The organism is Flavobacterium segetis (genome assembly GCF_900129575.1).
GTDB lineage: Bacteria > Bacteroidota > Bacteroidia > Flavobacteriales > Flavobacteriaceae > Flavobacterium > Flavobacterium segetis.
Genome location: NZ_FQWE01000005.1, coordinates 173,015 through 230,685, shown reverse-complemented (window position 1 = coordinate 230,685; position 57,671 = coordinate 173,015). Strand labels below are relative to the sequence as shown.

Sequence of the window (57,671 nt, the reverse complement as noted above, 5' to 3'; positions counted from 1 at the left end):
GGATTCATCTTCTCTACTGTTATTTGAATACCAGCCGGCAAATCAGTTCTAATCTGATTAATTCTAGATTCAATTTGTTGTTTACTTACATCTAAATCAGCTTTCCAATCTACGAAAGCCGAAATTTCACAACTACCTCTACTCGTGGTACTTCGAACGGTTTTTAGATTTGGAATTTTCTTTATTGCATTTTCTAATGGTTTTGTAACAGTGATCATCATTTTATCCACTGGTTGTTGCCCAGCATCAGCAATGACTTTTATTTTAGGAAAAGTAATTTCTGGAAATAAACTGATTTGCATTTTAGAATACGCAAAAACACCTCCCAATAATACTAAGAAAATTAAAGTGCTTAAACCGCTTTTATGTTTTACAAAAAAATTATTCATTATTTGGCACTTTTTATAATTTTCACTTTGATGGTCTCTCCTATTCCATAGTTTCCAGAAGTGACTATTCGATCAGTTACTTTAAATTTCGGATTTATAATTTCCGTTCTTTCTTGGTTTTTTAACCCAATTTGAATAGGAACTTTAATAGCGATAGAATCATTTTTGAGCAGCATAACCCAATACTCTGTTTCTATTTCATTACTTAAAATAGCGGTCTTTGGCAATGTAATTATATTCGATTTATTCGATTTTGGAATACGGACCGAAACAATCAAATTTTCAGGTAAAATGTCACTAGAATTCATTTTTAAAAATATACTTTGCATTTGCGAAGTGGCATCTACAGAAGGGATGAATTGCTTCACTGTTGCAGAAATTGATATGCCATCAGGTAAGTAAACTGATAATTGTTGGTTTAGAGAAACATACTTTTTTAATTCGAAAGGAACGTTAATAACGACACCATAATTATCCGAATCATTAATAACTGCTAATACATCTCCTTCTTGCACATAGTTTCCATTTTCAACATTTACAGCAGTAATAAAGCCATTGGAACTTGATGCAATTGAAACCGCAGTTCCAAAATGCAACTTCGGATCTAATTTATTCACATCATCACCTAGTGCAATGGACTCCTTAGTTTTTATCGAAAACAGTCGCTTTCCTTTAGTAACTTTATCATTCGTAGTAGTATTGACAGCCGTAACATAACCAGTAATGATAGCCTTTATTGGTGTTTTAACAATGTAAGAAACTGTTCCTGAAACTTCTTCAAAATCGTCAATTCCTTTATTATCAACTGTAGTTACAATAACAGGAATAATGGTTTCAGTCTCCATTACTGCAGTTTCTTTTTTATTACAAGATTGCAACAACATAGAAAATAGCACCATTGAAAAAAGTATAATTATATTATTTTTCATTTGTATTCCAATAATTAAGTTCATTAATCAATAGTAATCTTGTCATATTATTTTGAGCAATTGCATTTGTAATGTTTAAGGAATTACCTAAAGCAATCACGAAATCAGGTATCATTGCATTTCCAGTAACTAAAAGTTTATTAAAAGCGTCAAGCAATGTTTTATTAATTTTTAACTGTGATTGCAATTGCTCATTCATCATTTCGTTCTGAGTTAATTTTAACATTAACTGCTCTTGCTGTTGTTTAAACTGTCGCTCAAATTGTCTTTTGTAAGCAGCGTTCGTTTCTGATGCTAATTCATTTTTTGTAATCTGCAGTTTTCTTTGATTCCCATCATAAATAGGTACGGAAAGATTAAGGCCAACAGCACTACCAAAATGCTTGTAATATTGCCCTGTTAAAGTAGAAATATAACCTGCATCTGCTAATATGGTTAAAGACGGTTTATAAGTATTTGAAATATTTTGCTTTTGATTCTCAATACTTAAACTATCAATTTTAAATTGTTGGTTGAAAACAGACGTTTCCGCATTAATGGCTTGTTTTAATTCGATTTGAGGATGAATTAATACGATATTCGATTTTTCATTCGTGCCCGATAGGTAATTTAATATTTGCAAATCATTCTCAAATTGATTTTTCATTTGAAGCATCACAATTTCCTGTTGCTTAACCGAAGCTAAAAAAAGGAGATAATCCGTTTGTTTATATATTGATTTTTGAGTGAATTTTTTTAGAATTTCTAACTCACTATTCAATAAACCAAACTGTTGTTGAAGATTTAGATACTGATTATAATCCGAAAAAGCAACGATATATTGCAGTCGGATTGCTTTTTTAATATCATTTGAAGTAATTTTTTTATTAAAATCTACTTTTTCTTTTAATAAAGTGATGGCGCCAAGTTGAATGTTTTTTTGGCTTTTACCAAATATCTTTTGCGAATAGCTCACTATTCCATTTACGTTTTGACCATTAGTAATGGCGGTATCATATCCGAAATTATTAATTACAGGCGCATAATTGCCAGTTAAATTAGCACTCAATTGTGGTTTTAAATTGGCTTTATACAATAAACTATCTATTGTTAAAGAACTAGATTGATTATTCAAATCGTTCCATAAAGCGGTATTTAAAAGTGCTTTTTCTATAAAAAAATTCACCTCTCTTTTTTGTGAAAAAGAAGCAATTGAAATAAGTGTCGTTATGAAGAGTAAAAAAATTCGCATAGGTTAAAAGATAAAAAATTAGAACACCTTGTTTAAAAGATGTTCTAATCATAAGGGTATTAAATATCACTAAATTATTATCCTTTTAAAAGTTTTAAAAATTTACCAGAAACATCAAAGATTAAATCCATGTCTTTTCCATCAATTTTAACCTCCGCTTCATAAGTAACTACATTTTTGTCATCTGTAATTTTAGCAGTTTCTTTAATTTTTTTATTAGGATAAGTGGTTGCTATATAGGCTAGCGCCTTAGCAGGCATTTCCGTTTCTTTTATTGCAATTTCTATAGCCAATTTATGTCCTGCTTTATCATAGTCCGCAGAAGCGTTCTTTCCATTCATTTTAAACTCTGCCTCAAAACTGTCCTTTTCAATATTCCAGTCTACTTTTGTATTTGGATATTCTTTTTGAAAAGCCTCATTAACCACTGTAGGTACTTCTTTTTTTTCTTTATTTTGTGCAAATCCTACTGTACTTATTGCCATAGTGGCAACTAAAATTAAATTTTTCATGATTATTGCTTTTTAAATTATTAAACAAAGGTCTATCATGAATCTATTTCAAATCTATTCTTTAAACTGGCTGCAGGAAAATAAATGTTTTTTGATTCCTATTTAATCTTTTAAATAAAATCGAAAAACGAGATTTTACGCAATAATATATATCATTATTTACTTTAACATATTTAACTGATCAATAATTTGGATAAAAATATCTTGCCAATAATTTGGATTATACGAAAGTGAGGAACCTCCAAGTCTAATAATTTGAATGTTCTTTTCTGGATAGAGGTACAAGTATTGACCATATAGTCCAACCGCATAGAAACTATTATATTTTACAGGTCCAATACCCCAATTATAATTATAAAAATGTCTATTATTATTCTTAGGATCTGAATGTGTTGATTGCTCGACCCACTCTTTTGAAATAATTTGATTGCCTTCCCAATTTCCTTTGTTAAGATATAATCTGCCAAATTTAGCAAAATCAACTGTCCTAGCTTGTAGACAACAAAAAGCTTTTTCCATACTTCCATCGCCCATCTTATCTAAACTCCAGTAAGCGGCTGCTTCCATTCCTAATGGCTTCCATATTTTAGTCTCTAAGTAATTTGAAACAGGATTATATGTTACTCTTTCAATAATTAAGGCTAACAACTGGGTGTTTGCACTGCTATAATGAAACTCAATATTAGGTGCAGTTTTAATAGTTAATGCTGATATTTCTTTTCTTAAATCGTGCCCCCAATAAAATTCTGCATTATCTGAAACAATATTAAATTCCTGATCTGAAAATTTGATTCCTGAAGTATGTTGAAGTAAGTTTTTTATTGTAATCTTATCAAATCCTTGCTTACTTTTAAGTTCTGGTAAATAATCAGTGATGGGATTATCCACGCTTTTAATTTTTCCTTCATCGATTGCTATTCCTATCAATGTAGAAACCATTGGCTTGACCATAGAAAACGAAGATATTAAGGAAGTATCCGCGTATTTACCGGCATACTTTTCATATAAAATAGTATCATTCCTAATGATTAAAAATGAAATTGTATTGTGTAGTTTTACGAAGGTATCGAGAGCAACATTAGTTGGATTTAATGACTTATTGGTCAAACCAATCACTTGCCCTAATTTATAGTCTTTATCTGGTTTGATAAATTTAAAAACTGGCGACTGGTTTTCAATCTTCCTTTGAGGAAAATGAGAAAAGTCATTCTGACCTGGTAATGCACCAAATCGCATAGTATTAAAAACATCGCAAGATGAAATCGCTACCATAATTATCACCAAGAGTAAAAAATTTATTTTGCTTTTCATCACTTTGATTACGTGTTTTAAAATTAGTAAATAAACAACTGCTATGAATCTATTTCAAATCTATCTCTTAAATTGATTTAAAGAAAAAATATGTTCATAGTTTTCATATTTATATAAAACTGTAAGCGAATTAGCTTCTGCGATTTCTTTTACTATCGCTAGTCCTAAACCTACAGAATTGGCATTAGAAGATTTTTTTTCAAAACGTTCATAAATAGTAGATTCATCTAAAGGTTCTAATGCACCAGTATTGCTAATAAGTAGTGTTTCTTCTTTTGTCGAAATAGTAATTTGTCCATTTTTATAATTATGTCTTACAGCATTTTGAATTAAATTATTAATTAAAATAAAACACAATTCTGAATTAATTCTAAAATTAAACTCCTCAGTCACTTTACAAACAAACTGCAAGTTTTTATGTCCAATGAAATCCTCATTTACCATTCTAACTTTTTCAATTAAAGGGAGTAGCGCGACCGTATCTGTTTTTTCGTACTGTTGATTTTCTATTTTAGAAAGTAATAATAATGATTTATTTACTCTACTTAAACGGCTTGTTGCCTCTTCAATCGAAACTAGCAACTTCATCGTTTCTTCATTCAACGAGTTTTCTTGCAGTAGTAAATCTATTTTACCTTTTATTATAGCTAATGGAGTTTGAAATTCATGTGAGGCATTTTCCCCGAACTTTTTCTGGTTTTTATAATCATTAATAATTTTTGAAGTCATGTGATTTAAAGAAGAGTTTAATTCGTTGAATTCTGTAATTTCATTAGGTTCTAATTTTTTATAGACCTTTGTATTAACATTGAAATCCTTTATATAGACTAAGGTATCTTTAAAAGGTTCCCAAATAAGTTTAGAAACCTTACTGTTAATGTATAGGTTAACAAGAAAAAGTAATACTAACAATAATGTAAACACGACAAAGACTACTTCCATTAATTCATCATATTCTATGGTACTCTTCCAAACTTTTACCTGATAATTTTTCCCATTTACGATAGAATTTAAGACAATAATTTTATTCGAAATGTATTCTTTTTCAATCTCAGAATACATCAAAGTATCTTTTATAGTTTGTGGAATAATACGATTCTTTTCTATTTCTTTTACGTAAACTTCGTTATTGATTTCAAATACATTTAAAACAGTATCATCTCCTTTTGCAATATAATTTTCAATTACTTTAACTCTCGTTAATAAAATGGATTCATTACTTTCTCCAATTTCATTGAGAAGAAAAAAATAGATGAAAATAGCAGAAATTAAAATTACCGGAATGGTATAAAGGATATAATATCGGCTTGTTTTTGTTAGTAAATTCATAGTTCCGTTTTAAAAGTATAGCCTATGCCATAAATGGATTGAATGTAATCACTACAATGGGCTGCAAGTAGTTTTTTTCTAAGATTTTTTACGTGATTGTAGATAAAATCAAAATTATCAAATTGATCAGCATTATCTCCCCAGAGGTGTTCTACCAAGGCATTTTTTTGAATTACTCTATTTTTATTAGCAATAAAATATACTAATAAATCAAACTCTTTTGAAGTTAAATTAACCAGATTGTTGTTAATCAAGATTTTTCTTTCACCTGGGTATAAAGTGATTTCGTTAATAACGATGACATCAACTCCATCAAAATTATTGCGTCTAATCAATGCTTTGATTCGAGCGTTTAGCTCTGGTAAATGAAACGGTTTTGGCAAGTAATCATCCGCTCCTAAATTCAATCCGTCTATTTTATCGTCGAATGAATTTTTGGCTGAAATAATAATAATTCCTGTTTTTGGTCTGCTATTTTTAATGGTTTTTATTAAATCTAAACCATTGCCATTAGGTAAAGTAATATCTAACAAAACACAATCATATTCGTACAACTGTATTTTTTCATACGCACTATTAAAATCATTAGCCACCTCAACTATGTTCTTTTCAAGCGTTAGGTATCGAATAATACTTTTTTGCATTTCAATTTCGTCTTCAACAACTAAGATTTTCATAAATTAAATTTAAGTAAATAATTCAAAAGTAAAAGTAGACCCTAAATCTATCGTAAATCTATCGCCTTTCAAAAATACAGATTTACTACAGAATTGAAATTGATATTTGAGGATTAATTATTTACCCTCAAAAAATTTAACCGCCTTAATTAAAAATAATGAATCTCAAATTTCTTTTATTAACATTAATATGCTTTCAATCAATCTTTGCGCAGGAAGTTAAAAATGATTCTATTACCACTAAAAAAATCTCTTATAAACAATTGATTATTCCCACGGTGCTTATTAGTTACGGGATAATTGGCATTGAGAGTGATGCACTTAAAAATTTAAATGTAGAAATTAAAGAAGAGGTTACTGAAAATATTGATCATAAAATAACGATCGACGATTTTACACAATACCTTCCAGCAGCTTCAGTCTACGGATTAAATATGGTGGGTATAAAAGGTAAAAGTAATTTTAAAGACAGATCTCTCATTTTAGCGACTTCTTATTTATTAGTTGCCGCTACAACGCTACCTTTAAAAAACCTTACTCATGTGCAACGTCCAGATGGTTCCTCATTTAATTCTTTTCCTTCAGGTCATACAGCAACGGCATTTGCAGGCGCCGAATTTCTTTGGCAAGAGTACAAGGATGTTTCTATTTGGTATGGAATTTCAGGATATATAATAGCCACAGGTACAGGATTCTTTAGAATGTACAATGATCGTCATTGGTTAACTGATGTTGCAGCTGGTGCTGGAATTGGTATTTTATGTACAAAAACCGCCTATTGGATATATCCAAAAATGCAAAAACTACTTTTCCAAAAAGAAACAAAAGCGGCTCTTATGGTTGCTCCTTTTTATAACGGAAAGCAAACAGGAATTGGAGTAATCAGTAAATTCTAAATGTTAAGTGGTAGAATTTTATGTAAAATTCTTTTCCGCAATTTTCTAGTGCTTGACACTTTATGAGCTTTTCCATGTAATATATATAAATTACAATATCAAAAAAAAAGAACAATACGCAAAGTGACTACTAATATAACTTGACTTCATTTACAAAAAAAAGTAATAAAATTTTAAATATTTCTTTTTTTTAACAGGGTAAAAGATATCCACAATTAGACATTTCAATCTATTCATAAAATTGAATATCTATACTTTATTAAAAAAATACTGAAAGTTGAACTAATTGAATGAGGTTCTGTAAATAAATAATTTCACTACCATATTTTCATAAACTTTTACAAAGCTTAAAAAAAGAAGAATTAACAATCTAATAATTCAGCATCAAGCTTCCTCTCCTATGATTTATCTAGATCGATAAAATTAATTTCTCTTTATCGAAATAATTATAAATTAAGATCACAAATAGTACTTCATTAAACCACATTCCCAACTCTATCTAATATTCACATTTTCAATAATAACAGCATAACCCATTCCTACTCCAATGCACATGGTACAAAGTGCATATCTTTTATTTTGCTTTTGAAGTTCGATAGTAGCCGTTTGAATGATTCGAGTTCCAGACATTCCAAGGGGATGACCAAAGGCAATAGCGCCACCATTAGGATTAATTCTCACATCATCATCTGCCAACCCTAAAGCTCTAGAACAGGCCAGTGATTGCGCTGCAAAGGCTTCATTTAACTCTATAATATCAATATCATTTAATGTAAGTCCTGCTTTTTTAAGTGCTTTTTGAGTCGCTCCTACGGGACCAATTCCCATTAAACGAGGCTCAACTCCCACAACTGCCGAAGCTACAATTCTAGCTTTAGGAATTAAATTATATTTTTTTATCGCATGTTCCGAAGCTAAAAATAATGCGGCAGAACCATCATTCAATCCAGAAGAATTTCCTGCAGTAACGGTTCCATTTTCTCTTTTAAAAGCGGCTCTTAAAGTCGCTAGTTTTTCAAGAGTAGTATTACCCTTTACAAATTCATCTTTACCAAATACCGTAATATTCCCTTTTTTATCAATAAGTTCAACAGTAATAATTTCTTCTGCCAAACGACCGTTTTGCTGCGCTGCAAATGCTTTCTGCTGTGAACTAAAAGCAAATAAATCCTGATCTTCTCTACTTATTTTATAAAGTTCTACTAAATTTTCGGCAGTAACTCCCATAGGATCTGTTCCGTACATGGTCTGCATTTTTGGATTCACAAAACGCCATCCAAAACTAGAATCATACATTTGAACATCATTTCCAAAGGGTTTTGAAGTTTTAGAAATCACCCAAGGACTTCTTGTCATGTGTTCCATCCCGCCTGCAATCATGATATCAGCATCTCCAACTTGGATACTTCTTGAAGCATCAATAATGGCTGACATTCCTGAGGCACAGAGACGATTTACCGTTTGAGCAGGAACAGTAAATGGTAATCCTGCTAGTAATGAAGCCATTCGTGCCACATTTCTATTGTCTTCTCCTGCCTGATTGTGATTTCCAAGAATCACTTCGTCAATCATTTCGACAGGAATATTTGGATTCCGTTTTACTAATTCTCGAATGGTTAAAGCTGCTAAATCATCGGCTCTAAGAGTGGATAAACTTCCTCCAAAACTTCCAATTGGGGTTCGGATTGCATCTATTATATAGGATTGATTCATGTTTTTACTAATTTAGTTTTTCAATAAAATGAGCAGTTGTTTTAGTCCGTATTTCTTCGAGAGAGCTTCCCGGCATAATTTCGATTAAGGTTAATTTTCCTTCGATAAAAGAAAAAACAGCCAGATCAGTAATTATTAAATCGACAACTCCAGAAGCGGTTAGTGGTAAAACACATTTTGGAACCACTTTAGAAGAACCATCAGGATTTGAATGTGTCATAGTGATAATTAATCGTTTTGCTCCTTTTGCTAAATCCATAGCACCACCAACACCCAGCAAAGGCTTTCCAGGAACGGCCCAATTTGCTAAATTTGCAGCTTCATCGACTTCTAAACCTCCCATGATAGCAGTATCAACATGACCACCGCGAATCATAGCGAAGGAATCAGCACTATCAAAATAACTACTTCCTTTGAGTGCAGTAACTGGAATTTTTCCAGCATTTACAGGATAATCCATAGCGCCACCACCATCAGTAGGAACGGGTCCTACGCCAAGCATTCCGTTTTCAGTATGTAGAATAATTCCGTGTTCATCTATAATTAAATCTGCAACTAGAGTTGGTATTCCAATTCCTAAATTGACAACATCTCTTTTTTTTAATTCTTTCAAAGCCCTTCTTGCCATATTCATTCGGCTTTCATCCACTTTTTTAGAAGTCGACACTGATGCAGAACTTCCCAAATCCTCTAGTGTAATTTTAGCTTCTACTAAATAATCAACAAAACAACCCGGCGTGTGCACAAATTCAGGTAATATTTCGCCTACTGGAACAATTTCTTCTACTTCGGCAATTACTAAATCTGCAGCTGTTGCCATCGCTTTGTTGAAATTATTTTCGGTCATTCTGTATTGCAAATTCCCAGCGGTATCTGCTCTCCAAGCACGAATAAAAGCTACATTACCGCGAATTCCTTTAATAAAAACTTGTTCTTCGCCATCAATGATTTTCGTTTCTCTTCCCGCTGCAATTAAAGTTCCCGCAGAAGTAGGTGTGTAAAAACCTCCAATTCCTGCTCCGCCAGCTCTTATTGCTTCGGCTAGTGTTCCTTGCGGTAATAGCTCATAATCTACAGCACCTGTTTGAGCAGCTTTGACTGCATCAGGATTAGAGGTAAAAAAAGAACCTATCATTTTTTTTATCTGGCCATTTCGTAACAATCGACCGCCACCAATTCCAGCTTCGCCCGTATTATTCCCAATAAAAGTGAGGTTTTTAGTTCCAATTTCAGCGAGTGCATGCATTAAATGAACCGGATTTCCAGTCATACCAAAACCCCCTTGAAGTAATGTATCGCCGTCTTTAACCATTTCTGCAGCCGTATGTAAATCTACTATAGGTACTTGTTTCATTATAAGTTGTACTAATTAAAATGAGTTTATATTTTTTAAATCTGGAAAATATTATTCAAAAGCCTCAAATGGCATTCCTACATAATTTTCAGATATAGTTGTTCTATATGCTTTAGATCTTTTGATATAATCAAATTTTGCTTTTTGCAATTGGTAGCCAAATGAACCATGTTCCTCATGTTTGTGAAACAAAGTGGTCATAAAATTAGAGAAATCCTGTGCACGCCAAATTCTTTTTAAGGCTGTTTCTGAATACGAATCTAATTCAGTTGTATTTGCATCTTTATAAAAAGCCGTAAATCCATCTACTAAATGTTTGACATCAGCGATAGCCAAATTCAGTCCTTTTCCTCCTGTTGGCGGAACAATATGTGCTGCATCGCCTGCTAAAAACAATCTGCCTTTTTGCATGTTATCAATGAAATAGCTTCGCATGGGTGTGATTCCTTTTTCAAAAATAGGACCTCTTTTTAGTTCCCAACCCGGCGTTCCCAAACGTATTTCCAATTCATCCCAAATTTGATCGTCGGTCCAGTTTTCTACTTTATCGTCATTTTCACATTGAATGTAAAGACGGCTCACGGATTCCGAACGAGAACTACTTAATGCAAATCCATTCTCGTGATACGCATAGATTAATTCTTCAGATGAAGGTGCAACATTCGCTAATATTCCCAACCAACTAAAAGGATAAGTTACCGTAAACTCATTATACGATCCTTCTGGCATAGTCTTGCGTCCCAAACCATGGAAACCGTCACAAGCGGCAACGAAATCACATTCTAAAACGGATTGTTCGCCTTCGTATTCAAAATAAATTTTAGGATTATCTGATTCAATGTCTTCGATTTTATTTGCAGTAGCTTCAAAATATAATTCGCCTCCACCATCAAGCCAAGCATTCGTAAGGTCTTTGACCACTTCTTGCTGTCCGTAAATAGTTATATTCCGACCTTGAGTAAGTTCTCCAAAAGGCACTCGAATACGATCTCCATTAAAGCTTAAATTTACACCTTCGTGTCGCAATCCTTCTTTTTTAAGTCGATCAGCAATTCCTAAATTTTCTAAAATATCTACTGTGTTTTGCTCTAATAAACCCGCACGAACTCTGGATTCAATATAAACTCTACTGCGGTTTTCTAAAATTACAGCTGAAATACCTTGCTTTCTTAACCAGTTTGCTAATGTTAATCCTGCAGGTCCTGCGCCAACAATACCAACTTGTGTTTTAATTTTTTTCATTTTTTTATACTTTAACTTTTCATTTCTTTAAAAACATCTTCTGCAGTATGAATCGCATCATTAGCAGCTGGTAAACCACAATATATTGCAGATTGCATGAGCACCTCTTTAATTTCAGCTTTGGAAACACCATTATTAAAAGCGGCTTTTATGTGCATTTGCAACTCTGCTTTTCGATTTAACGCAACTAACATGGCGATAGTAATTAAGCTCCGATTGTGTTTTGATATTCCGGGACGGGTCCAAATTTCACCCCAAGCATAATTGGAAATAAATTCTTGGAACTCGCCATTAAATTCATTTACATTTTGGCTCGCCTTGTCCACATGTGCATTCCCTAAAACAGTGCGTCTAACATGCATTCCTTTCTCGAAAGTCGATTCACCCACAATAAATTCAATTAAAACTGTAGCGAATTTTTCTGGTAATTCTGTGGATGATAAATGTCTCGCGGAAAGAATACTGATCGCCGATTCCGGAATTTTATTTATTAAAAATTCCGCATCTTCAATTGTAGTTACTGCATCTTCATTTCCTGCAATAACTAAAATTTTTGATTTTATTTTATGTAAATCTTCTGTAAAATCAGCATCTCTAATGGCTTCGCAACAGTTTGAGTAACCTAAAACATCGATAGCAATAAACATTTGATGCGTTTCGTCGACACGTTTTTCATTTTTAGCTATAAAATTGGCAGTAAACCAGCGCTCCATTGTAGCGGCTGCAATAAATTCTAATCCTGATTTTTGGATGGTTTCTATTCGAGAATTCCAACCTTCAGCATTCCCAATTTTAGCAGCGGTATTGGACAAAATTATTTTTGGAAAACGTTCAGAATGATGAATCGCCAACCATTGCCCTATTAAGCCGCCCATCGAGAGTCCACAAAAATGAGCTTTTTCTATATTCAAAGTATCTAATAAGTCAATCACATCTTGACCTAATAATTGGATAGTATAAGGCTCTGTTGTAATTTGGCTTTTGCCAAGACCACGCGTATCATATTGCAATATTTGGAAATAAGGCAACAAATAGGGAATTACTTCCTCCCACATGCTCATGTCAGTTCCTAATGAATTAGAAAAAACTAAAACCGGACTGTTGGGCGTTCCTGATAATTTATAGTTTGTTTTCATATTATATTTTGTCATTCGGCTCATTACTTAAGCCCAAAAATTTAGTATTTTTCTAAAAGTTTATTTATTAATTCTAAACTTAATCCAATCGAATTTTTAGGATTAAATAAATCGTCTATATCTGAAAGGTCTTTGTTTAGCTCAAGAATAATTGATTTTAAATGCCGATTTTCACTTATAGCTTTTTTACATGCTTTTTCTATTAATTCATGCGAAACAGCTTTTCCTATTTTTTTGGTTAAAGCCAAACTTACATTTTCAGCATAAATAAGTCCGTAGGTTAGTTCTAAATTGGCAAGCATTCTATCTTTATCCACTTCTAATCCTGCTAATAAAGCAATGCTTTTTTCGACTGAACCCGCTGTAAGTTGCATGATTTCAACTAAAACTTCCCATTCAGAATGCCACAAACCTACGGAACGTTCATGTTCTTGCGGTAAAGCCGAAAGCAATGTTGCGGCTAAATGCGGTAGTCTATTCGTATTTGCTAAAATGGCAGCACAAGCCACTGGATTTCTTTTGTGAGGCATCGTACTAGAACCGCCTTTTCCTTCAGCAGCACCTTCAAAAACTTCAGCTACTTCAGTTTGCATAAGCAAAGAAACATCTTTAGCAATCTTGCCTAAACTTCCTCCCAAAATACTTAAAACGCTTCCTAATTCAGCAAAATTATCACGATTTGAATGCCAAGAAAAACCTGTCTTTAAATTCAAAATTTGAGCAAATTCGTCCTGGATTTGAGTGGATATCGCTTGATTTCCATTTCCTACCGCGCCAGATAACTGAACTACTTCAACTCTTTTTTGAACTTCAAGTATTCGCTCCTTACTTCTTGAAATTGCGGTTAACCAACCTGCGGTTTTATAACCAAAAGTCGTTGGTTTTGCATGTTGCAACAACGTTCGACCTATCATAATTGTTTGTTGGTGTTCTCTTGTTAACTCAACTAATTGTTTTTCTAAAACAATAGTTTTTGCATTAATCCAAGTTAAAAATTCTTGCGTTTGCAATACTAAAGCCGTATCGACAATATCTTGACTTGTGGCCCCAAAATGAACATATTTAGCCGCTTCTTCATTTACGATAGCCACTTTTCTTGTCAATTGTTTCACTAAAGGAATAGCCGCATTTCCGCCTAATGGAATGTCGTTTTTCAATTGGTCAATATCAATTTCTGCATTGAAACAAACAGCCGATATAGCATCTGCAATCGATTTTGCAAACAAATTGTTATTAGCTTGTGCTTGCGTCAACGCCAATTCAACGCGCAGCATCTGGCGAATCGATTGTGAATCTGTAAACAATTCCTGAACTTCATTTGAATAAAACAATTGGGAATATAAACTCATAGGAAATAATTAAAATGGAACGAATATTTTAGACTTCAAAAAACACAGTTTCGTTTTCGCCTTGCATGTAAATATTAAATTCATAACAAGAGTCTTTCTTTTGCGCAATAATTGTGTTTTGCCTTTCTGCTGGAACTGAATTTAAAACAAGATCTTGCTTGTTTAATTCTGTTTCATCAGAAAAATAAAAACGAGTGTACGAGTGAATTAATTGTCCTCGCATGAACACTATTAAAGTAACAAAAGGGGCTTGACCGTCAACTGAATTTGGTTTTATGGTTTGAAAAGCAAAGTGACTATCGCTCTCTGAACCAGTACCAAATCTACCAAAAAAATTATGCTCTCCGTCGTTTTGCCATAATTCAATCATAGCATCTGGAATTACTTTATTTTCTCCATCAAATATTTTTCCTTTAATGGTGATGATTTCTTTTCCTTCTAGAACAGATTCTAAAATATTTGTGGTCAAATTTTTAAAATCATAACCATATTGTTTTGGCGTAAGTCCATAAGCAAAATAAGGTCCTACAGTTTGTGATGGTGTTTGTAACATTTTTGTGCTCATAATTTCTTATCTATTTTCGAATGGTGTTGCTTGACTTCCTCTTAATACAATATCAAAACGATATCCCAAAGCGTAATTTGGTTCAGTGATGTCCAAATCAAATTTTGAAATTAATAGTTCGCGACCTTTCGCTTTTACCGCTTTATAAATAGGATCGTATTCTAATAAGGGATCGCCCGGAAAATACATTTGTGTTACCAAACGGCTTATGATTTGGTTTCCAAAAAGTGAAAAATGAATGTGATTTGGTCTCCACGCATTGTGGTGATTTCCCCAAGGATAAGCCCCTGGTTTTATCGTATAAAATTTATAATTGCCGTGTTCATCGGTTCTACACCGTCCTGTTCCTAAAAAATTAGGGTCTAACGGAGCATTGTGTTGGTCTACTTTGTGTACATAACGACCCGCTGCATTGGCTTGCCAAATTTCTAGAATTGTATTGGGAATAGGCTCTCCTATTTCATTTCTAACGGTTCCGTGCACCACTATTCTTTCTCCAATAGGTTCTCCATTTCTTACCGAATTCTTGGTTAAATCATGGTCTAAAATACCCAAATTAAAGTCATGAAATAACGGACCTGTACGTTCGGCAATAGACTTTTTCAAAAGTATCATTGGCTTTGTTGGAGAACGTAAAATCGTAGAGGTATAACCAATGTCTAACTTTGACGGTTGCACTTCAATATCTAATAGGGAATCGTTACTTTCTATCATACTATTGCTTTTTATAATTTATGGAAATCTACTGTAACAAATTTAGTGGAGTTCTGCCGTTTACATTTGGATTAAAAACAAACATACTTGCACAAAACGAACATTTTACTATTTTTAGTCAAAAAAAATAAGTAGTATTGCTTTAAGAAAAAACGAAATGAAAAAAAACCTTCTTAATTACAAAGGATTGTATGGCGACAATAACTCACATGAGCTAGGAAACTTTGTACATCATGAATTATTAGCGACAAGAAGTAAACTTTATAATTGGGAGATAAACGAGCATCTTCATACTGATTTATTCCAAATATTTATCATATCTGCTGGTGAAGGATTGCTAATTCAAGATAATAATAAAATAAAATTAGAAGCACCTTGTATTTTAATTATCCCAACAAATACCTTCCATGGATTTGAATTTCAGTCAGATGTGATTGGGGAAGTGCTTACGATATCAGACCAATTTATTGAAACAATATTTGCTAATTCACCACTAATATTATTAGAATTAAATAAAGTAAAACAATATAGTTTTACCCAAGAAAACAATGATATATTAAATGATTTACTGTTTTTAAAAAACAAAATAGTAAATGAAATAGCCGAAAACAAACAATATAAGCAATTGTGCTTACAATCTTTATTTCAATTATTTTTTATTGAATTGCATATCTTAAACACATTTGAAAATGAAAATAGAGGCCCAAACAACAGAACATTAACGTATTTTCATGCTTTTCAAAAAGGTATAAAAAAAACATTGCCTAAAACTAAACTTGTCAAAGAATATGCGGAAGACTTACGAATTACACCAGTGCACCTCAACCGAGTTTGCAATGCATTAGTTCAAAAATCAGCATTGCAAGTTATACAGGATTTCAGTATCACTGAAGCTAAAAAATATTTGGTGTACACCTCGCACTCTATTTCTGAAATAGCCTACTTATTAAATTTTAAAGACCCAGCCTACTTTTCGAGATTGTTCAAAAAGCAAACTGGATTTTCGCCTAATCAATATAGGAATACTGTTATTCAGAAAGAATGATGGAAGCTTTTCAGCGATTAGTTTTATATTTGTTTTACCGTAGATTCGCAGATTGATATTTAAAAAAAATAATCTACATATTTAAAAAATCTACTAAGCTAGGATAAAAAATTATATCCTTACTTTGAACGACATACACTTCAATATTAAAAAATTATTAAAAATTAATTTTGAAGAAATTTGTGAATTGGCGTTAAATAATGATAATCTCAATAATTTTATTTAGGATACAAATAATAATAAGTCGATAATTAAAAAATCTGCGAATCCGCGGCAGATGGTATTATATTTCTTGTTTCAATAACCCACTCAAATTAAATTCAAAATCAGCAACTTCCATTTTTGATGGAGAAATACCAGCAGTCAATAACTTTCTTGCGTTCAAGTGGTCTGCGGGACGATTTAAGGAATCTACTCCAATTAATTTTTCTTCTTTAAAATAATACACAGAAAAACATTCTGGTTTAGGCGACTGACGAATTATTGCTTCATCAAAACCAAAACTGATGCCGGCCATTTGTAGTTTTAGATGGTATTGATTGGTCCAAAACCAAGGAACAGTATTATATTCAAAGGGTCTTTCAACAATATGTGCCGCAGCAACTTTAGCTTGATCGACTGCATTTTGCACGGACTCTAATCGCAAACTTTTCTTTGCAAAAGGATTATAGTGATTTGCACAGTCGCCAATGGCATAAATATTTTCAATATTGGTTTGCTGAAACGGGTTAACTACAATTCCGTTATTAAACAACACCTCAGAATTTTCAGTCAGTTCCGACTCCACAATAACGCCAATTCCCGCTAAAATTAAATCGGCATCAATTTCATTTCCGTCGCTTAATTTTATCTTTTTACCATCAATAATATCTACTACAGAAACACCAAGAATCATTTCGACACCATGTGCTACATGCGTTTCATAAAAAACTTTAGATAATGTTTCGGGTAAAACCCTTTTCATGAGTCGGTCTTCGGTTTCAATTACCGTAACTTTTTTATTTTTTTCTACAGCTAAAGCTGCCAGTTCCAGACCGATAAAACCTCCTCCAATAATCACAATATGACTGGCAGGATTAATTTTTTCTTCAATCATTTTGGCATCTGAAAAATTGCGTAAATAATATACTTTTTCAGCGATATGGCCATTAAAACGAAGTCGCCTGTTACACGCTCCTGTGGCAATAATCAAATAATTGTACGCTATTACAGCACCATCAGAAAGATTTATTTCGTTCTTTTCTGAATCAATTTTTGCCACACGAACACCCAATTTTAAATCTATTGCGTTGTCATTATAATAATTTTCAGAACGGAATAAAATAGCTTGTGCATTTTGCTTTCCTTGCAAATAACCCTTTGAAAGAGGTGGTTTTTGATAAGGCGCATCCAATTCGTCAGAAATCATGATAATTTCGCCTTCAAAACCTTCTTCCCTTAAAGTAGAAGCTGCCTGAACACCACCGTGTCCCGCACCTATTATGACAACTCGCTTTTTCATTTCTCTTTTGGTATTCTTAAAATTATTCCGTCTAAAGCTTTTGAAGCTCTTACTTGACAACCTAATCTACTGTTTGCAGTTCGTTGAGCAATTGTACCCTCTAGCATTTCGTCTTCTTCCTCTTCCATTTCTGGAAGTAAATTTAGATAGGCATCGTCTACATAAACATGGCAAGTTGCACACATACAAGAGCCGCCACATTCAGCAATAATTCCCTTAACATCATTTTGTACAGCGCCTTCCATAAAAGTTGCTCCCAAAGGAAGCTCAATTTCGTGTGTTTTTCCTTCCGCTTCTATATAAATTACTTTTGGCATAATTTTAATTTTTACTAGTTATATAAATTGTTTTCCACCGTCAACCACAATCGTTTGTCCGGTTACAAAATCAGAAGCATTTGAAGCTAGATAAAGAGCCGTTCCCACAATATCATCTGCGGTAGAACCTCTTTTTATAGCGCCACGTTGCACTCCGTATTCTTTAGCATTATCCATCAAAGATAAACTAGCTTCTGTCAATGTAAAGCCTGGTGCGATATTATTTACATTAATATTAAAGTCGCCCACTTCTCTTGCCATACTTCGGGTAAGACCAATAACTCCACCTTTGGAAGCCACATAATGTGACCATTGAGGCGAACCACTCATGACCGTTGCTGACGAGATATTTATAATTTTACCACCACCTTGTGCTTTCATAAAAGGAAAGACCGCTTTACTTGCCATCCAAGTTCCTTTTAAATTTACGTCCATTACTAAATCCCATTCTTTTTCAGAAAGTTCATAGAATGGTTTGCGTTGTATTCCAGCATAAATAGCTGCATTATTTATTAAAATATCAATTCGTCCAAAGCTATCCATCACTTTTTGAGCCATCGCATTTACAGATTCTTCTGAAGTTACATCAACGGTAACAGCGATGCTGCCATCAATTTCTTTAGCAGTTTGTACTGCTCCATCGGCATTAATATCTGCAATAGCTACTTTTGCTCCCGCTTTTGCGAAAGCTTGAGCGAAAGCCTTACCTAATCCGCCACCAGCACCAGTGACAATAACAACTTTATCTTTAAGAGGATACATAAGGTATATATTTATTTAGATTTTCTTTTAATTCTGCAATTTCTAACATTTGTGTAGCGAATAATTTTCCTTTATCGGTTAACAAGGTGTCAAATTGCTTACGCAAGATTTCATGCACTTCACTTAATGATTTCGAAAACCAAGACTGAATTGTTTCGTTTCCATGACGCGTAAAACGCCACAACTTATCGCTGTCTTTAACAAGCGAATCATTTAAAGATTTTGCTTGGATTGTGGTATCATGCCCGTCAATTATATCACATATTTGGGTAATCAAACTTTCAGCATATCCTAATTCTGAAAGAATCTGTTTTGCAATGGCAACGCCTTCCAACTCATGTTGCCTTCTTAATTCAGGATACTTCATCAAGGGACCAAAGGATTCCAAGACTTTTTCGAGAGGGATTTTCTTCCATCCCGTGTCGTGCAACAAAATAGCTGGTAAAACCACATCAGGATTGGCATCAGGATAAAAATCCAATAGCTGTTTAGCCCAATAATAAGAAAACAAAGTATGCTCATCGTTGCTGCGAACATCAAGAAATGGGCAGGCTGCTTGCCAAACTGCTATGTCTTTGTCCCGTAACATTAATAACTGTAATAAATAGTTTTCAGCTCTGTGTACGATTCAATTCCGTAGCGACCTTTTTCTCTACCAACACCACTTTGTTTGACACCTCCAAAAGGTACATCGTGATACGAACGTTGAATATTATTTACCCATACGGATCCTGCTTCGAGTTCTTCAGCAATGCGCAATCCAGTTCCTAATTCGCCAGTAAAAACATAAGCGGCTAAACCATAATCCGAATCATTAGCCAATGCTATCGCTTCCTCATTAGTCTTAAACTTCATAATTGCAGCTACAGGTCCAAAAGTTTCTTCCCTCATGATTTCCATACTGTGATTGGCATCAGCAATGATAGTAGGTGGAAAAAACCATCCTTTTTCGAATTCAGCTCCTTTCAGACGTTCTCCGCCGGTAGTTATAGTTGCTCCTTTTGCTTTTGCATCAGCAGTTTGCTCTTCACTGGTTTTATAGATTTTTTGGCTTATAATCGGACCCATATCACAACCTGAAAACTGATTTCCAATCGTCAATTTTTTTGTTTCTTCGGTCATTCTAGCAACATATTCGTCGTAAATATCCTGATGCACATATATTCTACTTACCCGATAACAAAACTGTCCGCTGTTAGCAAAAGTATGTTTTACAATCGCAGGAACGGCAATATCTAAGTTTGCATCTGCACAAACAATTACCGGCGATTGACCACCTAATTCTAAGGTGAACCTTTTCCCCAGTTGAGCAGCAAGAGCACCAATGCGTTGTCCTGTACTTGTTCCGCCAGTAAAAGCAATTTTAGAGGTGTATTTATGAGTTACCATCGCATCACCAATATCACGGCCACGACCCGTTATCACATTAAATACGCCTGGTGGATAACCCGCTTGCGAAAACAATTCGGCAAGACGCATCGTTGATAATGGTGTTTCATCAGAAGGTTTAGAAACTATAGTACAACCCGCTATCAAGGCGGCTCCTAACTTCATAGTTAGCAACGCAATAGGATAGTTAAAAGAAGTAATAGAAACTACCACTCCAATAGGTTCTCTAATCACCATCACTCTTTCGCCTTCAATATTATGCAATGGAATTTCACCCTTAAGACGCAAACCTTCTTCTGCATAATAATCCGTTAAATCAGCACTTCTAGTAATTTCGCGAATACAAGCGTCAAGGGGACGACCTAATTCATTCGCTAATAAATTTCCTAATTCATCAGCATGATCTCGCATTAATTGTGCTCCTTTATGTTGCAATGAAGCACGTTCCGCTACAGGCACTTTTTTCCATTTTTTAAAAGCTTCGTGAGCAGCATCCATAACAGCATTGACATCATCTAAATTGCTATGAGGTACTTTATCAAAAACTTTGCCCGTTACAGGGTTAGAAACATTTCCATAATTCCCTGATTGCGGTTTTGTCCATTTTCCATTTATAAAATTTTCCATATCTAGAGTGTATCAGCTTGTAACATTACTTTAGTTGCTTTTAGATCTGCTTCTGCCATTTCCTTTGATTCTTTAAGATGCAATTGCGGGATAATATCTGTACCTAATCGCGCACAATACTTTCCTGGTGTTTTCTTAAACCAATCGCAGGCAACGCTTACACCGGCAACGGTAAATCTCCATAACTTATCCGCATCACGTACAATTTCGTCCTCTAGTGATTTAGCAAAACCGCGTGTATCGTGTCCGTCAATTATTGTAATCACTTTTTCAATAAATGTATCATCATAGCCTAAATCTTTCAACAAAGGTTGTGATAACCGAACTCCTTCAGACTCATGAAGGTAACGAACATCGCTTTGCATAAAATTCTCCGATTGAAATCCTTTCTTAAAAATATCATCTTCATCAATAGAATACCAGCCTATATCATGTAAAATGATGGCAACCGCTACGAGTTCTCTATCAGCTGCTGGATAAGCATCAGCCAAAAGCATGGCATAATAATAGGAAATAGGGATATGAACATCATTTTTTCTTACCCTCATATATTTTTCAGCGGCTTGAAAAACTTGTTTATAATTTTCCGAAACGTGTTTTATCATCTCTTTTTTCATTTTAAAAATTATTTTTTAGAGTGTAAATTCAAATACTTAGATACAATCTAACCTTTTATTTAGGCATTTTCCAAACTAAACTTCCTGCTTAGAGCAGAATTACTTTTTAACTTTTGGTGGAAAATATTTTATAAAACGTAAAGTTGTTCTAGTCCCTTGTGGTCTGTTTACTGCTGAAACTTCAAAAGCAGTTGTCAAAGCTAAAAACCAGCCCGTCTTAGTTTGTAATTGAAGCAATGGACCAATAGCAAAAACGGATTCTTTGGAATTTGGTAGATTAACTCCATTTACTTTATCATTTGAAAGTTGCTCCGCCAAATAACCTTGAACTCCCAGTCTAAACTCGCCCGACTTTCCAGGAGCAAATCTACTTTTACCTACAAGATGCTCTAATGAATAATTTAAATGATAGTTAACTCCAACTTGGACATCTGTATTTGGAATTTCTTTATATTTTCCATTAAAAGTTAAATGGTTTCTCATCGAGAAAGAAAAATCTTTATTAAAAAATAAGGTTGATGCCCAGTAAGGCTCTACGGACAGAAACCTCGAACTTGCGTTGATTGGTGATGTTCCGCCATTATCATTATAAGAACCAATAGGAAGAACGAAATCTAATTCTAATCGGTTAGGAAAGGGTAGTCCAAAAAGTTTAGTATCAAACCATTGCACTCCTGCGCCCAAGATAACATCTCCTAAACCTGATTTTCCAATAAGATCATACGGTTTTTTAGAGTCTAAAACTACTATTGGTACCAATGCATCAAACAAAAGATTACCGCCTAGAACTTTCACTTTAGTTACCCAAACCCCTTGATTCATTAATAATAGTGAGCTAATTTTCAATTTATCGACTCCATTAGGCTTTAAATCATTACCAAAAGGATCTTGTAAAACTCCAGAATAGTGTGATACGTATTCAAAAGAATAAAAACCAGGACCAGGAACTGCACCATCTAGTACATTAGTCAGTCCAAAATTACCTGGAGCTTGCGGTAAATCTTGCGCTATGCTCGACACGCTTGAGAAAATAGTTAAAAATAATATGGCATAACAAACTTTTGTTTTCATATTTGTAAAATTTATTTTTATGAATTAAGAATAAGGCTTTGTGTAATTTAAAAAAACAATTACTATTATCAATAATAATCATTTCCAGAAATTATTATTTACGTTGACAAAATTTCAACAGTTCCAGCACCGCCGTCTACGCGAATTCGATCACCAGTTTTAATTTTAGTACTTGCGTTTCCAGTTCCAGTTACGGCAGGTAAACCATATTCTCTACAAACAATAGCTGCATGAGACATCATTCCCCCAATATCAGTTACAGTGGCTTTGATTTTTCCAAAAACAGGAGCCCAACTTGGTGCTGTAACTCTTGTTACCATTATTTCCCCATCTTGTAAATCACGAAGTTCTTCTGCACTGTGTATAATTCTTGCAATACCTTCTACTTTTCCAGGAGAAGCAGCCATTCCTTTAAGTTTATTACCCGTATCTTCACTGGATAACCATCCTTGAACACTTTCTGAAGTTATTCCCCAAAGCATGATTGTAAAAGGTTCCGTAACTATTTCTGGCGGTTTGTTAAAAGCAGGTTCAGGTGGAGCAGTCGCTAAAGCATCTATTATTTTCTTTCTTCTAGCAATTTCAGCTGGTAAGTAATCAGGTCCAATTGCCGGTACACCCATTGCCCAACCACGACCATAATCAAATAATAATTGGTGGATTTCTTCTCTACGGAAGTAGAACATATCCTCAATATTTTCATAAAAGCCTTCTTTGACAAAAACAGCACTCAACTCGCGCATTTTTCTCCAAAACACACACATTGACCAATGCTCTATATAAAAGTTATGATTTTCAACGTAAGGGAAAACCACACGTGCCAATCCTAATTTTTGGTCGAATGCATTTTGTGCATCTTCGCCCGGCAATGAATCGCGGTACTCTTCGGTAATACGATCTCTTTCAGCTGCAATTTTTGCCGTAGGACGATCTATTGTTTCTCCTTTTTCAAGTCTTTCTGTGTAGCTTTTTATGTATTCAAATGGAATATCTAAATGGTCAATCCAGTATTTATCGCTTGAATAAAATCCGTTTCCGATAGTAAAATTAAACCATGGGTATTTTGCACCTTCCCAAGCAGCAATCCACTCTTTTCCTTCCGTAGAAGTTTCCATGATTTGAAGTGCTTTGTCTAATTCGTTGTTTTTCAGAATATCGTTAAGACCCAATTTTACCGCTAGTTTAGCCAATTTTTGTAACTCTTCGTCAGGGCGAAATAAATCTACCTCTACACCTTGAACCATTTTAGCAACAGATAAATCAGGAATTCCAGGGAAAGTTTCTTTACAAAAACCAAAGAAATCTAAGTAAGCAGCGTAACCAAGATTTAAAAATTCGAAGTGATACATCCAAACCTTATAGCAAAGGTCTATCATTTTATCATAATTCTGAATCATGTGATAGGTAGGATCTAGTCCAACTCCGTTTTTAACCCATTCGATATCAATCACCTCTGGCAACTGTTCAAATTTTATGGCCTCCATTTCATCAATAACTCCTTTGACTTTTTTGTGCCAATTTTCCAATAAACTATCCCAGTTTTGAAAATAGAATCCTGCGCGTTCCATAAATTGCGGTACTCGATCAGCTATTAGTGAAGGATCAACCTCAACTGGACTCATATAGCAATAGCCATTGTGAATTTTAAAATCGATACCATTTGCTGGCGGGATTAACCATTGTCTGGTGTTATATTGTCCTAAACATTTTACAGAAAACTCTACTGTTAACGCATCAAATGGTTTGAAAACATTTGGCCAGTGTTGTGAATCACAAAAGAAAAATTTTGCTTCTTCGTTTTCTTTCAAATTATCATGAAACGTCATGTAATAAGGATACAATTCTTTCCAGCCTTCAGCGCCTTCAGGTGCTTTATGGTCATAAGGACTAATAAATGCTTTTGTTGACATAATTTTTATATTTTTGGTTTGTTAATAGCAATTTTATTTTTTTGTGCCAATAGGATTCATAAGCGTATCAATGATACCTTCCATTCCCGTAAGCGCTTTTCGTTCGATTGTTTTTTGAGACCACACTGTTTCTGGTCTGCTTTGAAGTAAGGTTACATTCTCGCCCTCTGGAAGATCAGCATCTATTGCCCATTCAATATCTTGCGGACATTTATAATGCTTTTCAATAATTTTTGAAATTTTACAAATTTCAATTACTTCCTCTTCGGATAAACTTGGTTCTTTAGCTCTTTCTGTTTCAATTTCTCTAATAACCACGCATTTGTTAAACATATCTGGTACATGCTCGATATTTTTTTCTTGGATGTTTGAAACAATTATTTGTAACATTATTTTGTCCACAAGGAAATTATCCGGTGTAACTTCGCCAGAAACAACAGCCTCACCTAAACCCCAAGAAGAGTCAATCACAATTTTAGAGCGGTCACCATTAATTGGATTCATCGTCATTGCAACTCCCGCAGTACGGGCATTGACCATTTTTTGAATCACCACACTCATCAGCAATTCCGTTTCATCAATATTTTGATTTTTACGGTAGTTAATGGCTCTTGCAGTAAATAAACTTGCCCAGCATTTGCGCACATTTTTCAGCACTTCGTCCTCACCTACAATCCACAAGTACGTATCTTGCTGACCCGCAAAACTTGCATCCGGTAAATCCTCTGCAGTAGCACTTGAACGAACCGCAACTGGCAAAGCATTTGGAATTCCAGCCTTTTCACAAAGTTGTTTATAAGAATCTTTTATGGCAATTTCCACATCATTTGGAAGCGGTTTATCTAAAATTAACTGACGGATTTCAGCAGAATTAGACTCCAATTGATCTGTATTTGTACAATCGATGCAACTCACTTTTTCTAAAATAACATCTAATAATTTACCTTCTTCTAAAAATTTTGAGTAAGCATGTGTCGTTACAGAAAAACCCATTGGTACGGGAAAATCTGCTGCACTCATGCTTGCTAAACTAGCTCCTTTTCCTCCTAGTAAAATGTACTCTTCTGGTTTTGCTTCTTTAAAAAATAACGTATATTTCATAACTGTCTTTTTATTGTTTTTTTATAATTACCACTTTACTTCTAATGCAGTTGGAGCTCTAAAAGAGGTGTTTTCTGCAAACTTGAATTCTTGATTTTCTTTCAATTTCATTGTTGGAACTAATCTTGTCAGTTCTTCTAACACCGTTTTAAATTCTAATTTAGCTAATGGAGAACCCAAACAAAAGTGGATTCCGTAACCAAAAGAGAGATGATCTTTAGAATTTTCTCGTTGAATATCAAATTGCTCACCGTCATCAAAATTACTCTCATCCCTATTTGCAGAGCCCATTAATAATAAAAGATTTGAATTAGCAGGAATTTCTACACCGCCTATTACACTGTCTTCTAAAGCGCGTCGTCGCCAAGAAACTATTGATGGCGAATATCTCAAAACCTCTTCAATTGCGTTTGGTATAAGTTCTGGATGCTCACAAATTGCTTTCCAACTTTCTGGATGTGCTAATAATTCTCTGGTACCATTCGTGATTAATGTTGTTGTGGTTTCGTGACCTGCAAACAACTGACTGTAACATATTGTGGCAATTTCATGATCAGTTATTTCGTGTCCTTCCTCTTGTAAGCGGATTAAATCTCCCGGTAAATCATCAGTAGGATTTACTTTTCGTAAGGCAACCATTTCTTGACAATAGTTCCAGTAGTTTATCATGTTTTGGGCATGAATTAATTGATCTTCATCGGATAAATTTCCCCATGTCATTAGGAGGCGGCTTTCTGCCCAACTCTTTACTTTTTGCACGTCATTTTCAGGAACGCCGAGTAACATAAAAATAACCAATGCTGGTAAATCATAAGCCAATTGCTTTACAATTTCGGCTTCGCCATCGTCTTTAAATTTAGTGATCATTTCAATCGCAAGATCTCTTATTTTTGGTTCTAATTTTTTAATTCGCTTTAAGCTGAATGCCATGCTAACAATACGGCGAATTCTAGTATGATCTGGCGGAATACGTCCCGATAATCCAGAAAGACCTACAAGTCCTTGCTCTTCCATAAGTGCCTTAGCAACAGGCGAAATGGGCTTAAAAGGAGACTGCGCATTCTGCGAGGTATATGTTTTCCAATTACTAAATACTGCTTTTACATCTTCATATCTAGAAACAACATAATACCCTAATTCTCCACTAAAAAAAACAGGCTTCTCTTCTCGAAATTCTTTATATTGTGGAAATGGATTTGATAAATCAAAGGGATTGAACTCTTCCTTATTCATAAATGGACAACCTGAAGGTGCTTGCATAATTAAAGATTTATAAATTATACAACAAACATAAAAGCAGTTTCTTTGGTTTATCTTTGGTTTTAGAGATAGGAAATTAATTTTTTAAATAAAAAAAACATACTTCATTATTTTAAAAGGTATTAATCATTAAAATACTACAGGATTAACACTTTTATTATTAATTATTCAAAATATAATTTTAATACGTTTTAAATATTATCAAAATAAATTAATATTGCGTATTGCGAATTAAATCATTGTACAAATCTTTGAGCGCCTGAGAGGGTGTTCCTAAATTAAATTTCTTCAGAGATTCAGTGTATACTTTAAATTGTCTATTTAAAGCATCATATCGCTTTAAAGATGCTAAAGCTAACATTTTTTCCTTGTGCGCTTCTTCTAAATTAGGATCCTCAGCTAAAGCTCGATCTGCGTAGGAGATAGCAGCGGCATACTCCTCTAATTTTCTATTTAGGGAGGCTAAACTATAAAGAAGCTTTTGATACATTTCTTTGTACCAAAAGCGTTTGCTCCAGCACCAATCATCATCACCATTTTCAGTATATTTCAGTGGTATATCCTCAAATAATTGTCCTGAATACAGTCGCTCAGCTGATGTATAACAAACTTTTGCTTGTTCCAATTCGTCGTTTTGTGCATGCATTTTACCTTTGACACATAATTCTCGAAACATTGGCAAATCAATCCAACTATCATAAGGTAACTGCAAGTAATAAATAGAATTTTGGTTTATAATAAATGAATCGTCTTTCCCTAAGCTACTATCGCCACCTAGTACTTGACGCAAAAAACGAATAGAATGATAAAATCGATTCATAGCTATTTCCGTCGTTTCAGCATCTGGCCATAATAAATCGGCTATTTGTTCTCCTGATGCTCCTTTTTTACCTTTTAATAAAAGATAGGCAAAAACAGCTTTAAGTTTTTTAGTAGCACCTGATTTTGTATTCCAGTTTATTAATTCACCATTTTCACGATAAATTCGCAATTCACCAAAACACCTTATTTTCCAACGACCTTCGTCGCTTTTAGAAATATTTGTTAAAAGAGTTCTTTCTTGAGAATAGGATTTTTCGAATGTCGAATTATTTTTATTAGATAATAATGCTTTATGATTTTCATCAACATTACCTAATAAATAATCAAAGCGTTCCCGTATGCGATTATGTATTTGTATGTGGGGTGGCAAATAGTAGGGATTAACTTTTAGTTTATTCGTTGCATAAATCAACGGATGTGAAGCTAACCCTATCAATAATTGATCATCAAGCAATATGGACTCATTATAGATACAAACAATAGTACATTGCGGATTTTTATTGAGAAAATCTTGAAATGCACCTTGTAGTTCTCTAAGATAAATATCCCCAGAAGGTGTGCGAACCGCCCATGTCATCTCTACAAAAATTAGTAAGTTATGACTTTTAGTTATTTTAACCATTTCTGCTAATGCGTCAATAACCGGTCTAGCTCGAACAACTGGTTCCCGAAGTTTAAATTGAGATGATAGCAAAATTTGTCCCTCATTTACAGTAACAGAACCTTTTTTAAATAGTGCTTTCACTTTTTTACGAGGTCTTTCATCTGAAATAAATATCCACGACCCACTTTCAATCGAAGTAGTAAGTTGAACGAGCGATTTTACAAGTGAATCTTCATCCGGTATAAAAAGTCCAATATAATTCTCATTGTTTTCTTTCATTACGTTAAAAATACTTAATTAACTGAACTCATAAACTGATTTATCTTTAAATATTTTCTACTTTTCAATGTTTATATAATTTTTACCTTAAAACGTTTATATTGTTGTAAACTGTATTAACATTATTGAATGTAAACATTGGTTATTCTCTTCTCTTCAAAGCAATTTTCTTTGAACGATAAAATTACGAGTTAAATGATACAAGTAGTAAAAGAGTGTTCTAAGTCTTTGTATAAATCTAAAAAAAAGTGATAATAATTTTAAAGACAACTTCCTTGCCCCTGATTGAAGCGGATAACCCGCAGTAGCATAAGCCTAAAAAATCGTGTGAGAAAAGAACAACCGCAGGAAGCTCCTTTTATCGCCGATTTTAGGATTATGAAACGAGGATTAGTAGTGAAAAGCAGGATGAGGCACAACGAAAAAGAATAGTTTTTAAAAATATTTTAAAATTTGAATTTATTAAACCAACCAAAAGTTTATTTTTGCGACATGGCTAAGAAAAATACAGACAAAGTTGTCTTTCATCAAATAAAAGTCCTTGATGCTGGTGCAAAAGGCGTTTCGGTAGCTAAAGCTCCCGATGGAAAAGTAATTTTCATTCCAAATGTCGTTCCTGGCGATGTGGTAGATGTGCAAACTTTTAAAAAGCGCAAGGCCTATTACGAAGGGAAAGCGATTCATTTTCATGAATTTTCTGAACATAGAATAGAACCTATTTGTCAACATTTTGGAGTTTGCGGTGGTTGCAAATGGCAAAATATGAAATATAGTCAACAACTGTATTATAAGCAAAACGAGGTTTTGAATCACTTACAACGAATTGGAAAAGTAGAATTACCAGAATTTGAGCCTATTTTAGGTTCAGAGAAACAGTTTTTCTATAGAAATAAAATGGAGTTTTCTTTTTCTAACAGCCGTTGGTTAACAGAAGCTGAGATTGGTAGTACTGAAGATTTAGGAAATAGAAATGCCCTTGGTTTTCATATTCCGAAAATGTGGGATAAAATTCTTGACATCACTAAGTGTCATTTACAAGAAGATCCTTCTAATGCAATTAGAAACGAAGTTCGCGATTTTGCAAATGTGCATGGCTTGACATTTTTTAATCCTAGAGCACATGAAGGTTTGCTGAGAACTTTGATGCTTAGAACAGCTTCTACAGGAGAAATAATGGTTTTGATTCAATTTTTCGAAAATGATAAAGTAAAAAGAGAATTACTTTTAAATCATTTATACGAGAAGTTTCCTCAAATTACTTCATTACAATATGTCATCAACAATAAAGCAAATGATACTTTATACGACACTGATATAAAATTGTATAAAGGAAGAGATTACATACTTGAAGAAATGGAAGGGTTGAAATTTAGTATCAATGCTAAATCTTTTTACCAAACCAATTCAGATCAAGCCTACGAATTATATAAAATAACGAGAGATTTTGCAGGATTAACGGGTAATGAAATTGTTTACGATTTATACACAGGAACAGGAACAATTGCACAGTTTGTCTCAAAAAAAGCTAAAAAAGTAATAGGTGTAGAAAGTGTTCCTGAAGCAATTAAAGATGCAAAACTCAACGCTGAGCGCAATGACATTACAAATTGTGAGTTCTATGTAGGTGATATGAAAGTGGTCTTCAATGACGATTTCATTGCTCAACATGGACATCCGGATGTTATCATAACAGACCCACCAAGAGACGGAATGCATAAAGACGTTATTGAACAAATTATGAAAATTGCTCCTGAAAAAGTAGTTTATGTGAGTTGCAACTCAGCTACTCAAGCAAGGGATTTGGCTTTGATGGATGAGAAATATAAAGTAACTCGCGTACGCCCAGTTGATATGTTTCCACAAACGCATCACGTTGAAAATGTAGTTCTACTAGAAAGAAGAAAATAGTAAGCAGCGTTCACTATAATAAAACCGATAACGAATAACAGATAACGGATAGCGGATAACGGATAACGGATAACGGATAACTGATAACTGATAATTAACCGCAGAGCACTGAATAAAGACATTATGAAAAAAGTAATTTTGATAATATTTGTAATAGCGCTCTCTTTTTCCAGCTGTGAGAAAGATGATATTTGTGATGCTAATACACCAACAACTCCGAGATTAGTAATTAGTTTTTATGACTTTTTGAATCCTTCAATTTTAAAAAACGTCACAAATCTAAAAGTTGTTGGAGAAGGAATGACAAGCGGAGTATTAATTAACGGCTCAGAAATAACTAATTTAAATTCTATAGCACTTCCGCTAAAAACTGTTGGAACCACGACAACTTTTAGTTTAACTTTAAATTCTGGTAATTCAAATCCAGTATTAGTTGATGAAGATATTATAAAATTTGATTATAGCACTCAGGAGCTTTTTGTTTCTCGAGCCTGTGGTTATAAAACAGTTTTTACGTTAGACCCTATAAATCCATACACACATACTGATCCTATTGCTGCTAACCAAAAATGGATCAAATTTATATCAGTTGAAAAAAATAATATAGACAGCGAAAATGAAACACACATCAAGATCTTTTTTTAGTTTTGTTCTGATATTATCGATAACTCTTGGCTATTCGCAAGAAACCAGTCCAAAAGTAAAACCAATAAAAAATAGTGTAAAAGAAACAAGTGCTCCTCCGATTTTCGAGAAAGAACAGCAGATTCCTGCAGCTCCTTTAACCTTGGTAAATACTGATACAATTATAAAAAAAAAGGACTCCATCTTTCAAAAAACAGATCGTTATGGTTTGCGTGTAGGTTTAGATTTATATAAGCTTACACGTGGTTTGTACGACAGTAATTATAAAGGTTTAGAGTTAGTGGGAGATTATAGATTGACTAAAAAATACTTCTTAGCAGCTGAAATAGGCAATGAAAATAAAACTACGGAAGACGACCGAGTAAATTTTACCACAAAAGGATCTTACTTAAAAGCTGGATTTGATTACAATGGCTATCAAAACTGGTTGAATATGGAAAATATTATTTCAATAGGTTTGCGTTACGGTTTTAGTACTTTTAATCAAGAACTTAATAATTACCGAATTTACAATGCAAATCCTTATTTCCAAGAAACTCCAATAATTCAATCAGGTCAAAAGTTTGACGGTTTATCAGCCAGCTGGATTGAAGTAGTTGCTGGTATAAAAGCTAAAGTATTTAATAATGTGTTTGTAGGTTTCAGCCTTCGATTAAATCGTTTAGTAAGTAATAAAGAACCTGAAAATTTTTCAAATTTATACATTCCAGGTTTTAATAGAACTTATGATGGTAGTTTTGGTGTTGGTTTAAATTACACAGTAACTTATTTTGTACCAATTTATAAAAAGAAAGCCAAGGCGGTTGCTAAAGTAGTCGATGAGAAAATTAAGAAATAAGAAAATATGTAAATTTAAAAGATGATATTTTTCAATCAACGATAGGGAGTTCATACGTTTTGTCATTTAGAAAATAAAAACAAAACAGCATAAAAAAAAGAGATGATTTTTAAAAAATTATCTCTTTTTAAATTTTAAACTAAATTGTCTATAAAAATAAAGTGATAGGGATGATTTATCTTGTCCGATAACCTGATTATCTAAATCAGTAATTTTCTAATTAAAAAAACTACTCTATTTCCCTGACGCCTTTCATAAAAATCCATTTCATAAAGAACTTCTCGCCGTCTTTCGTTTTAATAGCTTGAAATTTAGGAGACAGGATTGTTCCAATAAAAAATGCCGATATTGGTATCCAATAACCTGTTAAAGGCGTATAATAGGCCACTAAATATCTAGCAGAAATAAATAATATTGCAAAACAACCTAGTTGATATATAAATGCTCTTATTTGTAATTTGCTCATTTTGATAGTTGATTATAATTGTGTTAATCACATTTTTTTAGGATAAATCTATAGCGTGTTATCTGAATTATTGATCGTATTTACCTCTATTATTTTATTTGCGGTCTCTGCACGAGCTTCGGCAGAAAATTTAGTTCTCTTACTACCTTCGTACATCTCGTATTTTACCAATCGCGCTTCTAATCCAGCATTGAAAAGTTTAATTTTTCTCGAAGGTTTTAATCCAACATACTTTAATGCTTCTAGATTTGCCGTGATCATCCATGCATTAGTAGCTGGGTAATTTTTCTTTAAAGTATCTCCAATATTTTTATAAAATTCCTCCATGTGAATATCTAAACGCTCATCATAGGGTGGGTTAAATACAATATGCAATTTTTCCTCTGATCTTTTTGAAGTATCAAAAAAGTTATCTTCTTCAATTGAAATATAGTCCTCTAAATTGGCATTCTTTATATTATCTTTTGCTTTTTGAACCGCACTTGGCGCTTTGTCATATCCTTTTATGGTATGATGAAATTCTCGTACCCGTTTTAATAAACTATCTGAAATAGCTTCAAATAGATCATTATCCCAATCATTCCATTTTTCAAAAGCAAATTCTTTACGATTAATATTTGCTGGAATATTGCATGCAATCATAGCGGCTTCAGCAAGGAATGTTCCAGAACCACACATAGGATCCAAGAAATCAGTTTGACCATCCCAGCCTGAAAGCAACAAAATTCCCGCAGCAAGAACTTCATTTATTGGAGCAATATTCGTTGCAGTTCTATAACCACGCTGATTTAAAGAGTTTCCGGACGTATCTAATGCAACTGAAACTTGGTCTTTATCAATATGAATGTTTATACGTAAATCAGGATGTACTTTATCTATACTTGGACGTTGGCCGGTTCTTTCTCTAAACTGGTCTACTATGGCATCTTTACACTTTTGAGAAACAAATTCAGAGTGATTGAAAAAAGTAGAATGTACTGTTGTGTCAATTACAAAAGTCTGATTTGCGTTAAGCAATTTAGACCAATTCATGCTTGATATTCCTTTGTATAAAGCTTGTTCATTGTTAGCCTTAAAAAAATATATAGGTTTAAGTATTTTTAAAGCAGTACGTAAAGCTAAATTTGCCTTGTACATGAATCCTTTATCTCCCTTAAAACTTACCATTCGAACTCCTTGCTCAACATTTTGTGCACCGAGCATTTGTAACTCTTTTGCTAATATCTCCTCAAAACCAAAAAAGGTTTTGGCAACCATTTTAAAATTATCTTCCATTTGCCTCCTTTGCCCCTAAAGTGGGCATTGTTATCGTTATATTTGGCAAAAATACACTAAATTTGCATCAATTAAATTAATTGAAATAGAATAAATGTCTGAAGCTGAAAAACTATCTACGGAAAAACAAGTAAAACCAACTGCAAAATGGTATTCCTCATGGTTTGACACTCCATATTATCACATACTATATAAAGAGCGCAATTACCGAGAAGCACAAATTTTCATGGATAATTTGACGCATTATTTAAATCTACCTGAAAAAGCAAAAGTACTGGATTTAGCCTGCGGCAAAGGCCGTCATTCTATCTATTTGAATCAGTTGGGTTTTGACGTACTTGGCGCTGATTTGTCTGAAAATAGTATTGCTGACGCAAATAAAAACGCTAACGAAACGCTACATTTCAAGGTTCACGACATGCGAGAGCCATTTGAAGAAAAGTATGATGCCATATTTAATTTGTTTACCAGTTTTGGTTATTTCGAAAACGACGAAGACAACTTAACTACGCTGAAAGCTATTAAAGAAAGTTTGTCAGAATATGGATTTGCAGCAATTGATTTTATGAATGTGCATCAAGTGGTAAACACCTTGATTCCTGAAGAAATGAAAACTGTTGATGGAATTGATTTTCACATTAAACGCTATGAAAAAAACGGACACATATACAAGGAAATCGATTTTATTGACGAGGGACAGCCTTTTCATTTTACAGAAAAAGTAAAAGCACTCACTTTAAAAGATTTTGAAGAACTAATGGAAGAAGCTGGAATCTATTTGCTAGATATTTTTGGCGATTATAAATTGAAGAAATTCCACAAAACAGAGAGTGAGCGTTTAATCATGATTTTTAAATAGATGAACTATCTTTTACCCTTACTTTCCGTACTTTTAGGATATGTAATTGCATTGGTTTTAAAACCAAAAAACAAAACTAATTTAAAGTTGTTACTAGCTTTTAGTGGTTCATTCTTACTTTCCTTAACAGTGATGCATCTCTTGCCAGAAGTGTATCAAGTTAACAACCACACCCTTGGCGAGAGCCATAACCATAGCGCAGGTATTTTTATAATGCTAGGAATTTTATTCCAAATCATCTTAGAATTTTTTTCAAAAGGTGCTGAACATGGTCACGTTCACGGACACCCAAATATGTCACATATTCCGTGGTTATTATTTATCAGTCTTTGCATTCATGCATTTCTTGAAGGTTTTCCTATAGGTCATGATCACAGTAATTTAGCATTAGGAATTGCAATTCATCATTTGCCAATAGCAATTATTTTAACCACATTTTTTTTAAACTCAAGCCTAAATAAAAAAGCAATTTTTGTATTCATGCTCACATTTGCATTAATGACACCGTTAGGGACGCTTGCTGCTGACTATTTTACAGGACTTGAACAATATCATAGCCAAATCACAGCAGTTGTAATAGGAATTTTATTTCATATTTCTTCTACTATAATTTTTGAAAGCAGCGAAGGGCACAAATTTAATATCGCTAAGGTTTCTATGATCGTTATTGGTATCGTTTTGGCCTATTTTTTATAATTTTTTTGTTTGGGCGTGTTCGCAAAAGCGAAACGGGCTATGCGCTGCAATCTTTTTTATTTCGCTTTCGCTACATAAAAAAGGATTTCCACTACTATCCCTCACGCAGTTAAAATAACGACAAGAACAAATTGTTCAACATAAATTCAACAGCATTAAAAATGACATTTATTAAAACCACGGAGCAGCAATCACAATACGAACATTTAGAAACAATGTCAGTATCAAATTTGCTTTCAAATATAAATAAAGAAGATAAAACAGTACCACTTGCAGTTGAGAAAGCGCTACCAGCAATTGAAAGTTTAGTAAATGTGATTGTCACTAAAATGCAACATGGCGGTCGTTTATTTTATATTGGAGCGGGAACATCCGGACGTTTAGGAATTTTAGATGCATCAGAATGTCCACCAACATTTGGCGTCCCATTTGACTTAGTTATAGGAATAATTGCAGGTGGAGATTCTGCGATTCGTAAAGCAGTAGAAAATGCCGAAGACAATACCGCTCAAGCTTGGTTAGATTTACAAAAATATAATATTAATGAAAATGATGTAGTTGTCGGGATTGCCGCATCGGGAACAACTCCTTATGTCATAAGTGGTTTAGAAAAGTGTAATGAAAATAATATCACGACAGGAAGTATTTCTTGCAACGAAGGAAGTCCACTTTCTACAGTAGCGAACTTCCCAATTGAAGTAGTTGTTGGAGCTGAATTTATTACCGGTAGCTCTCGAATGAAAGCGGGTACAGCTCAAAAATTAGTGCTAAATATGATTAGCACCGCAACAATGATTCAACTTGGCAAAGTGAAGGGCAATAAAATGATCGATATGCAACTTAGCAATAGTAAACTTATTGATCGAGGTGTGAAAATGATCATGGACGAAATTCCTATTTCTTATCAACAAGCAAGAAAATTATTAAAGCAGCAGGGCAGCGTAAGAAAAGTGATTGAAGTCTATAATGAGTAGGATTAATGTATAAGTTTATAAACTAATTATCAACCAATAAAATTATGTATGGGAACAGATAAACAAATGTTATCAAAAGGAATTACCTATTTAGCAGGTTCTATACCTCTCTTATTTTTAGGTCCAGTGGTTATTCATAATGCTTTTATGAATAAACAAAACGTGTGGCATTACTTAGTATTAGCTGTTGGTATAATAATTTGTATTCTGGCAGTTTATTTTGCATATCGGGGTTTAACAATAATTGTTAAAAGTTTATTTGACGACTAATGGAAGATTTAATACATATTCAAAAAACATTTGAAAAAGTAAACTTGATTAATCAAAGAATTAACAATCGAGAATTCGAAGATTGTATTTTCAAAAATTGTGATTTTTCGAATAGCGATTTTTCCAATAATATATTTATGGATTGCGAGTTCATCAATTGTAATTTAGCGATGATCGACCTAACCAATACAAGCTTAAAAACGGTTAGTTTTATAAATTGTAAATTACTTGGAATACATTTTAACAAATGTGTTGATTTTCTTTTTAATGTTAGTTTTCAGGAGTGCGTGCTGGATTATGGATCATTTTCTAATAAAAAAATGCTTAAAACTAAATTTCATTCTTGCTCAATAAAAGAGGTAACTTTCGCGGCCGCAAACCTTACAAATTCCGTTTTCGAAAATTGTAATTTGGATAATGCCGTTTTTAATGATACGCAATTAGCAGGGACTGATTTTACCACAGCTTATAATTACAAAATCGATCCAGAATTTAATCCAATGAAAAAAGCTAAATTTTCTACTCAAGGAATTGCTGGGCTTTTAGATAAATACGATATTAAAATATTATAATAAAGACGAATATGAAAAAATTATTAGTATTACCTGTTTTCATGCTACTGTTTTCATGCTACGATGTGGAACGCAGTTGTAAAGATTTCAAAACCGGAAAATTTAAATTTGAACATGAAGTTGATGGCGTTATGAAAACAACTGTTTTTCAACGTAATGATAGCATCGAAATTGAGACTTACGAGGGAAAGACTGATACCGCTTCCATACGCTGGATAAGCGATTGTGAATATGTATTGCGAAAATTACATCCAAGAAATATGGCTGAAGAAAAAGCTATAGGCATGAAAATTTTAACAACTACAAAAGATTCCTATACCTTTGAATTTGGAATAGTAGGCTCCGACAATAAACAAAGAGGAACCGTAACTAAAATTTCAGATTAAATCACTACGAACAATTAATTTAAAAAAATGGAAGTATTTTTAAATCCAGATGCGTGGATTGCCTTGTTAACATTAACTTTTCTTGAAATTATTTTGGGAATTGATAACATCATTTTTATCTCAATAGTAACTGGAAAATTACCTGTCGAGAAACGAAAAAAAGCTACACAAATAGGTTTGTTTCTAGCTATGTTTATGCGTATCGCGTTGCTTTTTGGAATCACTTTGTTAATTGCAATGAAAGCACCTTTTTTCACCATAAACTGGGGCTGGTTCAGTGCTGAATTTACTGGACAAGCAATAATTCTATTTCTTGGTGGATTATTTTTAATTTACAAAAGCACTAAGGAAATCCACGAAAAAGTAGATCATACAGGAGAAGAAAAATTAGATTTAAAAGCAACTGCAACAAAATCATTTTCTAATGTGATTGTCCAAATCCTACTAATCGATTTAATATTTTCAGTTGATAGTATTTTGACTGCTGTGGGAATGACTAATGGAGTTGAAGGTGCATTGTATATCATGGTAACTGCTGTATTAATTTCTGTGGGCGTAATGATGCTGTTTGCAGTACCTGTTGGAAACTTTGTGAATGCTAATCCGTCTATTCAAATTTTGGGATTAGCCTTTTTAATCTTAATTGGTTTTATGTTAATTACTGAAAGTATGCACTTATCGAATGCCTCATTAGTTGGCGAACACGTTGGCGTAGTTCCTAAAGGTTATTTGTATTTTGCGATTGCATTTTCTTTAGGAGTAGAATTCCTGAATATGAAAATGAGAAAAAAAAATTAATAATATTCTATAAAAAATAGCGCACTAAGAGCGCTATTTTTTATTCTAAACTTAAAGTTATTTGTCCATCATCATCTAGTTGAATATTTGAATCATTAATATCTTCAACAACAGTTGGCTCAGGTACTGTTTCAACTGGAATTTCATAATGTAAAGGCGGTAAAAGATTTACTTGTTTCAATTTATCAGTAGTCAATTGATTTCCCATTGCTTTAAAACCTTTTAAAGCAATGTAAGATTCAATATCTACGATTTGACTTTCTTTTTGAACTCCCTTTACTTTTGAAAATATTAATTCAGCAACAGGTCGATAATCTGTGGATACGATTTCTAACTGCGAGTTAGGATGTTCTGTAATAAAAATTTCTTCTTTATTTTCAATTTCGATTAAAAAACGTTTTATATAATACCTTTCTTTTTCACCGTCAAAATAAATAGCCGAAATAGGTTTTTTTGGAATCCATTTTTCTAAAATTATCATTCCATGATCAAAATGAGTACTTAGTTCAGGAGTTATCACTTTAATTTTTCCAGATTGTGAAATAATCAAGATTTTATCGCTTGGTCTGAATTCACCTAATAACTCCCCTCTTCCATCCACATTTAGTCGTTGCACAGTGTCATCAAACCAAACTTTACGCGGCAGTAAAGTCGAAATTCCTTTTTCTTTAAGTTCGATTTTTTTAATTGGGTATTTTGTCACTGTATTACCTTTAGAACTTCTTCCTTTAATAGTCAAACTGGCGAAGTCAATATCGAATTTTAGCTTTTTTACAGTTCCTACTTGGCGCAATAAAATAGTAATGACTTCAGCTTCACCATTTGGGTTACAAGAAAAATATACTACTTGTGATCCAGCAGTTTCATTGGTTAAATCGTATGCTTTATCGCGAGTAACTCCTGAAACATTAAATCTTTTTATATATGATGGACCTGATTTTCCATCACGGTAAATCATATTGTAAATAGTTCGCTTGTCGCTTTTATCAAAAATGGCAATGTGAATAATATCTTTACCCACAAAGGTTTTTGCATCTACTTTAGTAATCATCATTTTTCCGTCACGAAGAAAAACAATCACATCATCAATATCAGAACAGTCCGTGACATATTCATCTTTTTTCAAACTCGTTCCTACAAAACCTTCTTCCTTATTTACATACAGTTTCGTATTTCTTAATACTACTTTTGTAGCTTCGATATCATCAAAAATACGAAGCTCTGTTTTGCGTTCTCTACCTTTGCCATATTTTTCTTTTAATTTAGCAAAGTAAGCAATAGCAAATTCGATTAAATGCTCTAAATGATGTTTCACTTGCTCAATATCGCCTTCCAGCGATTCAATTTTATCTTGTGCTTTATTACTATCAAACTTAGAAATTCGCATGATGCGAATATCCAATAATCGCAAAATATCGTCCTCCGTTACTGCTCTTTTTAAATGACTAATATGCGGCTTCAAACCGTCGTCGACCGCTTTTATAACGCTTTCACGAGTTGTCATTTCCTCAATATCACGATAGATTTTATTCTCAATAAAAATGCGCTCTAATGACAGAAAGTGCCATTGTTCTTCTAATTCACGAAGTTGAATTTCTAATTCACTTTTGAGCAACTGTACTGTCCTATTAGTTGATATACGTAACATATCAGAAACACCTACAAATAGCGGTTTGTTATCTTCAATCACGCAACCTAAAGGCGCTACCGAAGTTTCACAAGCCGTAAAAGCAAATAAAGCATCAATTGTTTTATCAGGAGAAACTCCTGGAAATAGGTGTATTAGTATTTCAACTTCTGCAGCTGTATTATCTTCAATTTTTTTGATTTTGATTTTGCCTTTATCGTTAGCTTTCAAAATACTATCAATCAAAGTCGTTGTATTAGTCGAAAACGGGATTTGGGTAATTACCAATGTATTCTTGTCGAGTTGCGCAATTTTGGCACGAACACGAACACGTCCACCACGCAAACCATCATTATAATTAGAAATATCAGCAATTCCTTGTGTCATGAAATCCGGATACAAGGTAAATGGCTTTCCTTTTAATATTTTGATGGAACAGTCTATTAACTCATTAAAGTTATGCGGCAATACTTTCATCGAAAGACCAACGGCAATCCCCTCAGCACCTTGTGTTAAAAGTAGCGGAAATTTTACCGGAAGATTATTAGGTTCAGCACGTCGTCCATCATAAGAAACGCCCCAGTCAGTGATTTTTGGAGAATATAAGACCTCCAAAGCAAATTTAGATAAACGTGCTTCAATATAACGTGAAGCAGCTGCACCGTCACCTGTTAATATATTTCCCCAGTTTCCTTGGCAATCAATTAATAATTCTTTTTGGCCTATTTGCACCATTGCATCACCTATGCTTTGATCACCGTGAGGATGATATTGCATGGTGTGCCCAACAACGTTAGCTACTTTATTGTAACGACCGTCATCCAATTCTTTTAGCGAGTGCATGATTCTACGTTGCACTGGTTTAAAACCATCCTCAATTGCAGGAACCGCTCGCTCTAGAATTACATAAGAGGCATAATCCAGAAACCAGTCCTTATACATTCCCGTAACTTTGGTAATTGTATCGCTTCCTTCTTCTTGATTATCGTAAAAATGCTGTCCGCCTGAAGTTATGATATCTTCAAATCCTTCGTCGTTTGACTCGTTAGAATCATTCGTTTCGTTTTGTGATTCGTCTCCGTTTGGTATGATGTTATCTTCTTCTTCGTCTTTCATAAAAATGCTTAAAACTCAAGTTATGGCGCTATAATAACTCCATTTAAATTCTTCTATATTTGTTCAATCAAATGGATCAATTCCTCTTTACTTGGCAACACCATTTTATATTTACTAGCAAAAATTTGTTCATTATTTTCAGGTAATGTGTATTCTACAACTAAATCACTTTTATTCTGACACAGAACTAATCCAATTGTTTTATTCTCCTCTTCGAAACGCATTTCTCTGTCATAATAATTAACGTACATTTGCATTTGACCTAAATCCTGATGTTTTAATTCTCCTATTTTTAAATCAATAAGAACGAAACATTTTAATATTCGGTTATAAAAAACCAAGTCAATTCTAAAATGTTTATCATCAAACGTTATTCGTTTTTGCCTGGCAATAAAAGCAAAACCATTGCCCAATTCTAACAGAAAATGTTCTAATTTATTGATGATTTCTTCTTCAAGTTCATTTTCTGAATATTGATTTAACTCTGGTAAACCAAGAAATTCAAGAATGTAAGGATCTTTGATTATATCTTTTGGCTTCTCTATAATTTGTTCTTGTTGAGACAGTTTTAAAATCGCTTCCTTATCTCTGCTTAAAGACAATCTGGTATATAAAGCAGTATCATACTGTCGCTTTAATTCCCGAACGCTCCAATTATTTTTTGCGGTTTCAATTTCGTAGAAACTTCTTTCATTAGAATCATCAATACGCATTAAGAATATGTAATGAGTCCACGTAAGATTGAATAAATTCTTATTTTTAAATAATGTAGTCAGTGACTGTGTTTTTCCATTCTCAAAATTCGTCATCAGTGATGACGAATTTGAATCATCAGAAATCCACGTCAACGATGCGGAAATTGAATAGGTTTTGTAAAATTTCCTCATTCGATCAAGACTTTCAACAGAAAACCCTTTTCCAAACTCTTGATTCAGCTCTTTTGAAAGTCCTTTTAATAATTGCTTACCATACTCAGCGCGATCTTTTCCATTTTGCTCTTCTTCAACAATCATTCGGCCAATCTCATAATAAGTATAAACCATAGTATGATTTATAGCTCGTACTACTTGTTGCTTTGATTGCTGCAGCAAATCTACAACTTGAGAGAATAATGAATTGTTATGAAGATTATCCATAATTAATTATAACATTATTTAATTTTTTCTCGCGATGAGACGGTTCTTAATAATTATTAAACTTCAATAACATCTAATTCAACCTTCAAATTTTTAATAATAAACTCTTGTCGGTCAGGTGTGTTTTTACCCATATAAAAAGATAATAATTGCTCAATCGACGTGTTTTTATCCATCATCACAGGATCTAAGCGAATGGTTTCTCCAATAAAATTTTTAAACTCATCTGGCGAAATCTCTCCTAAACCTTTAAATCGGGTAATTTCTGGCTTTGGCTTCAATTTTTCAATTGCTTCTTTTCGTTCGTCATCTGAGTAACAGTATATCGTTTCTTTCTTATTTCGAACTCTAAAAAGTGGAGTCTGCAAAATGTATAAATGTCCTTCTTTGATCAATTCAGGAAAAAATTGCAAGAAAAATGTAATCAATAAAAGGCGAATGTGCATTCCATCGACATCGGCATCAGTTGCAATTACAATATTGTTGTAACGCAACTTTTCAAGTCCATCCTCGATATCTAATGCGGATTGTAATAAGTTGAATTCTTCATTTTCATAAACAATTTTCTTACTCATCCCGTAAGAGTTCAAAGGTTTTCCACGCAAACTAAAAACAGCTTGTGTGTTAACATCTCTGGATTTGGTAATGGAACCTGACGCTGAATCTCCCTCGGTGATAAAAAGCGTACTTTCTAAATTTCTAGGATTTTTTGTATCTGGAAGGTGCGCACGGCAATCTCTCAATTTTTTATTATGCAAATTTGCTTTCTTAGCTCGATCTGTAGCTAGTTTTCTAATTCCAGATAATTCTTTACGCTCTCTTTCTGCCTGCAAAATTTTGCGTAATAATGCATCTGCAGTAACAGGATTCTTGTGTAAATAATTATCTAATTTTGTTTTTACAAAATCATTTACAAAAGTTCGTACTGAAGGCATTCCCACTTCGGAACCCATATCAGTCGAACCTAATTTGGTTTTGGTTTGTGATTCAAAAACCGGCTCCATTACTTTAATGCTAATTGCAGTAACAATAGATTTTCGAACATCTGAAGCTTCAAAACTTTTATTATAAAATTCGCGAATCGTTTTTACAATCGCTTCGCGATAAGCGGCAAGATGAGTTCCTCCTTGAGTTGTATTTTGCCCATTTACAAACGAATGGTATTCTTCGCTATATTGCGTTTTACTGTGTGTCAAAGCAATTTCAATATCTTCGCCTTTCAAGTGAATAATAGGATATTCTAAATCTTCAGCACTGATAGTTTCCTCTAATAAATCTCTAAGTCCGTTTTCAGAAAAGTATTTCTCACCGTTAAAAATGATCGTCAAACCATTGTTTAAGTAACAATAGTTTTTAAGCATTTTGATAATATACTCATATCTAAATTTATAATTTTTAAAGATTGATTCGTCTGGAATAAAAGTAACCTTTGTTCCTTTTCTCTTTGTGGTCTCAATTATATCTTCCTCAAGAACTAAGTTCCCAGCTGAAAATTCTGCTGCTTTTTGTTTTTCATCTCGAACAGATTCGACACGAAAATAGTTCGATAAAGCATTTACAGCCTTTGTACCTACTCCATTTAATCCCACGGATTTTTTAAACGCTAGAGAATCATATTTCCCTCCTGTATTCATCTTAGATACAACATCAATCACTTTTCCCAAAGGAATTCCACGACCATAATCTCGTACGGTAACGGTTTTATCTTTGATTGTAACTTCAATTGTTTTCCCAGCACCCATGACAAATTCATCGATACAGTTGTCTAAAACTTCCTTTAAAAGAATATAAATACCATCATCTGGTGAAGAACCGTCTCCCAGTTTCCCAATATACATTCCAGGACGCATTCGAATGTGTTCTTTCCAGTCTAATGACCTAATGTTATCTTCGGTATATTGATTTTGATCGGACATTGTAAATTTTGTAGATTTTAACTTTGTTCTTTTTGGTTTTTACTTTTTAGCTTAACCTAGAGCGCGCTAATATAGTGTTATTCGATATATTTTAAAAGAGCTTCGCTCCAAAGTTATAAAAATGATGTCGACAGCAATAAACCAATTGATCTTAGGATTCTATTCCTAAAACTTCTTGGGCAAGCGTAATCATTTTAGGAGTTCCCGTATGTTTATTTTTTTCATCTGATAATTTCACAACACCTTCCCAGCGACCGTTTTCAGTTTTAGTATCCGTAAGTTTAATCACCATATTCATAGCAGGTAAACCTACATCATTGCTAAAGTTTGTTCCAATTCCAAAAGACATTTTTATTTTTCCTCGACAAAACTCAGCAATAACTTTTACCTTTTCTAAATTCAAAGAATCAGAGAAAACAATAATTTTAGATTTTGGATCGATTCCCATTTTTTGGTAATGTTCAATTGTATTTTTAGCAAACTCAATTGGATCTCCACTGTCTTGTCGGACTCCGTCAAATAATTTAGAAAATTTCTTATTGAACTGTTCGAAAAACACTTCACTTGTATATGTGTCAGTAAGTGCAATTCCTAAATCTCCTTGATATATTTTTGTCCAGTTTTCGAGACTGATTGCATTAGCCACTTTGAATCCGTATTCTGAAGCATGATACATAAACCATTCATGTGCATGGGTTCCCGAGGGTTTTCTGTTTTGTAACATTGCTAAATACACGTTACTAGTTCCTAAAAAAGTATTAGCACCAAAAGTATCTAATGTTTCATTAACTAATTTTTGAACTTCAAAAGAATATCGGCGACGGGTTCCAAATTCTAAAATAACAACCCCCATACTATTATAACTTTCTATTTTTGATTTAGTAATGCTTTTAACTTCATCATCATCTACACGAATTAAATTTTGAGACGCATAAAAAAGTTCTGAAATTAACGCCATTACAGGAACTTCCCAAAGAATTGTTCTATACCAATATCCTTCTATCGTAACTTTCAATTCACTTCCCTCCTGCTCAATTGTTACTTCGGAAGGATCGTATTGATAGCCTTGTAAAAAATCTAAATAAGTTGGATCTAAATAAGGACAATTATCGGCAAGGAATTTTTTTTCGGCGACGGTTAATTTTAAATAAATCATCGCATCAACAGCTTCACGAAGTAAATCGGCAAAATGTGGTGGGAATTGATGTTTGCCACGATTTATGAATGCATAACGAACTTCAGCTTTTGGGAAAAGTTTGATTACTGCATGTTGCATCGTGAATTTATAAAAGTCATTATCTAAAATAGAATATAATTGAACTGAAATCATTCCCACTTTAAAAATTATCTACTATTAAATTTTGCAATTCTTTACGTGATTCAATATTACTAATTTCCTGTTTTTCAATGTTAAAATTATCATCGAAGCTAGGTAATGAGAAAGATGCCTTAATGTTTCCCCCATAAAATGGAAAAGCATTTTTTGCAATTCCTAAAACGATTGTAGCGCCATTTACACCTGTAGAAGTGGCCATCAGAAGCATAGGTTTGTCTTGAAAAACTTCTTTTTTAATACGAGTGCACCAGTCGAAAACATTTTTGAAAGCAACAGTATAATTTCCGTTATTTTCAGCTAGTGATACAACTAAAAGATCTGCACTTGCAATTTTAGCTAAAAAACTGTGAGCTAATTTGTGCTCACCTATTTGTTTTTCAATGTCAACAGTGTAAATAGGCATTTCGTAATCGTTTAAATCTAATACTTCGACAGCAGCATTTTCGAATAAGTGGGCAGCATAAGTTGCTAATTTTTTATTGATAGAGTTTTTACTAGGGCTTGCGCCAAAAGCGATTATTTTCATGAAAATTTATTTTTTTTAAATGTACTAAAAATAAAATAATAGCACTCATTTTTTTACCCCAGATTGTAGTGCAAAGCATTTTTCTTGAACGCTATATTATTTATTAACCTTAAAGAGCGACTGGAAGAAGCTCCTTTATGGTCCTACAAAAAAAACGTTCTAGGAAAATCTTGAAACGGAAAGCTGGATTTAGTTCCAAAGAAAGTGTTCTGTGTTCAGTGCGTGGTATTCAATTTGCGAGTCACAAAAAAGCCGCAGAATTTCTTCTACGGCTTAAACTATTATCTATACTCGTTATTAAATTTTCTCGGAAATTAAACGTTGAAACGGAAATGCATTACGTCACCATCTTTCACGATATATTCTTTCCCTTCAACTTTGAATTTTCCAGCCTCCTTACATTTAGCTTCTGAACCGAAATGAACAAAATCCTCAAAAGCAATAACCTCAGCACGGATAAAACCTTTTTCAAAATCAGTATGAATAACTCCTGCAGCTTGTGGTGCAGTCGCTCCAATATTAATTGTCCAGGCGCGAACTTCCTTAACACCTGCTGTAAAATAAGTTTGTTGTTTTAACAATTTATATGCGGCACGAATTAAAACAGATGCTCCTGGCTCTTTCAAACCCATATCTTCCAGAAAAACTTGGCGTTCCTCATAACTTTCTAATTCGGTTATATCAGCTTCGGCACCTACAGAAAGGATGATAACTTCTGCATCTTCATCTTTTACTAATTCTCGAACTTGATCTACATATTTGTTACCATTTACTGCTGAATTTTCATCAACATTGCAAATATACAAAACTGGTTTTGCTGTAATTAATTGAAAAGATTCCATTAAAACTTCTTCATCATTACCTTGCGGAGTGATTGTTCTAGCAGATTTTGCTTGTAGCAACGTTTCTCTTATACGGTCTAAAAGTGCTTTTTCAGTTTGCGCTTCTTTATTTCCTGTTTTAGCAGCACGATTCACTTTCTCTAATCGTTTCTCTACCGTTTCTAAATCTTTTAATTGTAACTCGATATCGATTGTTTCTTTATCACGAATTGGATTTACATTTCCGTCAACATGAACAATATTATCATTGTCAAAACAACGCAAAACGTGGATAATAGCGTTACACTCTCTAATATTCCCTAAAAATTGATTTCCTAAGCCTTCGCCTTTACTTGCTCCTTTTACCAGTCCCGCAATATCAACAATATCAACTGTTGCCATTTGTACACGCTCTGGTTTTACTAATTCTTCTAATTTTTCAATTCTGGAATCTGGTACATTTACCACACCAATATTAGGCTCAATAGTACAAAAAGGAAAGTTTGCACTCTGTGCTTTTGCATTTGATAAACAATTAAATAATGTTGATTTTCCAACATTTGGCAATCCTACAATTCCTGCTTTCATACTATTTTCGATTACAAATAGCAGTTGTCTGCTACACGTTTATAATAATTACTTTTAAAAGTTTGCAAATATAAGATTAAATAAATGCTAGTTAGCATATTCCTTAAATTATTGACTTGCTTTTTACTGCAATACGAATTAAAAAAACAATTAACTAAATTTATACATTTAGCAACAATTAAGTCAAGCTTTAATCAAATATCAGATTTTTTAGTAAAATATCCCTCTTTACTGCCAGAAAGTTATAAATATAGTATATTGCGTTGATTAATTTAATCAAGAACCAAAACCAAATTATTATGAAAAAAATTATTTTACTTTTATTTCTGTTTAATGCTTCGTTTCTTTTTGCTCAAAAGGAAATCTCAGGAACCGTAACAGACAATTCTGGTGCGGCATTGCCAGGAGTTAATATTGTCGAAAAAGGAACTTTTAATGGAGTTTCTACGGATTCAAATGGTGCTTATCGAATAAAAATAAAAGAAGGCGCTATATTGATTTTCAGTTATGTAGGATTTTCTAATTTAGAAAGAATAGCGGATAGCGCAATTTTAAATGTTGTCTTATCCTTAGATGGTGGACAAGTTTTACAGGAAGTTCAAATTGTGGGTTCGCGAAATACAAAAAGAACCGTTGTAAACTCTGCTGTTCCAATAGATATTATCAGTGTTAAAGATGTAACCACTCAAAGCGGAAAATTAGAAATTAATGAATTATTACAATATGTAGCACCTTCATTTAACGCTAACAAACAATCAGGTTCTGATGGCGCAGATCACGTAGATCCTGCTTCATTAAGAGGTTTAGGACCAGATCAAACTTTAGTTTTAATTAATGGAAAAAGAAGACATCAATCGTCCCTTATCAACCTTTTTGGAACTCGAGGACGTGGAAATACAGGAACAGATTTGAACGCGATTCCCGCGGCTTCCATTAAAAGAATTGAAATACTTAGAGATGGAGCTGCAGCTCAATATGGTTCTGATGCAATTGCTGGTGTAATCAATATCGTTTTAAATGACGATGTAAACGAATTGACTGGTACCGTAACTTATGGTGCTTTTAATACAAATGCAAAAGGTGATTTTCCAGCAGGTACAGCAAATACCGATGGAAATCGTTTGGATCAAAACGGAAATGGGAATTCAATAGGAAAAAATCAATCATTTGACGGTGGATCTGTAAAAGTTGCAGCCAACTATGGTGTTGCAATTGGCGAAAAAGGAGGTTTTGCAAATTTCACAACAGAGTATATCAACAAAAATAAAACCTTGCGCCCGGGATTCGATTTTAGAAAAGGTTTTGGTGAAGCTGCAATTCAAGGTTTCAATCTTTTTGCAAACATGGTAATTCCAATTTCTGACAAAACGGAATTTTACGCTTTTGGTGGAAGAAATTTGAGAGATACTGATGCCTACGCATTTACAAGAGGAGATGGTGCACGAGTAGTAGAAAGTATTTATCCAGGAGGTTATACACCAAGAATTACTTCTAACATAATCGATAATTCTATGGCGGCTGGTTTTAGAACCGAAACAGCAGGCGGCTGGAAAATAGATATCAGCAATACCTTTGGTAAAAATCTTTTCCACTATTACACTAAAGGAACGATAAACGCTTCTCTTGAGGATGCTTCTCCAACAGATTTTGATGCCGGCGGACATAGTTTAAGTCAAAACACTACTAATTTTGATATTTCTAAAAATTATGACACTGTACTAAGTGGATTAAATCTTGCTTTTGGAGCAGAATTTAGAACAGAGAAATTTAATATTTTTGCAGGTGAGGAAGGTTCATATGCAACTTATGACATCAATAGAAGACCTATTACAGATCCTCAAAATCAAACAATCCCTTCGATTCCAAATCCTGATTATGATGCTGCAGATCCTAGTTCTCCAATGACTCTGCCTAGACCAGGAGGTTCACAAGGTTTTCCAGGATATAGTCCGCTCAATGTAGTGGATAGAAGTAGAACTAACTTATCGCTTTACACTGACGCTGAATTAGATATAACTGATGCCTTTTTAATAAGCGGAGCAGTTCGTTTTGAAAATTATAGCGATTTTGGTAGTACATTGAATGGTAAATTAGCCATGCGAATCAAAGCTAATAAAAATATTAATATTAGAGGATCAGTAAGCACTGGTTTTCGTGCGCCATCATTAGCCCAAGTTTATTACAATTTAAGATTTACTAACTTTAGTTCAGCTGGAGCAACAGAAGTTTTGCTTTCGCCAAATAATAGTCCTGTTACTAAATCTTTCGGAATTGAAAAATTAAATGAAGAAAAAGCAGTGAATGCCTCTCTAGGATTTACAGCTAATTACGGCGATTTTACAGCTACAATTGATGGGTATTTAATTAATGTAAAAGATAGGATTGTATTAACGGGTTATTTCGATGCAACTCCGCTAGGAGTTGGTGTAGATAAAGCACAATTTTTCGTAAATGGCGTAGATACTAAAACTACCGGACTAGATGTTGTTTTAGCTTGGAAAAAAACAATTAACGAAAGTAAAATTGGAGTAACATTAGTGGGTAACATTAATGATATGAAAATTAATAAAGTAAAAAATGGTAATTTACCAGCTGGTGCATTTTTTGGAGAACGCGATAAAGGATTTTTATTAGCATCAGCTCCAAATAATAAATTTGGTCTAAATTTTAATTATAATAGAAAAGATTTTGATGCTGGATTGGCCTTTACAAGATTTAGTGAAGTAAAATTGCTAGATTATCAAATGGATGAAGATGTGGCTGATTATGGATCGTTTGCTGATCAAGTAAAAGCAGCAACGGATACTTACGGTGCAAAAATTGTAACTGATTTAACTCTTGGATATAAAATTAGTAAGGCTGCAAAAATTACTATTGGAGCAAATAATTTATTAAATGTTTATCCTGATCAGCAAGATGACTGGGTTGAAGGCGGAGGATATTGGGATGCTGTTCAAATGGGTTTTAGTGGTGCCTATTACTACTTAAGACTTGGTTTTAATTTATAATAAAGATATTTCATTGTATGAGGAAGGGCGGTCGAAAGACAGCCCTTTTTTTTTAATAGAAATAATATTTAATAAAGATTTCCAAATTAATGTTGATCAAAGGCCTAGATATTTTTTTAAAATGAAATACTACAAGAACCGCAAACATTTAATTTACTATAGAACAAAAAAAAACCTATTTACAAAAAAATAAATAGGTTTTGTAATTGAATTAAATATTCAAGCTACTCGTTGTGTAAAAACGCTTGTCTGTTTAACAGCGTTTCTTCTGACTCAACATGACTATCATCAGGAACGCAACAATCTACAGGGCAAACTGCAGCGCATTGCGGTTCATCATGAAACCCTTTACATTCCGTACATTTTCCTGGAACAATATAGTACACTTCATCAGAAATAGGAGTTTGTGCCTCATCAGAGTCCACTTCTGTTCCATCTGGCAATATTACTTTACCCTTAAGTTTTGTTCCATCTTTATATCTCCAATCGTCTGCTCCTTCGTATATCGCTGTATTTGGGCATTCTGGCTCACAGGCACCACAATTAATACATTCGTCTGTTATTATAATTGCCATTGTTGTTTATTTTAAAGCATAAATAATAAGTTCATGGGTTCGTTTTAAAACTTGTCTTTTTATACCAAAGCCTAATTACTTTATCCTTATTTTTGTGCAAAATTACAATCAAAACAATTGATAAACAAACATTATGACATTAGAAACAAAAAAAAATGTATTTGTCGAATTAGGGAGATTTCTGAGTCAATTTTCCGAGAATAATTCACTTAAAAATCCATCCGTTTTATATAATGAAATATTTTTTGAAGCATTTATAGATTTAATCCAACTATCCCAGTCTCATAATGGTTGGTACACACCCCAACAGGTTTATTTCTCGATTCAGTCTTGGGCAGAAGCATTAACAGAGGAAAATTTAGATGAATGGCTTTCTGGATACGATTTAGAAAATAACAAATCGAAAAATGTGGCTTTGATTCTTGCGGGAAACATTCCGTTAGTGGGTTTTCACGATTTTTTATCCGTTTTAATTACTGGAAATACAGTTTTAATAAAAACCTCATCAAATGACCAGCATTTACTTCCTTTTCTTGCCAAATATATGATTGCAGTTGAGTCAGAATTTGTCGCTAAAATAAATTTCGTAGATGGAAAATTAGAAAATTTTGACATGGTTATAGCTACTGGAAGCAATAACACAGCTCGCTACTTTGAATATTATTTCAAGAATAAACCATCAATCATTAGAAAAAGTCGAAACTCGGTAGCTGTTTTAAACGGCAGTGAAACAAAGGAACAACTAGCCGCCTTAGGGGAAGATATTTTTAGATATTTTGGTCTAGGATGTCGAAATGTTTCTAAACTTTTTGTACCAAAAGACTATTCTTTTGTTCCATTTTTTGAAGCAATTTTCGAGTATCAAGATGTTATTCATTACGAAAAATATGCTAATAATTACGATTACAACAAAGCAGTATTCCTGATGAGTAATTTTAAATTGCTTGACAACGGATTTTTAACTTTGAAAGAAGATAAGAGCCATGCTTCACCTATATCAAGCGTGTTCTACGAAAATTATGAAAACATAGCTGAACTTGAAAATCGTTTAGAAGAAGAAAATGAAAAAATACAATGTATTGTTAGTAATAATTTAATCCAAAAAAGTATCAGTTTTGGGCAAACTCAAAAACCTGCTTTATGGGATTACGCTGATAATGTAGACACTATTTCGTTTTTGTTAACAACAAACTAATAAAATGTTCAATATTTATGCATTATTTTCCATTTTTTAAAGTCCGATTTCCGAAATTTGCTTTTTAATTTTTTGGATTTAAACTACACCATGAAAAAACACAACTACAGCGCAGGACCTTGTATTTTACCGCAAGAAGTTTTTGAAAAATCAGCACAAGCTATTTTAAATTTTAATAATTCAGGTTTGTCACTCCTAGAAATATCACACAGAAGCAAGGATTTTGTGGCAGTTATGGATGAGGCTAGAGCACTTGCGCTTGAACTTTTAGGTTTACAAGGAAAAGGATATCAGGCTCTTTTTCTTGCTGGTGGAGCAAGTTTAGAATTCTTGATGGTTCCTTACAACTTGATGAAAGAAAACGGTAAAGCTGCTTACCTTGATACAGGAACTTGGGCAAATGGAGCAATAAAAGAAGCAAAACTTTTTGGAGAAACCGTTGTTGTTGCATCATCAAAAGAACAAAATTATAATCATATACCAAAAGGATTCACAGTTCCAAATGATGCTGATTATTTTCACTGTACAAGTAATAATACTATTTTTGGAACGCAAATGAAGGTATTTCCATCAGTAGATATACCTGTAGTTTGCGACATGAGTTCTGATATCTTTTCTAGAGTTATCGACTTTTCTAAATTTGATATTATTTATGCTGGAGCTCAAAAGAATATGGGTCCTGCAGGTACGACATTAGTAATTATCAAAGAAGATATTCTAGGTAAAAATGGCAGAGTGATTCCTAGCATGTTGGATTATGCAAAGCACATTAAGGCCGAAAGTATGTATAACACTCCTCCCGTTTTCCCTGTTTACGCTTCGTTATTGACTTTACAATGGTTGAAAAACCTTGGTGGAATAGCAGCAATTGAAAAAATTAATAATGCGAAAGCTGCATTGATTTACACTGAAATAGATAGAAATCCATTATTTAAGGGAGCTGCCGCTATAGAAGATAGATCTAATATGAATGCTACTTTTCTTTTAAATGATGAAAATCATGCTGCTACATTTGATGCCATGTGGAAGGCCGCAGGGATTTCTGGATTACCAGGACATCGTTCTGTAGGTGGTTATAGAGCTTCAATGTACAATGCATTACCGTTAGAAAGTGTGCAAGTATTAGTAGAGGTAATGAAAGAATTAGAATCTAAAATTTAAATTTAAACTCTCGTAAACAAGGAGTTACTGCAATAAAAAAAAAACAGAAAGCTTGACGAAAACGCTAGCTCTGATAGTAGTATAAATTTTTTTTTGAGCCTTTATCGGCTAATGAAAAGATTGCAGCGGATAGCAGTAAATAAGCCTTAATAATATAACAAAATTAACTTTGAGAACCAAATGACTTTGTTTCTCGCAACAATATAAATAATGAAAGTATTAGCCAATGATGGAATTTCAAAAAGTGGAATTTTAGCTTTAGAAAAAAATGGATTTGAAGTTATAACTACAAAAGTAGCACAAGAGCAAGTGGCTAATTTTGTAAATGATAATGACGTAACTGTAGTTTTAGTAAGAAGTGCTACAAAAGTGCGCCAAGATATTATTGATGCTTGTCCTGGATTAAAAATAATTGGCCGCGGCGGTGTTGGAATGGATAATATTGATGTGGACTATGCTAAAAGCAAAGGAATTCATGTGATAAATACGCCTGCTTCATCATCTGAGTCAGTGGCCGAATTAGTGTTTGCACACTTGTTTTCAGGTGTTCGTTTTTTACATGATTCTAATAGAAATATGCCTTTAGAAGGGGATACAAATTTTGATGGTTTAAAAAAAGCATACGCAAACGGAACTGAATTAAGAGGAAAAACACTTGGAATTGTTGGAATTGGACGAATTGGACAAGCTACTGCTAAAATGGCTTTAGGTCTCGGCATGAAGGTCATTGCAGCTGATAGTTTCATTCCACAAGTTGATGTAAAAGTAGATTTCTTTGATGGTCAATCCATAACAACTACAATTGTATCACAGTCATTAGAATCTTTGTTTAAAGAAGCTGATTTTATCACATTACACGTTCCTGCACAAAATGGTTATATCATAAGTGAAAAGGAATTAGCAATGATGAAAAACGGTGTAGGAATTGTAAATTGTGCTCGTGGTGGTGTTATTGATGAAGTTGCATTAGTAAAAGCATTGGACAGCGGAAAAGTGTTATTTGCTGGTTTAGATGTATTTGAAAATGAACCCAATCCTGAAATGGCGATTTTAATGAACCACAAAATCTCTCTAACTCCTCATATTGGGGCTGCAACTGGAGAGGCACAAGATAGAATAGGTACTGAGCTAGCCTCGCAAATAATTAAATTACTAAAATAAATTTCAGTAATTAAGTACAAAAAAGGATTTATTAACTAGTTTAGTAAATCCTTTTTTAGTTCAATTTAATTTCTCCTATAAATAAAAAATTGTTTCAACAATTACTACAATTAACAAAGCTAAAGGGAAAAGCAACTGTTATTTAGTCTTATGCTATTCCAAATAGAAAGAATGAAGCGGTAATAACTAAAACCATTAGCTTGATTTTTTCTGGACTACAAAAAATGGTTTCGGAGAGCGATGTCGAGTTGCTTGCCGAATTGTTAAATAGAAATAAAGTTTAAAATAGTACTAACCCAACTATTCAAAATATGACTGCCTAAGTAACAATTAATCTTGGCGGTAAATTTAGTCTAAGTAACAAAATGGCCACTGGAGTTGCTGCTGATAGGAGGCCTTAAATTTTAGGTACTTTAACATGAAAGACACAAAATACTAATACTTCTAGCTTCAATGGTTTACATATTGTGATTGCTTTGTCTGGCAGTGACGATCAAAACTCTGCAATTATGGCCCCAATTTCAAAATATGGTGCGCAATTTGGTTTAAATCAAAATTCAGATGGTAAAGTAGATCTCTCAAATGCTTAGAATGTTGTACTAAAAAACGGCGGTACAATAGATGAAATTTTTGGAAAACAATTTGAAAAATAAAATACATTCATCATTCACTTAAAGTGATTTGGATTAAAAAAATGGCTATTTTTTATGTCGTCCTTCTAATAATCAGTTGTTTATTTTTTTGTAATTTTATGGTAAAATAGGAAAGATTATGAAAAACACCATTTACATATTAATTATCATGCTTGGTATTATCATTGGTTGCTCTACCTCTAACAAAATAATCAGTGAGAAAAAGCAAATGACTGGAACTAAAAATGATACTATTAGAATTACAAATGAAGAACTCGAATATGAAGTTATCATTATTGACCCTGGTTTTAATACATGGCTAGATTCACGAGCGCTACCACGGAACTATTATTCTCAAGCGTATCTTGAAAACAAAAATCAAATGTATGTAACGGAATGGAATATTAGAGCTTCACAGCCGATGCGTTACAATCCAAATTTATATGAGATGACAATTAATTATAATTCTATTACTGATTACGGTTATGAAGTAAATTATCTTATTTACAATTATATGGTGTATTTCCAAAACACTTACAAACAAAAACTGTTCGGTAATGTACCCTTAAGATAATGTTATTACCTTTGCGTTAATTAGAATATATAATGAAAAAGCTCAAAGAGCGTTGGAAAATCGAGAGCAATTTCCAACTGACAATTGTATTTATCGTTTTTGCAATCACAGGTTCCGCGTCAGCATGGCTGTCAAAACCATTTTGCTTCTGGATTGGAATAACAAAGGAAGATTTTAGTTTGTGGTTTACTCCTGTCCGTTTAATTGTCATTTTTCCCATTTACCAAGTGCTATTAGTTGCAATCGGATTTCTTTTTGGACAATTTAAATTTTTCTGGAATTTTGAGAAGAAGATTCTTAAAAGATTAGGTTTGGGATTTCTTTTTAAATCATAAAAAACGCCTCAATTAAGAAGCGTTTTGTTTTTTTATCAGATAATTGTAAATCCAAGTCAGTGTAAATGTGGGAATAAAATCAGAAAAAGGTAAAATTTCTTCAACAAAAGTTATCACTCCTCCTATTTTTCCAATTGTCCCTTTGTACATCCATGTCATTAAGAATCCAGCGATGGGAGCCCAAATAACATCTGAAAACTCGCCAAAAAATGGAATTGTAAAAGATAACATCCCAATGCTGTCAAACAAAAGTCCTAAAAATAAATTTCTAGTTTTATTTGTATCAATGCTAACCACTTGAGCTTGTTCCATCATATCAGTTAAATATTTTTATTTAGCTAACAAATCTAATGCCAATTATTTTTTAAGTTTATTTTGATATAACTTTTTCAATTTATCAATTTTTGGTGTAATAACATAACTACAATATCCTTGCGTTTTATTTTGATTATAATAATTTTGGTGATAATCCTCGGCTACATAAAATTTCGATGCATCAGAAATTTTAGTTACAATAGGCTTTCCAAATGTGTTTTCACTTGTCATCAAAGCGATATAATCCTCTGCTAATTGCTTTTGTGCTGGATTATGACAAAAAATTTCACTTCGATATTGTGTTCCTACATCAGCACCTTGACGATTTAAAGTTGTTGGATCATGAGTTGCAAAAAATATTTCTAATAACTCGCCAAAACTTATTACGGTAGGATCGAAAGTGATTTCAATAGCTTCAGCGTGTCCTGTATTTCCAGTTCCAATTTCACTGTAAGTTGGATTTACAGTTGTACCTCCTATATATCCTGAAATAACTTTTTTAACTCCTGTTAATTCTAAAAAAACTGCTTCTGTACACCAAAAACATCCTCCAGCAAATGTTGCTACCTCAATTCCTTTTTCTATTTCCATATTTTTTGTTTCTAAAACTTTAGGCATTATAATATTCTTTTCTTTAGCACAAGAAAAAAAAGGCAGTAGTGCAAAAAAAAGTCCTGTCAATTTTTTCATTTTTTTTTAATTTACATCAAAGTTAAATATTTATGAAAACCAAGTATCTGTCATTAACTAAAGTTTATAGTTTGTCTTAGCAAAATAACAACTATCGCAATTCATTCTAATAAAAATCTTTGTTTCTTTGTAAAAATTGTCAAAAATGATATCCATAAAAAATTTACATAAATATTACGATCAATTACACGTATTAAAAGGCGTTGATCTGTATATTGCTGAAGGAGAAATTGTTTCTATCGTTGGTGCTTCTGGCGCAGGAAAAACAACACTTTTACAAATTTTAGGTACTTTAGATAAACCGAGTATTCTAACTCCTAATTATCCTGATAGAAATAAAAAAATAATAACATCGCTATTGATTAACGATCAAGATATTCTTACTATGGATGATAAAACTTTATCTAAATTCAGAAATTTAAATCTTGGTTTTATCTTTCAGTTTCATCAATTATTACCTGAATTTACGGCTTTAGAAAATGTTTGTATTCCCGCTTTTATTGCTAATAAATCCAAACAAGAAACAGAAATTGAAGCTAAAAAATTATTAGACTATCTAGGTTTATCGCATAGAATTAATCATAAACCTAACGAGCTTTCTGGCGGTGAGCAACAACGTG

At 33.3% G+C, this 57,671-nt stretch carries 54 protein-coding genes (2 of these 54 running past the window's edge); 19 read left to right on the top strand and 35 right to left on the bottom strand.

The window, feature by feature from the left end; translation table 11 throughout:
• From BUA99_RS09075 to BUA99_RS09045, 7 genes are all read right to left on the bottom strand, one after another.
• Positions 1 to 389, bottom strand: the beginning of a protein-coding gene (locus BUA99_RS09075; protein WP_072991137.1) for an efflux RND transporter permease subunit. The gene continues 2,650 nt to the left of window position 1, outside the view; the window shows 389 of its 3,039 coding nt (coding positions 1-389); the start codon lies at positions 387 to 389; its stop codon lies off the left edge, out of view.
• Positions 389 to 1,318 carry an efflux RND transporter periplasmic adaptor subunit gene (locus BUA99_RS09070; protein WP_159430940.1) on the bottom strand — a complete coding sequence of 310 codons (930 nt, stop codon included), beginning with the start codon at positions 1,316 to 1,318 and terminating at the stop codon, positions 389 to 391. Before BUA99_RS09070 ends, BUA99_RS09075 begins: the two co-directional genes overlap by 1 nt.
• A complete protein-coding gene (locus BUA99_RS09065) occupies positions 1,308 to 2,483 on the bottom strand; it encodes a TolC family protein (protein WP_159430939.1) in 1,176 nt (391 codons plus the stop codon). Before BUA99_RS09065 ends, BUA99_RS09070 begins: the two co-directional genes overlap by 11 nt.
• A 143-nt stretch (positions 2,484 to 2,626) precedes the next feature.
• Entirely contained in the window at positions 2,627 to 3,061 is a 435-nt protein-coding gene (locus tag BUA99_RS09060; protein ID WP_072991130.1) for a PepSY-like domain-containing protein, read from the bottom strand.
• Positions 3,062 to 3,220: 159 nt separating this feature from the next.
• A complete protein-coding gene (locus tag BUA99_RS09055) occupies positions 3,221 to 4,372 on the bottom strand; it encodes a serine hydrolase domain-containing protein (protein ID WP_072991128.1) in 1,152 nt (383 codons plus the stop codon).
• Positions 4,373 to 4,432: 60 nt separating this feature from the next.
• The gene (locus BUA99_RS09050) at positions 4,433 to 5,701 is read right to left on the bottom strand and encodes a sensor histidine kinase (RefSeq protein ID WP_072991126.1); all 1,269 of its coding nucleotides are present in this window, start codon (positions 5,699 to 5,701) and stop codon (positions 4,433 to 4,435) included.
• Entirely contained in the window at positions 5,698 to 6,378 is a 681-nt protein-coding gene (locus BUA99_RS09045; protein WP_072991124.1) for a response regulator transcription factor, read from the bottom strand. The genes BUA99_RS09050 and BUA99_RS09045 overlap by 4 nt, the downstream gene beginning before the upstream one ends.
• Positions 6,379 to 6,536: 158 nt before the next feature.
• Here BUA99_RS09045 and BUA99_RS09040 point away from each other — a divergent pair, with 158 nt between their 5' ends.
• Entirely contained in the window at positions 6,537 to 7,274 is a 738-nt protein-coding gene (locus BUA99_RS09040; RefSeq protein ID WP_072991122.1) for a phosphatase PAP2 family protein, read from the top strand.
• A 495-nt stretch (positions 7,275 to 7,769) separates the two neighbouring features.
• Here BUA99_RS09040 and pcaF read toward each other — a convergent pair whose 3' ends face one another.
• From pcaF to pcaH, 7 genes are read right to left on the bottom strand one after another with little or no spacing between them, the layout of a single operon-like run.
• The gene (gene pcaF, locus BUA99_RS09035; protein ID WP_072991120.1) at positions 7,770 to 8,987 is read right to left on the bottom strand and encodes a 3-oxoadipyl-CoA thiolase; all 1,218 of its coding nucleotides are present in this window, start codon (positions 8,985 to 8,987) and stop codon (positions 7,770 to 7,772) included.
• Positions 8,988 to 8,994: 7 nt separating this feature from the next.
• Complete coding sequence (locus tag BUA99_RS09030; RefSeq protein ID WP_072991118.1) at positions 8,995 to 10,341, bottom strand: 3-oxoacid CoA-transferase; 1,347 nt, start codon at positions 10,339 to 10,341, stop codon at positions 8,995 to 8,997.
• 51 nt (positions 10,342 to 10,392) lie between these two features.
• Positions 10,393 to 11,583, bottom strand: a complete 1,191-nt coding sequence (locus BUA99_RS09025) for a 4-hydroxybenzoate 3-monooxygenase (RefSeq protein WP_200778656.1) — start codon at positions 11,581 to 11,583, stop codon at positions 10,393 to 10,395.
• An 11-nt stretch (positions 11,584 to 11,594) separates the two neighbouring features.
• Entirely contained in the window at positions 11,595 to 12,719 is a 1,125-nt protein-coding gene (gene pcaDC, locus BUA99_RS09020; RefSeq protein ID WP_072991116.1) for a bifunctional 3-oxoadipate enol-lactonase/4-carboxymuconolactone decarboxylase PcaDC, read from the bottom strand.
• Between the two features lie 41 nt (positions 12,720 to 12,760).
• Entirely contained in the window at positions 12,761 to 14,068 is a 1,308-nt protein-coding gene (gene pcaB, locus BUA99_RS09015) for a 3-carboxy-cis,cis-muconate cycloisomerase (RefSeq protein WP_072991114.1), read from the bottom strand.
• A gap of 28 nt (positions 14,069 to 14,096) precedes the next feature.
• Positions 14,097 to 14,633, bottom strand: coding sequence for a protocatechuate 3,4-dioxygenase subunit alpha (gene pcaG / locus BUA99_RS09010; RefSeq protein WP_072991112.1), 537 nt, complete (start codon positions 14,631 to 14,633; stop codon positions 14,097 to 14,099).
• Between the two features lie 6 nt (positions 14,634 to 14,639).
• The gene (gene pcaH, locus BUA99_RS09005) at positions 14,640 to 15,347 is read right to left on the bottom strand and encodes a protocatechuate 3,4-dioxygenase subunit beta (RefSeq protein ID WP_072991109.1); all 708 of its coding nucleotides are present in this window, start codon (positions 15,345 to 15,347) and stop codon (positions 14,640 to 14,642) included.
• Between the two features lie 157 nt (positions 15,348 to 15,504).
• Here pcaH and BUA99_RS09000 point away from each other — a divergent pair, with 157 nt between their 5' ends.
• Positions 15,505 to 16,392, top strand: a complete 888-nt coding sequence (locus BUA99_RS09000) for a helix-turn-helix domain-containing protein (protein WP_072991105.1) — start codon at positions 15,505 to 15,507, stop codon at positions 16,390 to 16,392.
• 283 nt (positions 16,393 to 16,675) lie between these two features.
• Here BUA99_RS09000 and BUA99_RS08995 read toward each other — a convergent pair whose 3' ends face one another.
• From BUA99_RS08995 to BUA99_RS08945, 11 genes are all read right to left on the bottom strand, one after another.
• Positions 16,676 to 17,893: an NAD(P)/FAD-dependent oxidoreductase gene (locus BUA99_RS08995; RefSeq protein WP_072991102.1), complete on the bottom strand. Its 1,218-nt coding sequence runs from the start codon at positions 17,891 to 17,893 to the stop codon at positions 16,676 to 16,678.
• Positions 17,890 to 18,210: a 2Fe-2S iron-sulfur cluster-binding protein gene (locus tag BUA99_RS08990; RefSeq protein WP_072991099.1), complete on the bottom strand. Its 321-nt coding sequence runs from the start codon at positions 18,208 to 18,210 to the stop codon at positions 17,890 to 17,892. Before BUA99_RS08990 ends, BUA99_RS08995 begins: the two co-directional genes overlap by 4 nt.
• Before the next feature lie 18 nt (positions 18,211 to 18,228).
• A complete protein-coding gene (locus BUA99_RS08985) occupies positions 18,229 to 18,972 on the bottom strand; it encodes an SDR family NAD(P)-dependent oxidoreductase (RefSeq protein WP_072991096.1) in 744 nt (247 codons plus the stop codon).
• Complete coding sequence (locus BUA99_RS08980; protein ID WP_072991093.1) at positions 18,959 to 19,561, bottom strand: HD domain-containing protein; 603 nt, start codon at positions 19,559 to 19,561, stop codon at positions 18,959 to 18,961. The genes BUA99_RS08985 and BUA99_RS08980 overlap by 14 nt, the downstream gene beginning before the upstream one ends.
• Positions 19,561 to 20,988, bottom strand: coding sequence for an aldehyde dehydrogenase family protein (locus tag BUA99_RS08975; protein ID WP_072991091.1), 1,428 nt, complete (start codon positions 20,986 to 20,988; stop codon positions 19,561 to 19,563). The genes BUA99_RS08980 and BUA99_RS08975 overlap by 1 nt, the downstream gene beginning before the upstream one ends.
• A gap of 2 nt (positions 20,989 to 20,990) precedes the next feature.
• Positions 20,991 to 21,605: an HD domain-containing protein gene (locus BUA99_RS08970; protein ID WP_200778655.1), complete on the bottom strand. Its 615-nt coding sequence runs from the start codon at positions 21,603 to 21,605 to the stop codon at positions 20,991 to 20,993.
• A 99-nt stretch (positions 21,606 to 21,704) separates the two neighbouring features.
• A complete protein-coding gene (locus BUA99_RS08965) occupies positions 21,705 to 22,676 on the bottom strand; it encodes a SphA family protein (protein WP_072991088.1) in 972 nt (323 codons plus the stop codon).
• 98 nt (positions 22,677 to 22,774) lie between these two features.
• Entirely contained in the window at positions 22,775 to 24,586 is a 1,812-nt protein-coding gene (locus tag BUA99_RS08960; RefSeq protein WP_072991085.1) for a PEP-utilizing enzyme, read from the bottom strand.
• Between the two features lie 33 nt (positions 24,587 to 24,619).
• Positions 24,620 to 25,687 carry a PEP/pyruvate-binding domain-containing protein gene (locus BUA99_RS08955; RefSeq protein ID WP_072991082.1) on the bottom strand — a complete coding sequence of 356 codons (1,068 nt, stop codon included), beginning with the start codon at positions 25,685 to 25,687 and terminating at the stop codon, positions 24,620 to 24,622.
• Positions 25,688 to 25,714: 27 nt separating this feature from the next.
• A complete protein-coding gene (locus BUA99_RS08950; RefSeq protein ID WP_072991079.1) occupies positions 25,715 to 26,947 on the bottom strand; it encodes a cytochrome P450 in 1,233 nt (410 codons plus the stop codon).
• Positions 26,948 to 27,158: 211 nt separating this feature from the next.
• Positions 27,159 to 28,652 (bottom strand): AfsR/SARP family transcriptional regulator, encoded by a 1,494-nt coding sequence (locus BUA99_RS08945; RefSeq protein ID WP_072991076.1) that lies wholly within the window; start codon positions 28,650 to 28,652, stop codon positions 27,159 to 27,161.
• Positions 28,653 to 29,144: 492 nt separating this feature from the next.
• On the opposite strand from BUA99_RS08945, the gene rlmD reads away from it, so the two are divergent.
• The 3 genes from rlmD to BUA99_RS08930 all read left to right on the top strand — a co-directional run bounded on the left by rlmD (position 29,145) and on the right by BUA99_RS08930 (position 32,043).
• On the top strand, positions 29,145 to 30,560 hold the full coding sequence (gene rlmD, locus BUA99_RS08940; protein ID WP_072991074.1) for a 23S rRNA (uracil(1939)-C(5))-methyltransferase RlmD: 1,416 nt from the start codon (positions 29,145 to 29,147) through the stop codon (positions 30,558 to 30,560).
• A 123-nt stretch (positions 30,561 to 30,683) separates the two neighbouring features.
• Positions 30,684 to 31,205 (top strand): DUF6452 family protein, encoded by a 522-nt coding sequence (locus BUA99_RS08935; protein ID WP_072991072.1) that lies wholly within the window; start codon positions 30,684 to 30,686, stop codon positions 31,203 to 31,205.
• Entirely contained in the window at positions 31,177 to 32,043 is an 867-nt protein-coding gene (locus tag BUA99_RS08930; protein ID WP_072991070.1) for a DUF6048 family protein, read from the top strand. The genes BUA99_RS08935 and BUA99_RS08930 overlap by 29 nt, the downstream gene beginning before the upstream one ends.
• A gap of 514 nt (positions 32,044 to 32,557) precedes the next feature.
• Here the strand turns inward: BUA99_RS08930 and BUA99_RS08920 are convergent.
• Complete coding sequence (locus BUA99_RS08920; protein ID WP_234972947.1) at positions 32,558 to 33,784, bottom strand: THUMP domain-containing class I SAM-dependent RNA methyltransferase; 1,227 nt, start codon at positions 33,782 to 33,784, stop codon at positions 32,558 to 32,560.
• Between the two features lie 94 nt (positions 33,785 to 33,878).
• Here BUA99_RS08920 and BUA99_RS08915 point away from each other — a divergent pair, with 94 nt between their 5' ends.
• From BUA99_RS08915 to BUA99_RS08885, 7 genes are all read left to right on the top strand, one after another.
• Entirely contained in the window at positions 33,879 to 34,643 is a 765-nt protein-coding gene (locus BUA99_RS08915; RefSeq protein WP_072991066.1) for a class I SAM-dependent methyltransferase, read from the top strand.
• On the top strand, positions 34,644 to 35,339 hold the full coding sequence (locus tag BUA99_RS08910; protein WP_072991064.1) for a ZIP family metal transporter: 696 nt from the start codon (positions 34,644 to 34,646) through the stop codon (positions 35,337 to 35,339).
• Between the two features lie 161 nt (positions 35,340 to 35,500).
• Positions 35,501 to 36,313: an N-acetylmuramic acid 6-phosphate etherase gene (gene murQ, locus BUA99_RS08905; protein WP_072991063.1), complete on the top strand. Its 813-nt coding sequence runs from the start codon at positions 35,501 to 35,503 to the stop codon at positions 36,311 to 36,313.
• Between the two features lie 48 nt (positions 36,314 to 36,361).
• The gene (locus tag BUA99_RS08900) at positions 36,362 to 36,583 is read left to right on the top strand and encodes a DUF6095 family protein (RefSeq protein WP_072991061.1); all 222 of its coding nucleotides are present in this window, start codon (positions 36,362 to 36,364) and stop codon (positions 36,581 to 36,583) included.
• Complete coding sequence (locus tag BUA99_RS08895; RefSeq protein WP_072991059.1) at positions 36,583 to 37,155, top strand: pentapeptide repeat-containing protein; 573 nt, start codon at positions 36,583 to 36,585, stop codon at positions 37,153 to 37,155. The genes BUA99_RS08900 and BUA99_RS08895 overlap by 1 nt, the downstream gene beginning before the upstream one ends.
• 11 nt (positions 37,156 to 37,166) lie before the next feature.
• On the top strand, positions 37,167 to 37,541 hold the full coding sequence (locus BUA99_RS08890; RefSeq protein ID WP_072991057.1) for a DNA topoisomerase IV: 375 nt from the start codon (positions 37,167 to 37,169) through the stop codon (positions 37,539 to 37,541).
• Between the two features lie 27 nt (positions 37,542 to 37,568).
• Positions 37,569 to 38,339 (top strand): TerC family protein, encoded by a 771-nt coding sequence (locus tag BUA99_RS08885; RefSeq protein ID WP_072991053.1) that lies wholly within the window; start codon positions 37,569 to 37,571, stop codon positions 38,337 to 38,339.
• A 40-nt stretch (positions 38,340 to 38,379) separates the two neighbouring features.
• Here the strand turns inward: BUA99_RS08885 and BUA99_RS08880 are convergent, their stop codons facing one another.
• The 6 genes from BUA99_RS08880 to ychF form a co-directional block, all read right to left on the bottom strand.
• Positions 38,380 to 41,082: a DNA gyrase/topoisomerase IV subunit A gene (locus BUA99_RS08880; protein WP_072991050.1), complete on the bottom strand. Its 2,703-nt coding sequence runs from the start codon at positions 41,080 to 41,082 to the stop codon at positions 38,380 to 38,382.
• A 53-nt stretch (positions 41,083 to 41,135) separates the two neighbouring features.
• Positions 41,136 to 42,218 carry a PDDEXK nuclease domain-containing protein gene (locus tag BUA99_RS08875; RefSeq protein WP_072991047.1) on the bottom strand — a complete coding sequence of 361 codons (1,083 nt, stop codon included), beginning with the start codon at positions 42,216 to 42,218 and terminating at the stop codon, positions 41,136 to 41,138.
• A 56-nt stretch (positions 42,219 to 42,274) separates the two neighbouring features.
• Positions 42,275 to 44,134 (bottom strand): DNA topoisomerase IV subunit B, encoded by a 1,860-nt coding sequence (locus BUA99_RS08870; protein ID WP_072991045.1) that lies wholly within the window; start codon positions 44,132 to 44,134, stop codon positions 42,275 to 42,277.
• A 151-nt stretch (positions 44,135 to 44,285) separates the two neighbouring features.
• On the bottom strand, positions 44,286 to 45,464 hold the full coding sequence (gene pncB / locus BUA99_RS08865; protein ID WP_072991470.1) for a nicotinate phosphoribosyltransferase: 1,179 nt from the start codon (positions 45,462 to 45,464) through the stop codon (positions 44,286 to 44,288).
• A 7-nt stretch (positions 45,465 to 45,471) separates the two neighbouring features.
• Positions 45,472 to 45,996 carry an NADPH-dependent FMN reductase gene (locus tag BUA99_RS08860; RefSeq protein ID WP_072991043.1) on the bottom strand — a complete coding sequence of 175 codons (525 nt, stop codon included), beginning with the start codon at positions 45,994 to 45,996 and terminating at the stop codon, positions 45,472 to 45,474.
• 314 nt (positions 45,997 to 46,310) lie between these two features.
• Entirely contained in the window at positions 46,311 to 47,405 is a 1,095-nt protein-coding gene (gene ychF, locus BUA99_RS08855) for a redox-regulated ATPase YchF (RefSeq protein ID WP_072991040.1), read from the bottom strand.
• A 299-nt stretch (positions 47,406 to 47,704) separates the two neighbouring features.
• Here ychF and BUA99_RS08850 point away from each other — a divergent pair, with 299 nt between their 5' ends.
• A complete protein-coding gene (locus tag BUA99_RS08850; protein ID WP_072991037.1) occupies positions 47,705 to 50,413 on the top strand; it encodes a TonB-dependent receptor in 2,709 nt (902 codons plus the stop codon).
• A 224-nt stretch (positions 50,414 to 50,637) separates the two neighbouring features.
• Here BUA99_RS08850 and BUA99_RS08845 read toward each other — a convergent pair whose 3' ends face one another.
• A complete protein-coding gene (locus tag BUA99_RS08845) occupies positions 50,638 to 50,988 on the bottom strand; it encodes a 4Fe-4S dicluster domain-containing protein (RefSeq protein WP_072991034.1) in 351 nt (116 codons plus the stop codon).
• A gap of 133 nt (positions 50,989 to 51,121) precedes the next feature.
• Between BUA99_RS08845 and BUA99_RS08840 the strand changes: the two genes are divergently transcribed.
• The 5 genes from BUA99_RS08840 (at position 51,122) to BUA99_RS08820 (ending at position 56,046) form a co-directional block, all read left to right on the top strand.
• Positions 51,122 to 52,183, top strand: a complete 1,062-nt coding sequence (locus BUA99_RS08840; protein WP_072991031.1) for an acyl-CoA reductase — start codon at positions 51,122 to 51,124, stop codon at positions 52,181 to 52,183.
• Positions 52,184 to 52,273: 90 nt separating this feature from the next.
• Entirely contained in the window at positions 52,274 to 53,344 is a 1,071-nt protein-coding gene (gene serC / locus BUA99_RS08835) for a 3-phosphoserine/phosphohydroxythreonine transaminase (RefSeq protein ID WP_072991028.1), read from the top strand.
• Positions 53,345 to 53,554: 210 nt separating this feature from the next.
• Positions 53,555 to 54,505: a D-2-hydroxyacid dehydrogenase gene (locus BUA99_RS08830; protein ID WP_072991025.1), complete on the top strand. Its 951-nt coding sequence runs from the start codon at positions 53,555 to 53,557 to the stop codon at positions 54,503 to 54,505.
• 771 nt (positions 54,506 to 55,276) lie between these two features.
• Positions 55,277 to 55,711 carry a DUF6146 family protein gene (locus tag BUA99_RS08825; protein WP_072991022.1) on the top strand — a complete coding sequence of 145 codons (435 nt, stop codon included), beginning with the start codon at positions 55,277 to 55,279 and terminating at the stop codon, positions 55,709 to 55,711.
• Between the two features lie 32 nt (positions 55,712 to 55,743).
• The gene (locus tag BUA99_RS08820; protein ID WP_072991019.1) at positions 55,744 to 56,046 is read left to right on the top strand and encodes a DUF6787 family protein; all 303 of its coding nucleotides are present in this window, start codon (positions 55,744 to 55,746) and stop codon (positions 56,044 to 56,046) included.
• Between the two features lie 12 nt (positions 56,047 to 56,058).
• Here the strand turns inward: BUA99_RS08820 and BUA99_RS08815 are convergent, their stop codons facing one another.
• Both BUA99_RS08815 and msrA read right to left on the bottom strand, forming a co-directional pair.
• Positions 56,059 to 56,358, bottom strand: coding sequence for a hypothetical protein (locus tag BUA99_RS08815; protein ID WP_072991016.1), 300 nt, complete (start codon positions 56,356 to 56,358; stop codon positions 56,059 to 56,061).
• A gap of 45 nt (positions 56,359 to 56,403) precedes the next feature.
• The gene (gene msrA, locus BUA99_RS08810) at positions 56,404 to 57,051 is read right to left on the bottom strand and encodes a peptide-methionine (S)-S-oxide reductase MsrA (protein ID WP_394333242.1); all 648 of its coding nucleotides are present in this window, start codon (positions 57,049 to 57,051) and stop codon (positions 56,404 to 56,406) included.
• A 145-nt stretch (positions 57,052 to 57,196) separates the two neighbouring features.
• Here msrA and BUA99_RS08805 point away from each other — a divergent pair, with 145 nt between their 5' ends.
• Positions 57,197 to 57,671: the 5' portion of an ABC transporter ATP-binding protein gene (locus BUA99_RS08805; protein WP_072991013.1), read on the top strand. It continues 218 nt past the right edge of the window; the window shows 475 of its 693 coding nt (coding positions 1-475); the start codon lies at positions 57,197 to 57,199; its stop codon lies beyond the right edge, outside the window.

Coding starts and splice junctions, on each gene's coding strand:
- BUA99_RS09070 (WP_159430940.1), bottom strand. CDS start 1,318: ATGAAAAATAATATAATTATACTTTTTTCAATGGTGCTATTTTCTATG.
- BUA99_RS09060 (WP_072991130.1), bottom strand. CDS start 3,061: ATGAAAAATTTAATTTTAGTTGCCACTATGGCAATAAGTACAGTAGGA.
- BUA99_RS09055 (WP_072991128.1), bottom strand. CDS start 4,372: ATGAAAAGCAAAATAAATTTTTTACTCTTGGTGATAATTATGGTAGCG.
- BUA99_RS09050 (WP_072991126.1), bottom strand. CDS start 5,701: ATGAATTTACTAACAAAAACAAGCCGATATTATATCCTTTATACCATT.
- BUA99_RS09045 (WP_072991124.1), bottom strand. CDS start 6,378: ATGAAAATCTTAGTTGTTGAAGACGAAATTGAAATGCAAAAAAGTATT.
- BUA99_RS09040 (WP_072991122.1), top strand. CDS start 6,537: ATGAATCTCAAATTTCTTTTATTAACATTAATATGCTTTCAATCAATC.
- pcaF (WP_072991120.1), bottom strand. CDS start 8,987: ATGAATCAATCCTATATAATAGATGCAATCCGAACCCCAATTGGAAGT.
- BUA99_RS09030 (WP_072991118.1), bottom strand. CDS start 10,341: ATGAAACAAGTACCTATAGTAGATTTACATACGGCTGCAGAAATGGTT.
- BUA99_RS09025 (WP_200778656.1), bottom strand. CDS start 11,583: ATGAAAAAAATTAAAACACAAGTTGGTATTGTTGGCGCAGGACCTGCA.
- pcaDC (WP_072991116.1), bottom strand. CDS start 12,719: ATGAAAACAAACTATAAATTATCAGGAACGCCCAACAGTCCGGTTTTA.
- pcaB (WP_072991114.1), bottom strand. CDS start 14,068: ATGAGTTTATATTCCCAATTGTTTTATTCAAATGAAGTTCAGGAATTG.
- pcaG (WP_072991112.1), bottom strand. CDS start 14,633: ATGAGCACAAAAATGTTACAAACACCATCACAAACTGTAGGACCTTAT.
- pcaH (WP_072991109.1), bottom strand. CDS start 15,347: ATGATAGAAAGTAACGATTCCCTATTAGATATTGAAGTGCAACCGTCA.
- BUA99_RS09000 (WP_072991105.1), top strand. CDS start 15,505: ATGAAAAAAAACCTTCTTAATTACAAAGGATTGTATGGCGACAATAAC.
- BUA99_RS08995 (WP_072991102.1), bottom strand. CDS start 17,893: ATGAAAAAGCGAGTTGTCATAATAGGTGCGGGACACGGTGGTGTTCAG.
- BUA99_RS08990 (WP_072991099.1), bottom strand. CDS start 18,210: ATGCCAAAAGTAATTTATATAGAAGCGGAAGGAAAAACACACGAAATT.
- BUA99_RS08985 (WP_072991096.1), bottom strand. CDS start 18,972: ATGTATCCTCTTAAAGATAAAGTTGTTATTGTCACTGGTGCTGGTGGC.
- BUA99_RS08980 (WP_072991093.1), bottom strand. CDS start 19,561: ATGTTACGGGACAAAGACATAGCAGTTTGGCAAGCAGCCTGCCCATTT.
- BUA99_RS08975 (WP_072991091.1), bottom strand. CDS start 20,988: ATGGAAAATTTTATAAATGGAAAATGGACAAAACCGCAATCAGGGAAT.
- BUA99_RS08970 (WP_200778655.1), bottom strand. CDS start 21,605: ATGAAAAAAGAGATGATAAAACACGTTTCGGAAAATTATAAACAAGTT.
- BUA99_RS08965 (WP_072991088.1), bottom strand. CDS start 22,676: ATGAAAACAAAAGTTTGTTATGCCATATTATTTTTAACTATTTTCTCA.
- BUA99_RS08960 (WP_072991085.1), bottom strand. CDS start 24,586: ATGTCAACAAAAGCATTTATTAGTCCTTATGACCATAAAGCACCTGAA.
- BUA99_RS08955 (WP_072991082.1), bottom strand. CDS start 25,687: ATGAAATATACGTTATTTTTTAAAGAAGCAAAACCAGAAGAGTACATT.
- BUA99_RS08950 (WP_072991079.1), bottom strand. CDS start 26,947: ATGCAAGCACCTTCAGGTTGTCCATTTATGAATAAGGAAGAGTTCAAT.
- BUA99_RS08945 (WP_072991076.1), bottom strand. CDS start 28,652: ATGAAAGAAAACAATGAGAATTATATTGGACTTTTTATACCGGATGAA.
- rlmD (WP_072991074.1), top strand. CDS start 29,145: ATGGCTAAGAAAAATACAGACAAAGTTGTCTTTCATCAAATAAAAGTC.
- BUA99_RS08935 (WP_072991072.1), top strand. CDS start 30,684: ATGAAAAAAGTAATTTTGATAATATTTGTAATAGCGCTCTCTTTTTCC.
- BUA99_RS08930 (WP_072991070.1), top strand. CDS start 31,177: ATGAAACACACATCAAGATCTTTTTTTAGTTTTGTTCTGATATTATCG.
- BUA99_RS08920 (WP_234972947.1), bottom strand. CDS start 33,784: ATGGAAGATAATTTTAAAATGGTTGCCAAAACCTTTTTTGGTTTTGAG.
- BUA99_RS08915 (WP_072991066.1), top strand. CDS start 33,879: ATGTCTGAAGCTGAAAAACTATCTACGGAAAAACAAGTAAAACCAACT.
- BUA99_RS08910 (WP_072991064.1), top strand. CDS start 34,644: ATGAACTATCTTTTACCCTTACTTTCCGTACTTTTAGGATATGTAATT.
- murQ (WP_072991063.1), top strand. CDS start 35,501: ATGACATTTATTAAAACCACGGAGCAGCAATCACAATACGAACATTTA.
- BUA99_RS08900 (WP_072991061.1), top strand. CDS start 36,362: ATGGGAACAGATAAACAAATGTTATCAAAAGGAATTACCTATTTAGCA.
- BUA99_RS08895 (WP_072991059.1), top strand. CDS start 36,583: ATGGAAGATTTAATACATATTCAAAAAACATTTGAAAAAGTAAACTTG.
- BUA99_RS08890 (WP_072991057.1), top strand. CDS start 37,167: ATGAAAAAATTATTAGTATTACCTGTTTTCATGCTACTGTTTTCATGC.
- BUA99_RS08885 (WP_072991053.1), top strand. CDS start 37,569: ATGGAAGTATTTTTAAATCCAGATGCGTGGATTGCCTTGTTAACATTA.
- BUA99_RS08880 (WP_072991050.1), bottom strand. CDS start 41,082: ATGAAAGACGAAGAAGAAGATAACATCATACCAAACGGAGACGAATCA.
- BUA99_RS08875 (WP_072991047.1), bottom strand. CDS start 42,218: ATGGATAATCTTCATAACAATTCATTATTCTCTCAAGTTGTAGATTTG.
- BUA99_RS08870 (WP_072991045.1), bottom strand. CDS start 44,134: ATGTCCGATCAAAATCAATATACCGAAGATAACATTAGGTCATTAGAC.
- pncB (WP_072991470.1), bottom strand. CDS start 45,464: ATGATTTCAGTTCAATTATATTCTATTTTAGATAATGACTTTTATAAA.
- BUA99_RS08860 (WP_072991043.1), bottom strand. CDS start 45,996: ATGAAAATAATCGCTTTTGGCGCAAGCCCTAGTAAAAACTCTATCAAT.
- ychF (WP_072991040.1), bottom strand. CDS start 47,405: ATGAAAGCAGGAATTGTAGGATTGCCAAATGTTGGAAAATCAACATTA.
- BUA99_RS08850 (WP_072991037.1), top strand. CDS start 47,705: ATGAAAAAAATTATTTTACTTTTATTTCTGTTTAATGCTTCGTTTCTT.
- BUA99_RS08845 (WP_072991034.1), bottom strand. CDS start 50,988: ATGGCAATTATAATAACAGACGAATGTATTAATTGTGGTGCCTGTGAG.
- BUA99_RS08840 (WP_072991031.1), top strand. CDS start 51,122: ATGACATTAGAAACAAAAAAAAATGTATTTGTCGAATTAGGGAGATTT.
- serC (WP_072991028.1), top strand. CDS start 52,274: ATGAAAAAACACAACTACAGCGCAGGACCTTGTATTTTACCGCAAGAA.
- BUA99_RS08830 (WP_072991025.1), top strand. CDS start 53,555: ATGAAAGTATTAGCCAATGATGGAATTTCAAAAAGTGGAATTTTAGCT.
- BUA99_RS08825 (WP_072991022.1), top strand. CDS start 55,277: ATGAAAAACACCATTTACATATTAATTATCATGCTTGGTATTATCATT.
- BUA99_RS08820 (WP_072991019.1), top strand. CDS start 55,744: ATGAAAAAGCTCAAAGAGCGTTGGAAAATCGAGAGCAATTTCCAACTG.
- BUA99_RS08815 (WP_072991016.1), bottom strand. CDS start 56,358: ATGGAACAAGCTCAAGTGGTTAGCATTGATACAAATAAAACTAGAAAT.
- msrA (WP_394333242.1), bottom strand. CDS start 57,051: ATGAAAAAATTGACAGGACTTTTTTTTGCACTACTGCCTTTTTTTTCT.